At 68.3% G+C, this 41882-nt stretch carries 29 protein-coding genes, 1 tRNA gene, 1 other RNA gene and 5 pseudogenes; 17 read left to right on the forward strand and 19 right to left on the reverse strand.

All coding sequences use genetic code 11. From position 1 onward, the window contains the following. A pseudogene (locus tag BFF77_RS38110) lies at window positions 1–184 on the reverse strand (hypothetical protein); the annotation flags it as partial. 170 nt (window positions 185–354) lie between these two features. Here BFF77_RS38110 and BFF77_RS08430 point away from each other — a divergent pair. Further along, on the forward strand, window positions 355–771 hold the full coding sequence (locus BFF77_RS08430) for a Fur family transcriptional regulator (RefSeq protein WP_066945754.1): 417 nt from the start codon (window positions 355–357) through the stop codon (window positions 769–771). A 66-nt stretch (window positions 772–837) separates the two neighbouring features. Here BFF77_RS08430 and BFF77_RS35510 read toward each other — a convergent pair whose 3' ends face one another. Then, window positions 838–981: a hypothetical protein gene (locus tag BFF77_RS35510; protein ID WP_169922635.1), complete on the reverse strand. Its 144-nt coding sequence runs from the start codon at window positions 979–981 to the stop codon at window positions 838–840. Between the two features lie 467 nt (window positions 982–1448). On the opposite strand from BFF77_RS35510, the gene BFF77_RS08435 reads away from it, so the two are divergent. The 4 genes from BFF77_RS08435 to BFF77_RS08450 all read left to right on the forward strand — a co-directional run bounded on the left by BFF77_RS08435 (window position 1449) and on the right by BFF77_RS08450 (window position 6027). Beyond that, the gene (locus tag BFF77_RS08435) at window positions 1449–1850 is read left to right on the forward strand and encodes a thiol-disulfide oxidoreductase DCC family protein (protein WP_066945757.1); all 402 of its coding nucleotides are present in this window, start codon (window positions 1449–1451) and stop codon (window positions 1848–1850) included. Between the two features lie 718 nt (window positions 1851–2568). Then, the gene (locus BFF77_RS08440; RefSeq protein ID WP_066945759.1) at window positions 2569–3948 is read left to right on the forward strand and encodes an ice-binding family protein; all 1380 of its coding nucleotides are present in this window, start codon (window positions 2569–2571) and stop codon (window positions 3946–3948) included. Between the two features lie 302 nt (window positions 3949–4250). Beyond that, complete coding sequence (locus BFF77_RS08445) at window positions 4251–4796, forward strand: DUF5819 family protein (RefSeq protein ID WP_342671212.1); 546 nt, start codon at window positions 4251–4253, stop codon at window positions 4794–4796. Between the two features lie 70 nt (window positions 4797–4866). Further along, a complete protein-coding gene (locus BFF77_RS08450) occupies window positions 4867–6027 on the forward strand; it encodes a deoxyribonuclease HsdR (protein WP_066945804.1) in 1161 nt (386 codons plus the stop codon). Window positions 6028–6126: 99 nt separating this feature from the next. On the opposite strand, the gene BFF77_RS38115 is transcribed toward BFF77_RS08450, so the two are convergent. The 5 genes and pseudogenes from BFF77_RS38115 to BFF77_RS08470 all read right to left on the reverse strand — a co-directional run bounded on the left by BFF77_RS38115 (window position 6127) and on the right by BFF77_RS08470 (window position 13596). Next, window positions 6127–6609 (reverse strand): sensor histidine kinase, encoded by a 483-nt coding sequence (locus tag BFF77_RS38115; protein ID WP_425424357.1) that lies wholly within the window; start codon window positions 6607–6609, stop codon window positions 6127–6129. Window positions 6610–6760: 151 nt separating this feature from the next. After that, window positions 6761–7288 (reverse strand): annotated as a pseudogene (locus BFF77_RS38120) (histidine kinase); the annotation flags it as partial. A 243-nt stretch (window positions 7289–7531) separates the two neighbouring features. Beyond that, complete coding sequence (locus BFF77_RS08460; protein WP_141698390.1) at window positions 7532–7738, reverse strand: hypothetical protein; 207 nt, start codon at window positions 7736–7738, stop codon at window positions 7532–7534. A gap of 736 nt (window positions 7739–8474) precedes the next feature. After that, a complete protein-coding gene (locus BFF77_RS08465; RefSeq protein WP_141698391.1) occupies window positions 8475–9704 on the reverse strand; it encodes a hypothetical protein in 1230 nt (409 codons plus the stop codon). A 343-nt stretch (window positions 9705–10047) separates the two neighbouring features. Next, a complete protein-coding gene (locus BFF77_RS08470) occupies window positions 10048–13596 on the reverse strand; it encodes a DNRLRE domain-containing protein (RefSeq protein WP_141698392.1) in 3549 nt (1182 codons plus the stop codon). 525 nt (window positions 13597–14121) lie between these two features. Between BFF77_RS08470 and BFF77_RS08475 the strand changes: the two genes are divergently transcribed. Continuing rightward, the gene (locus tag BFF77_RS08475) at window positions 14122–21771 is read left to right on the forward strand and encodes a ricin-type beta-trefoil lectin domain protein (protein ID WP_066945774.1); all 7650 of its coding nucleotides are present in this window, start codon (window positions 14122–14124) and stop codon (window positions 21769–21771) included. Between the two features lie 751 nt (window positions 21772–22522). Here BFF77_RS08475 and BFF77_RS08480 read toward each other — a convergent pair. From BFF77_RS08480 to BFF77_RS35515, 5 genes and pseudogenes are all read right to left on the reverse strand, one after another. Continuing rightward, window positions 22523–23805, reverse strand: a pseudogene (locus BFF77_RS08480) (tyrosine-type recombinase/integrase). Further along, window positions 23805–24029 carry a helix-turn-helix domain-containing protein gene (locus BFF77_RS08485; protein WP_211280184.1) on the reverse strand — a complete coding sequence of 75 codons (225 nt, stop codon included), beginning with the start codon at window positions 24027–24029 and terminating at the stop codon, window positions 23805–23807. Before BFF77_RS08485 ends, BFF77_RS08480 begins: the two are co-directional and overlap by 1 nt. Then, window positions 24026–25468: a replication initiator gene (locus BFF77_RS08490; protein WP_066945777.1), complete on the reverse strand. Its 1443-nt coding sequence runs from the start codon at window positions 25466–25468 to the stop codon at window positions 24026–24028. The genes BFF77_RS08485 and BFF77_RS08490 overlap by 4 nt, the downstream gene beginning before the upstream one ends. Before the next feature lie 150 nt (window positions 25469–25618). Beyond that, on the reverse strand, window positions 25619–26362 hold the full coding sequence (locus BFF77_RS08495; protein ID WP_066945779.1) for a DUF2637 domain-containing protein: 744 nt from the start codon (window positions 26360–26362) through the stop codon (window positions 25619–25621). A 36-nt stretch (window positions 26363–26398) separates the two neighbouring features. Then, the gene (locus tag BFF77_RS35515) at window positions 26399–26713 is read right to left on the reverse strand and encodes a hypothetical protein (RefSeq protein ID WP_342671213.1); all 315 of its coding nucleotides are present in this window, start codon (window positions 26711–26713) and stop codon (window positions 26399–26401) included. 45 nt (window positions 26714–26758) lie between these two features. On the opposite strand from BFF77_RS35515, the gene BFF77_RS32980 reads away from it, so the two are divergent. The 6 genes from BFF77_RS32980 (at window position 26759) to BFF77_RS35110 (ending at window position 31129) form a co-directional block, all read left to right on the forward strand. Continuing rightward, window positions 26759–27556 carry a GntR family transcriptional regulator gene (locus BFF77_RS32980; RefSeq protein WP_169922636.1) on the forward strand — a complete coding sequence of 266 codons (798 nt, stop codon included), beginning with the start codon at window positions 26759–26761 and terminating at the stop codon, window positions 27554–27556. A 526-nt stretch (window positions 27557–28082) separates the two neighbouring features. Then, window positions 28083–29330, forward strand: coding sequence for a helix-turn-helix domain-containing protein (locus tag BFF77_RS08510; protein WP_066945784.1), 1248 nt, complete (start codon window positions 28083–28085; stop codon window positions 29328–29330). A 157-nt stretch (window positions 29331–29487) separates the two neighbouring features. Beyond that, window positions 29488–29694, forward strand: coding sequence for a hypothetical protein (locus BFF77_RS38125; RefSeq protein ID WP_425424355.1), 207 nt, complete (start codon window positions 29488–29490; stop codon window positions 29692–29694). Further along, a complete protein-coding gene (locus BFF77_RS38130) occupies window positions 29691–29843 on the forward strand; it encodes a hypothetical protein (protein ID WP_425424356.1) in 153 nt (50 codons plus the stop codon). The genes BFF77_RS38125 and BFF77_RS38130 overlap by 4 nt, the downstream gene beginning before the upstream one ends. Further along, on the forward strand, window positions 29836–30123 hold the full coding sequence (locus tag BFF77_RS08520) for a DUF7848 domain-containing protein (protein WP_066945787.1): 288 nt from the start codon (window positions 29836–29838) through the stop codon (window positions 30121–30123). Before BFF77_RS38130 ends, BFF77_RS08520 begins: the two co-directional genes overlap by 8 nt. 616 nt (window positions 30124–30739) lie before the next feature. Beyond that, a complete protein-coding gene (locus BFF77_RS35110; RefSeq protein ID WP_141698394.1) occupies window positions 30740–31129 on the forward strand; it encodes a hypothetical protein in 390 nt (129 codons plus the stop codon). Between the two features lie 223 nt (window positions 31130–31352). Here the strand turns inward: BFF77_RS35110 and BFF77_RS38355 are convergent. Further along, a pseudogene (locus BFF77_RS38355) lies at window positions 31353–32075 on the reverse strand (tyrosine-type recombinase/integrase); the annotation flags it as partial. Between BFF77_RS38355 and BFF77_RS08525 the strand changes: the two are divergent. Beyond that, the gene (locus BFF77_RS08525; RefSeq protein ID WP_141698395.1) at window positions 32040–32354 is read left to right on the forward strand and encodes a site-specific integrase; all 315 of its coding nucleotides are present in this window, start codon (window positions 32040–32042) and stop codon (window positions 32352–32354) included. The pseudogene BFF77_RS38355 and the gene BFF77_RS08525 sit on opposite strands and share 36 nt — an antisense overlap. A 666-nt stretch (window positions 32355–33020) precedes the next feature. Here BFF77_RS08525 and BFF77_RS36685 read toward each other — a convergent pair. The 5 genes from BFF77_RS36685 to BFF77_RS08540 all read right to left on the reverse strand — a co-directional run bounded on the left by BFF77_RS36685 (window position 33021) and on the right by BFF77_RS08540 (window position 36917). Next, complete coding sequence (locus tag BFF77_RS36685; RefSeq protein ID WP_245703319.1) at window positions 33021–33170, reverse strand: hypothetical protein; 150 nt, start codon at window positions 33168–33170, stop codon at window positions 33021–33023. Between the two features lie 919 nt (window positions 33171–34089). Then, complete coding sequence (locus BFF77_RS08530; protein ID WP_066945792.1) at window positions 34090–34758, reverse strand: hypothetical protein; 669 nt, start codon at window positions 34756–34758, stop codon at window positions 34090–34092. Beyond that, window positions 34755–34898 carry a toxin glutamine deamidase domain-containing protein gene (locus BFF77_RS38135; protein ID WP_107422112.1) on the reverse strand — a complete coding sequence of 48 codons (144 nt, stop codon included), beginning with the start codon at window positions 34896–34898 and terminating at the stop codon, window positions 34755–34757. The genes BFF77_RS08530 and BFF77_RS38135 overlap by 4 nt, the downstream gene beginning before the upstream one ends. Continuing rightward, window positions 34850–35728 carry a hypothetical protein gene (locus tag BFF77_RS08535; protein ID WP_066945795.1) on the reverse strand — a complete coding sequence of 293 codons (879 nt, stop codon included), beginning with the start codon at window positions 35726–35728 and terminating at the stop codon, window positions 34850–34852. The genes BFF77_RS38135 and BFF77_RS08535 overlap by 49 nt, the downstream gene beginning before the upstream one ends. Before the next feature lie 112 nt (window positions 35729–35840). After that, entirely contained in the window at window positions 35841–36917 is a 1077-nt protein-coding gene (locus tag BFF77_RS08540; RefSeq protein ID WP_066945798.1) for an amidohydrolase family protein, read from the reverse strand. A gap of 94 nt (window positions 36918–37011) precedes the next feature. On the opposite strand from BFF77_RS08540, the gene BFF77_RS08545 reads away from it, so the two are divergent. Beyond that, on the forward strand, window positions 37012–37758 hold the full coding sequence (locus tag BFF77_RS08545) for a TetR/AcrR family transcriptional regulator (protein WP_066945801.1): 747 nt from the start codon (window positions 37012–37014) through the stop codon (window positions 37756–37758). Window positions 37759–37769: 11 nt separating this feature from the next. Beyond that, a pseudogene (locus tag BFF77_RS08550) lies at window positions 37770–38905 on the forward strand (tyrosine-type recombinase/integrase); the annotation flags it as partial. Window positions 38906–38998: 93 nt separating this feature from the next. Here BFF77_RS08550 and BFF77_RS08555 read toward each other — a convergent pair. Further along, window positions 38999–39086: transfer RNA gene (locus BFF77_RS08555), tRNA-Ser, on the reverse strand. Between the two features lie 72 nt (window positions 39087–39158). On the opposite strand from BFF77_RS08555, the gene ffs reads away from it, so the two are divergent. Together ffs and BFF77_RS08565 are read left to right on the forward strand one after the other, a co-directional pair. After that, window positions 39159–39257: signal recognition particle sRNA small type (gene ffs / locus BFF77_RS08560), an RNA gene on the forward strand. A gap of 49 nt (window positions 39258–39306) precedes the next feature. Next, on the forward strand, window positions 39307–41658 hold the full coding sequence (locus BFF77_RS08565) for a DNA polymerase III subunit gamma and tau (RefSeq protein WP_066945816.1): 2352 nt from the start codon (window positions 39307–39309) through the stop codon (window positions 41656–41658). Window positions 41659–41882: the final 224 nt, after the last annotated feature.

Raw genomic sequence — 41882 nt, forward strand, 5'->3', positions numbered from 1 at the left:
CGCCGACCGCGCGGTCGGCGTCGGCGACGACACCGCAGACGACACCGCGGGACCGGCGTACGGACGTGGGGGTGGCTGTCCGCCCGGAGTGTCCCTCGAACAGGGCCGGGCCGCCGATCGGTTCGATGCGGCGTACGAGTCCTGCGGCGGTGAGCGCGTGGAACGCGTCACCCGCGACGTGCACGTCTGTGTCTCCTGCCGTACTGGAGTCTTCCCGTCCCTTGGCTATCGCCGGAACCGATCTTACGATGGACGGAGTCCAAGTCAAGAAGTGCGCCAAATGTATATCTAATCATAATCCAGACGTCCGCTGATAAACTTCGGATATCCCACAAAAGTGATAGGTGAGCTGATATGAGTGACCTGCTGGAGCGACTGCGGGGGCGTGGCTGGCGGATGACCGCCCAGCGGCGTGTCGTCGCGCAGGTCCTCAACGGCGACCATGTACACCTCACCGCCGACGAGGTGCACGCCCTCGCCGCCCAGCGGCTGCCCGAGATCTCCCGGGCGACCGTCTACAACACCCTGGGCGAACTGGTCTCCCTCGGTGAGGTCCTGGAGGTCTCCACCGAGGGCCGCGCCAAGCGCTACGACCCGAACGCGCACCACCCGCACCAGCACTTGGTGTGCTCCAGCTGCGGCACCATCCGCGACGTCCACCCGACCGGAAACCCCCTGGCCGACCTCCCCCCGGAGGAACGATTCGGCTTCACGGTCTCCGAGGCCGAGGTCACCTACCGCGGCCTGTGCCCGTCCTGCGGCCAACTCTGACCCCCGGAGCGCGCCGGTCGACCACGCCGGACCCGGCCGCGACAGCGGACGGCAAGACCGTCCGCGTCACCGCTTCTTGGTCTTCTTCCTTTGCGGCGGGGTCCACTCGCCTCGGTGCAACTGGCAGCGGGAATAGCCGATCATCGCCGGGTTCCGGCACCGCTCGCCGGTCCTGGTGTTGGTCGACCCGCACTTGACCTGCTTCCCCATGGGCGGGAACGTACCTCGCTCCGCCGCGTCGGTTGAGGAGGAGCACTCACCTCCCAGGGGCAAGCAGCCGAACCGATGGGAGGGGGCGTTGGGATGAGCTATGAACTGCGGGCAGTCATCGCCAAAGACGAGGTGATCAGCAGCGCCTCAGGGGATTTGCCTGTGAAGAAGCAGGGGGGAACAGACGGAGCGCGGGTTCCGGCCTCCTTCAGAGCGGTGCCTCTGAGGCAGAACGGGGAGGCCGGAACCGGCGGCCGGGCGCAGGGGCTCAAGCGCCTCGCTTGTGCAACGACTTGGGGCGCGTGAGGACACGGGACGGGATTTCCGGGGGCGTTTCGGGGACTTGCCTGGTGATGGTCCAACGGCTTGGCCGGTCTGGTCGCCGGGCTGGGGCAGCCATGAGGTGACGGGCGCCCGCGGCGGTCAGCCTGCTGGGCCGCCGGGGGCGGCCGAGGCATGATGAAGTCATGCGGACCCGACCTGTCCTTGTCTACGACGGCGACTGCGCCTTCTGTACGACCTCGGTGACATTCTTTGAGCGGCACCTGCGAATTCGCTGCGCCGTTACTCCATGGCAGTTCACGGATTTGGCCTCTCTCGGCACCACCCGGCAACGGGCGGAGTACGAGTTGCTGTGGATCACACCGGCCGGGACGGTGCACGGCGGTGCGCAGGCCGTCGCCAAGCTACTGCTGAACGCGGGCAAGGGGTGGGCATGGCTGGGCGGAATGCTCACCCTGCCTCCCTTTCGCTGGATCGCCCACGGTGTCTACCGTCTCGTCGCCAACAACCGCGGGCGGATGCCGGGCGGTACTCCGGCCTGCGCGTTGCCGACAGAACGCCGGGCCGGGCCACGGCCTACGGAATAGGTCCTGTCGCGACGGTCATGCTTCACGCGTGGAGCCGGTTACGCAGAGCCGGTCATACCGCCGCTACGGAACGAGATCGTGCTTCCTTTCCATAGGCTTCTTGTCTGCGGGATCGGGCTCCGCCCGGAGAGGCCCCGCGCCGGTCCGGAGGGGCTCCGCGCCGGTCCGGTCCGGGCCGACGTAGGCGATCACCAGGCCCTGTCGGTCGTCGTTGCCATTGCCGTCATTCGGCAAGCAGCAGGCAAACCGGCTCCGCCGAGCGCGGAGCGGTGTGTAATCCGGGGCGCCGATCCGAATGCCCACCGCACAGGCTTTGCTCGACTTTTCAGGCATGAGGTAAATGCGTGTCCGTGACAGTACCGGATGGCGTATTAATCCGATCGAACGACGAAAATGTGGATTCATCCAGGCGATCCTTCAGCGAGGAAAGGAAGCTTCCTTCGGTCGGTGAGTGAAAAAAGAGGAAAGGTTTCTTCTGTATTCGTGTCACCGGAAGCTTTCGCCGGACCGCAACATGTGAGCCGGACCGGCAAGCGCACAACACGCCCATGAACATCCGCTTCAAACAGCCATTGTTTAGCGAGTTTATGGGAATCACCCGTATGCGTCGCATAGACGCGTACTCGGCGGTGTTGTATGCCAGCGACAGAAAAGGACGGCCCGCGCAAACCGGGAAGTGCCCGATACGCCACCGTCTCACTCAGGAGTTGGTCCCTCGATGACGCTCAATTTCCCTGGCACGGCTCTATGGCGCACGACGTCGACCTGGGTTGGGGCGGTACTCACCGTACTGCTCGCCGCCACCGTGGTCGCCGCCACATCAACACGGGCGAATGCCATCGCGACACCTGTCCCCCTGGGTACGGCGACCAGTTACGCGGTTCTGGCAGGTCAGTCGGTCACCAACACCGGCCCCTCGGTGATCACCGGAGACCTCGGCGTGAGTCCGGGTACGGCGATCAGCGGGTTCCCGCCCGGGCTGGTGAACGGGGTTCAGCACTCCGCCGACGCGGCGGCCCTTCAGGCCAAGTCCGACCTGGTCGTGGCGTACAACAACGCTGCCGGACAGGCCACGGACGCCGCTCTTCCGCCGGACGCCGGTGGTCTGACGCTCGTTCCGGGCGTCTACACCGCTTCGTCGACGCTCGGGCTCACCGGCACCCTCACCCTCGACGCGCAGGGCGACCCCAATGCCGTATGGGTGTTCCAGGTGGGTTCGGGGCTGACGACGGCCTCCGACAGCCGGGTGCTTCTGATCAACGGCGCATCGCCGTGCAATGTGTTCTGGCAGATCGGCAGCTCGGCCACGCTCGGCACCGGTACGACGTTCGTGGGCACCATCATGGCCCTGACCTCGATCTCGGTGACCACGAACGCGAGCATCGACGGCCGGGCGCTGGCCCGTAACGGCTCGGTGACGCTGGACACCAACAGGATCACCCGCCCGCAGTGCGCCGCCACGACCACCGGCACAACCACGGGCACCACGACCGGTACCACGACGGGCACAACGACCGGAACCACCACCGGTACCACGACGGGCACCACCACCGGCACCACGGCCGGTACGACGGGCAGCGCCACGAGCGGCTTGCTCGCCGGCGTGCTCGGTGGCCTGACGACGGGCGGTGTCACCAACGGCGGCGTCCTGGGCGGTGTTCTGAGCGGCGGCGTCGTCGCGGGCAACACGGCCGGCAACATCAGCGGCGGGAATGTCACCGGTGGGAACGCCGGGAAGCCCGTCAAGCCCATCAAGCCCATCAAGCCCGGTCACGGTCACCACGGTCACCACGGCCACCACGGCCACCACGAGAAGCCGGGCAAGCCGCACCACGGACACGGCCCGTGGCACGGCAAGCCGGAGCATGGCCACGGTCCGGAGCACGGTGGTCCCGAGCACGGCGGTCCGGAACACGGTGGCCCTGAGCACGGTGGCCCTGAGCACGGCGGTCCCGAGCACGGCGGTCCCGAGGGCCCTGAGCACGACGGCCCGGGGTACGGCGGTCCCGAGCGGAGCGTCCCGAGCAGCTGGGGCGGCCACCAGGGCTACGGCGACAAGCCTGACCTGACCGGTGAGCGCAAGGCCTTCACCGGCTGAGAGCACGAACACGACCGGTGGCGCGGGACGGAATCGGGAGCGATCCGTCCCGCGCCACCGGCGGAGGTACGAGGAACACGCAGGTGAGCACTGAATTGGAAAGGCCGGGTGGGGCTGTGCCGGGTGGCATTGAATCAGCGGATGTGAAGGACCGGCAGCGGACGGGCACCAGGCCGACGGCACCGCAGTCATCCGGAGAACCGCCTCCCGCCCGCGCGCCGTCCCGGTTGGCCGTTCCGCTGAGGGCGGGGATCGGGGCCGCCGTGCTGCTGTGTCTGGCGGCATCTCTGATCCACGGGGTCATGGTGTTCCTGCATGTGGCTCCGCCGAACCCCGTCTCCCGGCAGTTCAGCCGGCAGGTCACCGCCTGGGTCTATCCGCTCTTCGAGCAGAACTGGCGGCTGTTCGCCCCGGAACCGGAGTCCGTCAACCGGCAGATCTCCGCGAGAACCGCGCGCATCGCTCCTGATGGAACCGTCCAGGTGAGCGCCTGGTTCGATCTCAGCGCGGTGGACACCTCCGCGGTGGAGCACAACGTCTTCCCGAGCCACACGACGCAGAACATGCTGCGCCGGGCCTGGACCACGTACTCCGAACTGCAGGGCAGCGACGACGAGCCGCGTTCGGAACGCGCTGTGATGATCCAGAAGTATCTGCGCAACATCGCGGCGAACCGTGTCGCCACCCTTCAGCATGGCGCGTTCGAGTCCATCCAGCTTCGTGTGATCGCCCGGCCCATCGCCGCGCCCGCCACGTCGGATGCCGGCCGGCCGGCGGCCACGACCGCGCGAGCGCCCGTCGACACCCGTCTTCTCCCCTGGTGGAAGGTGACCCCCGATGGGAACTGAACAGAAGCCGAACCCGGTTCCCGCGTCCCGGGCGTCCCAGCCGCGCGTCCGCCTGCGAGCGTGCGCGGACATCGCGGGGCGGCTCCTCCGCCGGGCCGGTGCGGTCACGGCGACGCTAACCGATCGGCCGGTGTCCCTGTACGCCGCCGCGGTGCTGCGCATCGGGTACGGACTGCTCTACCTCGTCTTCCTGTTGCGCGAGTTTCCCCACCGCGACGAGATCTGGGGACCGGGTTCGGCGTGGACGCCGGAGCTGGCGAAGGAGCTGTTCGACCAGACCGGATGGGTCAGCATCCTCACCCTGTCCGACAGCAGGGCGTACTTCGAGGTCTGTTACGCGGCAGCCGTCGTGACATCCGTGCTGTTCACGTTGGGCTGGCGGACCAGAGCCGTATCCGTACTGTTCGCGGCGGTGGTGGCCTCGTTCCACGCCAGGTCGATCTTCATGACGGACGGAGGGGACAACCTCATCCTCCTCATGGCGGTCTATCTCGTTCTCACCGCGTGCGGCCGACGCTGGTCCCTCGACGCGCGCAGAACCCGGCTCCAGGCATCCGAAGGCGAAGCGCGGCAGCGGTCGACAAGCACTGCGGGGCGGACGGGGCCTACGGGGCCTACGGGTCCTGCGGGGTCTGTGGGGTCTGTGGGTTCGACGGGGCCTGCGGGGTCGGCGGAAGGCGGGCTTCTGCCTCAACTCCGCCGTACACGCACCACACTGGTCACCGTGCTGCACAACTGCGGCATGTTCGTCATCGCCGCCCAGGTCTGCATCCTCTACGGCTCCGCCGGCCTGTACAAAGTGCAGGGCAGTTCGTGGAGCAGCGGGGCCGCTCTCCACTACGTACTGAACCTCGACCTGTTCCGGCCGTGGCCCGCGCTGTCCCTCATGGCGGACGGCCACACCACGCTGATCACCGTCGTCGGCTATCTGACCGTCCTGTTGCAGGTCGCCTTCCCGTTCGTCCTGTTCGGCAGGCTCAAGTACCCCGTCCTGACGATGCTGTTGGGCATGCACTTGGGTATCGCGGTATTCATGGGGCTGCCGCTCTTCTCCGGCGCGATGATCATCGCGGATGCCGCGTTCCTCCCGGACCGCTTCTACCGGTTCCTGGGGCAACTGTGGCGGCGTACACCTCAACCGGCCGAAGCCGTCGTGGCGCCCTCACCCCGGGAAGGCACCGTGACCGTTCCGTCACAGGCCGGCCCGGTGGCAGTACAGAGCACCCGCTGATCCGGGGACGGCGCGACGGCACGGTACGAGAGTCGAGCTCGTGACGGGTTGCCCCCTCACCGTCGCCCTGGCTGGGGTGAGGGGGTGGCGATCCGCGCGTCAGAACACCGCGACCGCGTCAGAACACCGCGACGGGGTTGGTCGCGCTGGAGGTGACGCCCGCCATCCGCCACGGCGGCATCGCGAAGGAGAACGTCCAGCGGCCGGTCTCCGCGCAACGGCGGGCCGGCTCGATCGGCTCCATGTTGTCGACGAGCCACAGACCGAGGGCGACCAGGCCGACGGCGTGGATGGGCCGCAGCAGGTCGATGGTCTCGAATCCGTACGGATCTCCACGGAGCCGCCGTGTCCGGCGGCCCGTTCGCGGATGGACGTCAGACCGAAGCCTGCCGCGCCTGCTGTGCCGGGGAGACCGAAGCCCGCCGGGCCGGTCATGCCGGGGGCGAAGCTCTCGCCGTCGTCGGCGACCTCGATCAGCGGTGTGCCCGGCGCGGCGCCGTCCTCGACGACGCGCAGGGCGGCGGTCCTGGCGTGGGCGTGCTTCTCGATGTTGCGCAAGGCCTCTTGGACGACACGGACCAACCACCGTGTCGCGGCACTCGGCGCTCAGATGGTCCCATTCGTCACCGGCATCGATCCTGATCTCGACACCGGAGCGCGATGCGATCTCCCGGGCCAGGCCGGCCAGTTGCTGGGAGAGCCGCAGCGCCTCCCCCACCTGACGGCCCTCGCCGATGAGTGCGTGCAGCCCGGCGCCGGTCCTGTCGGCGAGTTCACGGAACTCTCGGGCGTGGTCGGCGAACTCGGGGACACCCAGCCGGAGGGAATCGACCTCTGCCCGCGCGGCCGGCATCCGCAAGGCGAACACGTCCTGGCCGACGGAGTCGTGGAGGTCCTCGTTCAGCCGCCGGCGCTTCCGGTCCAGGCCCGAGGCACCGGCCAGCAGAATCGCCTCCATGTACGGGAGGGCGAGGGCGGTCTGTCGCGCGAGATCGCACCAGAGGCTCACCTTCACCGCGGTGAGTGACTCGGGCCCGGCGATCATCCCGGTCATCACCCCGATCCGCCGGCTCGGCAGCGCCAGGGGAACGGCGACGAGTGCCCCGTCGGGGGGAGAAGGGTCCTGGAAATACGGGCGGAGCGGTGCCGGCCGGGGATCCCGCATGACTCGTTCCGCCCAGCGCCGGGCGATCACGATCCGGTTCTCCGTGGATGCCTGCCAGATCACCATCGGCGCGCTGCGGCGCCGGCACTCCTCCATGGCGGCGAGCCCCTGCCGGCCGACCTGTTTTCCGCCGGCGGAAGGTAGGGGCTCCGGTCCTCTCGTCGATCAGGACGAGGACGGTGACGAACTCGCACGCCGCGACGAGTTCGTCGATCAGCGCCTGGACCGTCGCGTCACGCTTCGAGCCGGCGACCGCGTCCAGCGCTCGTTCCGCGAGGTGCTGGGCACGTGTCCGGCCCGCCATGCCCGATACCGGCCGTCAGGGTCAGCTTCCACCGGTCACCGGACACCGGTCTCGGCCCGGCCCAGGCGGCAGACCAGCGGGGTACGTGTCACCTCCGGACGCTGTTCCAGCCACCAGACCTCATCGGGGCCGTCGGGAACGCGCGCGAAGCCGACCGATCCGACCGCCGCCGCGGCACTGACGCCCAGCAGCGAACATGCCGCTCGGTCGAGCCGCAGGTAGACCCCGTACCGGTCCAGCACGGCGCTGCTGACACGAGCCCGGCCATCGGCGGTAACGCGGCGGGCGTCCAACACAGCGTCCGCGGCGCCGTACAGTCCGGTTGTCGGGCGCTGTCCTGCCCGGACGCGCGAGACATCACGTACATCGCGCGAGACATGACGTACATCTTGAATCGCCTCACAACAGGCACGGGGTCCGGCGGTGTCGCTTGGACGGCGAGACCGGAAGCGCCGGCCACACGGAGGCACTGGAAGGCGTGTGCGGGATCCTGGAACCCGGATTCCAGGCGGAGGAGGCGGCCCTGAAGGCTCTGAGGGCGCCGAAGGGCCAAAAGGGCCAGAAGGACCAGAAGGCCCCGAAGGTCTAGTCAGAAGGTCTAGAAGGGTCAGAAATTCGCTAAATGGGAATCCTGCTGCCCGGCAGGATCAGGACGAGGGCCCCGGTGTCACGCCCAAGCTGTCCGCGGCTGCGCCGGGTGTCGGATCCCGGGTGAGCCCGCGTGCCCCCATTCCTCCAGGCCCAGCCGGTCCTCCAGGCCCAGCCGGAAGGTTGCCGTGTGTGACGCGGCGGGCCGCCCTGGCCTGTGACGTCGCGTCGCGTCGGGCGGCTGTCCAGGTGATTACCTTCCGTAACCCTCAACGCCGAAGGCCCCCGCGGCAAGCAGCGGGGGCCTTCGGCGTGTGCCCGGCCGGCCACGGCTACGGCCACCGACTCGCGCGCCGGTGATGCGGCCCGGCCAGGCCGTCACAACGGGGGTCAGTGTGCGTGGTGACCCCTCACCTCTTCGTGCCGGTGCCGGGCACGACCGACCGTGACCGGCGCGGACTCGACCGTGCTCGACGTCCCGTTGGCCCAGGTCCCGGTCACCCGGACGCTCACCTTGTCGCCGAGGTACTTGCCCGTGAGGTGGAACCGTGACCTGGTCGCGCCCGCCACCGGCTTGCCGTTCACGAGCCACTGGTAGCCGAACTTCGCGTCCGGGACCCACTTGCCCGGGTCGGCGGTCACGTACCCGCCGACCTTCGGCGAGCCCTTGACCACCGGCGTGCCCGTCACCTTCAACCGGTAGTGATAGAAGGTGACGTTGCTGGGACCGTTCGGGTCCGGCTGCTCCCGGTTGAGGATGTTGAGGGTCAGACCGTTCCGTGTCTCCAGGAACGACAGACCTTCGACCTCCTGGGGGTAGGGAACCTTGAGGTTGAAGAGGACCTGGACCTCGCCGGTCGTCAGGTTGGCGCGGGAGATGTTCTTCCCCGCGTCGTTCGAGGCGAAATACATCCAGCCGTCATGGATCTTGCCGCCCTGGGCCTGGTCGATCGTCTGCGACAGCGGGATGTATTTCCTGAACGACCAGTCGCGCAGGTTGTAGACGGCGATCTCCGTCGCGTTGTCATAGGCCATGCCGTAGGCGAGGCCCTTGTGCGCGTCGACGGCCACCCAGCTCGCGATGTCCTGCACGCCGTGCGGCGGGTTCAGGGCGACGGCGTGGCCGGTGAAGCTCAGACGGGCGGCGTTGTAGACGGCGAACACCGGCGTGTCGTACCGGCTGCCGGTGACCGAATCGCGCGTGCTGGTGTCGAGTGAGATGTAGAGCTTGCCGTTGGCGTAGTCGATGTCGCCGATGTGGTTCAGGCCCTTGTAGGCGAGCGGCGAGGGGTTGGCCAGTTCGGCCGGAATGGCCGGCGAGCTCTTGAAGATCGTGTTGTACCGCATGTCCGTGATCTCCAGCCCGTTGCTGCTGGAGAAGTACCAGTGGGTGCCGTCGGTGGTGACGCCCTGGCCGCGCGAGCTCTCGGCCTCGCCGGTGAACACGTCCTTGCCGATGAGCTCCCACGTCTCGACCCCGCGCGCGGGTGTCGCCGCCGCCCCGGGTGCCGTCGTCCCGGGTGCCGCCACCGCCGGTCCCGCCCCCACCGTTCCTGTCGCCACGGCCGCGCCTACCAGGGCGAGTCCGCCGATGAAATTCCTTCTGGTGAAACTTCCCACGATGACTCCATCTGATCCGCTGACGGACGAGCTGTCCGCTGTGTCGGACTAAGTCGTACGAGGGCGAGTTTGCGCCGCCACGGCGGCAGCGTGACCGGGCGCTTAACCTCGATTCATCAACGGCCCAGGGCGCACGAGCGCGTCACTGGTTCACCCTGTTTGTCCCAGGTGATGGCGGGTCCGGGCCTTCGCGTACCACCGCGGCTGTCCCGGGACCCCACGGCGGGGCGCTCACCTGACGGTCACCGCAGGGTGATCGACGGGGGCCCCGGCGGATTCCTTCCGCCGGGGCCCGCTGTTTCCTCGGTGTCCGGTGAACGGGAGCATCGTCCCGTTCACGTCGTCAGCCGAAGGTGAACTTGTTGGTGCCCCACTCCCCGGACGAGGCGACGACGGTGGTCGCCGCACCGATGGCGAGCTTGCCTCCCGCGTGCAGTTTGATACTGCCGTCCGCGTCGAGGGCCCAGATGTCGGGGATGTGGTCCCCGTTGACGTCCGGGGTGCCGCGGATGTGGGTGATGGGTGTGGTCGTCTCGCTCCAGTCCTCGGCGTAGACGGTGTCGTTGCCGTAGAGGGAGTCCGCGGCAGTGGCGAACGAGGCGATGGTGGAGCCGCCGTTCACCGTGTCCTTCACACCGTGGCGCAGGACGAGACGGTCGGAGGTCCGGGAACGGAACAGCAGGTCGGGAGCGCCGTCGGCGTTGTGGTCACCGACGGAGACGAGGTCGCGGTCGCCCCAGGTCGTGGCGGCGACCCTGGTGGCGGTGGTGAAACTGGTACCGGTGTAGCCGGTGAGGATCCAGAAGCCGCCGCCCTCGGTGCGGACGAACAGGTCGGACTGTCCGTCCAGGTTGATGTCGCCGGCGATCATCTGCGTGAACGTCGCCGGGGCGGGACCGTTCTCGGGCAGCAGCACGCTCATCCGCTGAGCGATGTCGACGCCGCCGTAGCCGTCGCCCTTGTAGACGTAGAGCTTGTTGTCGGGCATCCGGGCGAAGAGGTCGGTGACGCCGTCTCCGGGCTGGACGTCCTGATCGTGGGTGAGCAGCGCGGGCTCCTCGTCCGCGTTCACCCAGTACTCGGCGTACTCCTCGGGGTCGAGCGGGGTGCCGTTCCGGTGGGCGGCGGACAGGCCGACGCCCACGTTGCCGACCGAGTTGCCGGGGTAGGTCCAGAGCTGTCCGTCCTCGTGGACACCGATCAGGTCGGGGTAGGTGTCGCCGGTGAAGTCGCCGGGTCCGTCCGCCTTGTCGCGCGGGGTGACGTAGAAGATGTACTTGGTGCCGGGCGAGACGTTGCCCGCGCCGTCCACGGCGCGCACGTAGAAGACATTGGGACCGGCGAAGTGCGGTTTGAGGTCCACGGTCACCGACGCGCCAGCCGCCACGTCCTTGCCTCCGAGATAGCTCGTCGTGTTGAAGGACCACTCGAACCTGACGACGTCCTTGTCGGTGTCGGGCGCGATGGTGAAGCCGCCCGCCGTCCCGAACTTCACCTTGGACCAGACGCTGCCGTCCTCGTTTGTCTCGGGGAAGTCGGTGGAGGTGACGATCGGTTCCTCGGGAACGTCGTTGTCGAAGAGGAAGTGGCAGAACGTCGGGTCCGTGGTCGGTGACCAGGCGGAGCCCGCGCCGCTCGCGTCAATGGCGCGTACGTGCCACCGATAGATCTTGTTGTTGGCGAACTTCGACTTGGGCACGGTGACGGAGGCCTTGCCGGCGCTGTCCACGGTGGCCTTCTCGTCGACGATCTTGACGTCGACGTTGCTGCTCAGCCACACCTGGAAGTGCAGGTACTTCAGGTTCTGCTGGGTGGAGGTGTCGTCCGGGTCGGAGGACTTCGCCGACAGCACCAGGTCACGCTTGCCGATGTGCTGGGCCGGCGAGGTGCGGTCGCAGCTCACGCCGCCGGGTGTCTGGTCCAGCGACTTGGGGGCCGCGGGCTTGCGGTTGTAGACGAGGTTCAGCCGCGGTGCGCCGTCGCCCTCGGCCTTGAACTTCTTCCACGGGTACGCCGACTTCTCGTCCGACGCCTGCAGCCCGAGAGTGAGCGAGTACCAGCCGTTGTCCGCGGCGTCCTGGGCGATCGAAGCGGCGTCGTAGGAGACGTACGCGTCCGGGCAGGAGGAGTTGTAGCCGTGGGCGAAGGACTTGGTGCCGATCAGGGACAGCCAGGAGGGCTGGTTGTTCCAGGTGGTCTTGGAGGAGATGCTGCTGGTGTGCCACACCTCCATCGAACGCTCGGAGCAGGACCAGGCGTAGGTCTCGCGCAGACTGATCGAGGCGGAGGTGACCGTGGCGCCCTTGATGTTCCGGTCCCAGCCGAGGCGGAAGAAGGACCGGGAGGTGCCCCACGTGGTGGCCTCGTAGCCGACCCGGGCTTCTGTGGTGCCCGTGTTGTAGTGGGCGCCGTCGTAGAAGCTTGAGGTGGGGTAGCGGTCGTAGGCCGTGGTCCAGTTCCTGGTCTTGCCGTAGATCGTCGGGTCGATGAAGACCGGGTACTCCGTGTCCTCGGCGGTGAGCAGGCCCTTGTCCGGGACGATGCCCAGGGTGCTTGAGGTGGTGCCGGGGTCGCTCAGCTCGGCTTCCGCGATGGCGACATGGGTATCCATGTCGGGTCCGGCGAGTCCAGGAAGGGCCCACACCTCGGCATCGGTCGGGGCGGCGGCCCGCCGCAGACCGACCTGGGTGATACCGCCACCGGTCCCGGAACCCTCGTACGCGGCGGCCGACGGATCGCCGGTGCCCGTGGGCTCGGGAGTACGGGACGGGCCGGTCTCCTCGGGCTCCGTGGTCGGCGTCGGTCCCGCGGTGTCCAGGGGCGGCGGCTCCGGTCCGTCGCTGATGTCCTCGCCCGGCTCCTCCGAGTAGGAGGGTGAGGGGTCCTCGGAGGGCTCGGCGGGTTCGGGGTCGTCCCCGTCGGTGACGGCCCGGGTGCCGGCGGAGTCCCACATGTAGGGGGTGGGGCTCACCGCGATCTCCTCGCCCTCGGCGTCCTCGCCGGTGACGACCTGAGTGACCGGGTCGAGCCGGAAATACAGGTCCGGCGACGACAGCCCGTAACTCAGTTTCTCCAGCGCCGGGTTGGCGGCGGCCCTGGCGTTGTGCACGATCAGCACATGGGTGAAGCCGCTGTCCTGGGCGGTCAGCAGCAGGTCGACATCCGTGAACACGTTCCGGTACAGAGCGGCGGCACCGTTGATGACGGGCTCGGGCAGCGCGCCCGGCCAGCTCAGGGTGACCTGGTGGCCGGCCGTGGTGAGGGTGGCCAGATCGGTGTACGCGGCGCTGTCGTCGGCGGCTTGGAGGGCGCCGCCGCTGTCGGCGACCCGGTACACGGCGGGGCGAGCGGACGTACGAGTGCTCGTGGCTCCGGCCTTGCCGCTCGAGCTTCGGGCCGCGCCGTCTCCACCGCGGGAGAAGACCACCGGGTCGGCGGCGGCCTTGGGCGCCCAGCCGTCCTCGACGGCGGTGAGCGTGGTGTCGATCGGCTTCCAGACGCCGTCCACCTCGGCCCGTACGGGAGCCCCGTACGCGATCAGCTCGAAGCTGCCGTCCGGCCTGGCGTAGGTCGTGGAGGTCTCGTTGCGCAGCGCCTCCACCTCGACGCGCTTGCCCGACGCGACGGCCTTCTCCTGTGCCGCTTCCTCGTCCAACGGGCCCGACGACTCCGCCGTCCCCGGGGTCCCTGGAGGAGCCGCCGCGGGCCCCGGGCCTTCCCAGCCGGGGGCGAGCAGCCCGATGCCGAGTGCTGCCGCGACGAGCGCGGCGACACCTGCCGCCGTACGTCGGCGCCTGGGCGAGGACTGTCTCCATGACAGTCCGAAGCCATGACGAACCATGGTGCTGAGCCCCTCCCCTGGACGGCAGCACGGCACGACGGATGAATCCATCGGCCCCCCTTCGGAAATTCAGCGAGGCTCCTGCGCGGCGCCTGGAGTTTCCCTTCGGAACGGAAATGGCGACGCAGAAATCTTGCGGGCCAGAGCATGGCTCAAGGAGGGCTAGGGCGCCAGAGCCCAAGAGCTCTGTGATGCACCTGTGAAGCTTCGGTAAAGGGCCCATCAATGGGTGCGGGCTGGGGACTCGTGTCCGGTAGAGACCGTTTGACGGTGACTTGTGGATGCGATCTTCACAACATCATCCTGAACTCTATGCATTTCCGATATTCAATGTCGAATGCGTCAGATATGGCGTGTGATCTAATTCACCACCTTCCGGTTGACGTTGACGTGGCCTTTACTCGTACTCATACATTTGGCCCGGCAATTTGGGGTGGGACAGCCGTGCGCTTCGTGAGGAGTGACGGCTGGAATTCAGGTTGATCCGGGGTTAATCCAGGGTGAGGGTGGGGGGCTGCCGTCATGTGGCGACCGCTGTCGTGGTGTGGCCGGGGAAGGCTTCTCCGGCACGGTGCCGTGCGCCGCAGACGGGCGGCGGCACGTCGTTCGGTGATCGCCGCGGTCTTCCTGGCGCTGCTGGTGGGTGCGCTTCCGTCGGCCTACGCGGTGCCGCCGCCGAACGACGACCGCACCGAGGTCGAGCTGGTGGACCTGCCGGACGCCGAGGCGCAGCCCGAGGAGGACGATCCCGACAAGGCCGGTGAGCTGGAGCAGCTCACCACCGCCCTGGTCAAGGACCCCGTCGAGTACGAGCCGGCGGCCACGGCCGCCCCTGTGGGCGGCACCGCCACGGAGACGCTCTCCGGCCTCACCCCTGGTGACCTCGTACCGGTCGTCGGGGAGGACGGGCAGGAACTGCCCGTCGAACTCGGGGCACCCGAGGGTGTGACCACCGGTGAGGCCGCGGCCCTGGAGGGCGAGTGGCAGGTCACCCTCGCCGACCAGGACGACATCGCCACGTCCTCCGGTGCCGAGGTCGAGGGCATGGCCCTGATGGTGACCCCGCCCGCGGACGCCACCGGTGAAGCCGTCGTCGCCCTGAACTACACGGACTTCGCGGAGCTGTACGGCGCCAACTGGGCGGACCGCCTGGACTTCGTGCAGTTCCCCGCCTGCTTCCTGACCACCCCCGACACCGAGGGCTGCTCGGAACCCACCACGGTGGACACCGAGAACGTCGTCGAGACGGCCGCCGAGGGCGGCGAACGGCGCATCCTCGCCACCCTGGACGTCGCCGACCTGGCGTCCGGTGAGACCGCCACGGCCGAGACCGCAGCCGCCGAGGGCAAGGGCAAGGGCACGATCGACGACATCCTGTACCGCGAGAGCCCGGCGGCCGGCCCGGCCACCGCGGTACAGACGGCGCTCACCGCCGCCGCCGGCTCGGGCGCCTCGGTCCTGCTCGCCACCGACTCCGGCAGCGGGTCCAAGGGCGACTTCTCCGCCACCCCGCTGGCCAGCGCCGGCTCGTGGTCGGCCGGCGGCAACTCCGGTGCCTTCACCTACACCTACAACCTCCAGGTCCCCGGCGTGCCCGGCGGCCCGTCGCCGGCGATCGGCTTCGGCTACAACTCGCAGGGCGTCGACGGCCGTACGTCGGCCACGAACACCCAGCCCTCGTGGATCGGCGACGGCTGGGACTACAACCCCGGATCGATCACCCGTTCCTACCGTGCCTGCCGGGACGACACCACGGACGGGAACAACACCAACCGCAAGACCAGCGACCTGTGCTGGGGCTCGTACAACGCGGTCCTCACTCTCGGCGGCACGACGACCGAACTGGTGCTGCCCGACAAGGCCGATGCCGTGGGCGACAACTGGGTCACCTCCAGCGGCGACGGCTCGCGCGTGGAACTGCTGAAGAACACCGACCTGGCCAACGGGGACGCGGACGGCGAGTACTGGCGGGTCACCACGCGGGACGGCACCCAGTACTACTTCGGTCGGAACAAACTCCCCGGCTGGGAGAGCGGCGACGCGACCACCGCCTCGGTCCTGTCGGCTCCGGTGGCCGGCAACCAGTCCGAAGAGCCGTGCCACGCGACGAAGTTCGAGGACTCCTTCTGCGGCCAGGCCTGGCGCTGGAACCTCGACTATGTCGTGGACCCGCAGGGCCACGCCATGTCGCTGTGGTGGGGGAGGGAGAACAACTACTACGCCAAGAACATGAAGTTCGCGGATCCGGTGCTCTACCACCGGGGCGGCTACCTCCGAGCCATCAAGTACGGCCAGGAAGAGGGTTCACTGTTCGACGCCGAGCCCCTTGCACGGGTGGACTTCGCCGTCGACGAACGTTGCTTCGGCGAAGGAGTCTGCACCGAGGCCAACTTCACGTCCGGCGACTTCGACAAGAACCGCGTCTGGTACGACACCCCGGCCGATCTGTACTGCTCAGGTGCCGCCGGCAAGGACTGCTTCGTCCCCGTACCGACCTTCTGGTCGCGCAAGCGCCTCACCCAGGTCACCACGCAGGCCCAGCGCACCCGGGGTTCGACGGCGCAGACACCGGTAGACAGCTGGACACTCCAGCAGTCGCTGCCCGCCGACCTGACGGACGAGGGCGCCGCGCTGTGGCTGGAGTCCATCACCCGCACCGGCTACGAACCCGACGGAGAGACCACCAAGACCCTCAACCCGGTCCGGTTCGTCGCGAACAGCCTGTCGATGCCCAACCGGGTGCAGGAGGGCGCCGACGACTCGAACCCGGTCTTCGACCGGTTGCGTATCGCACGGGTCGTCAGCGAGTACGGCGGCGAGACTCTCGTCAAATACAAGGCACCGACGGGCTCCTGCAAGACGGGCAGCGGCTTCCCGAAGCCTGAGGACAACACCGGGCTGTGCTTCCCGGTCTACTGGCACCCGGACCCGGACAAGAGCGAGGAGGCCATCGACTGGTTCAACAAGTACGTCGTCGAGTCGGTCCAGGAGAAGCCGGCCGTCACCGGCGTCCCGGACGTCGACACGTCCTACGACTACGACGACGAGGGCGGCGGCGCCTGGGCGCTGAACCAGGCGGAGTTCTCCAAGAAGAAGACCCGTACCTACGACCAGTGGCGAGGCTTCTCCCTGGTCAAGACGGTCACCGGGGAGAATTCCGCCACCCCGTACACGAGCACGCGGCAGTCCCTGTCGGCGACCCGCTACTTCCGCGGGATGAACGGTGACCTGCTGCCGGACGGCTCCACCCGCTCGGTGACCGTCGAGGACTCCGCGGGCCAGGCCGTAGCCAAGGACGAGGAGGCCTTCCAGGGCCGGGTCGCCGAGACCCTCACCTACACGGAGAACGGCGGCGAACTCCTCACCCGCTCCGTCGACAGACCCACGGCCACACTGCTCGCCTCGCGCACCCGCGGCGACGGAATCCCGCCGCTCGAGGCATTCCGCGTCCAGGACGCCGAAAGCGTCTCCGTCACCCGTGCCTCGAACTCCCCGAGCGGGAACCCGACCTGGCGGACCACGAAGACCGTCACCGAGTACGAGGACGACTACGGTCTGCCGGTCCAGGTCGAGTCGCAGGGCGACACCGCGGACCCGGACGACCAGTCGTGCACCGTGATGTCCTACGTCCACAACACGGCCAAGCACCTGATCGGCCTGGACAAGCAGACGCTGACCACGGCGGGCACGTGCGCCCAGGCGGCGTCGGCGACGGCCGAGGACTGGATCGAGGGTTCCCGTGTCGCCTACGACGACGGGGAGTTCGCCGACACACCCGAAGTCGGGCAGGCCACCAAGACGTGGGACGTCAGCGGCACCGGCGGCGGCTGGTCGGTCAGCGGCACGATGACCTACGACGACTACGGGCGGGTCAAGACCGCCGACGACGCCGTGGGAACGACCGACACCACCACGTACCTGCCCGACTCCGGACAGGTGTACTCGATTGTGACGACCAACGAGCTCGGGCACACCGCCACGACCGAAGTGGAGCCGGGACGCGGCACCTCGCTGAAGGAGACCGACGCCAACGGCCGTACCACCGAGTACGCCTACGACGCGCTGGGTCGTACGACGGCCACCTGGGGCGCCGCCACCGGGACCACCGCCACCGCGCCGGCGGTGAAGGTCGCCTACAACACCACGATCGGCCAACCGGTGTCGGTGGTGACGTCGGCGCTGACCAACGAGGACACCTACGCGGACAGCGTGGTGATCTACGACGGTCTGGGCCGGGAACGGCAGAAACAGGAGCCGGCGGTCGGCGACGGCCGGCTCATCACGGACGTGCTCTACACCAGGAACGGCACGATCGCGCAGACCAACAATGCCTACTACGCCACCGGCGAGCCGTCCACCATACCCTTCGAGCTGGACTCGGACTCCCAGGTGCCGAACGCGACGCTGTACGCGTACGACGGACTGGGCCGGGTGCTGACGGAGACGCCGTACGAGGCCGGCGTGGCGAAGCCCCAGAAGGCGTCGAGGAACGAGTACGGCTACGACAACTCGACGGTGATCGAACCCGAGGGCGCGGCGGCGCAGCGCAGTTACTCCGACGCACTGGGCCGCACGGTCCGGGTGGACACCTTCACGGACGCGGCCCGCAAGACCTTCCGCAGCACGGAGTACACGTACGACACACGCGGGGACATGGTCCTGGCGGAGGACTCCGAGGGCAACCAGTGGACCTGGACGTACGACGCGCGTGGCCGCCAGACCGTGGCCACCGACCCCGACACCGGGACGACGAAGACGACGTACGACGTGGCGGACCGCCCCGTGACCGTGGAGAACGGGCGCGGTGTGACGGTGTGGAACAAGTACGACGAACTGTCCCGCGTGGTCGAGCAGCACAAGGACGACGCCGCCGGTGAGCTCCTGACGACCACCCGGTACGACAAGCTGCCGGGCGGTCTCGGACTGCCGACCGAGTCGACCCGGTACACGGACAATCAGGGCTACACGACGTCCGTGACCGGTTACACGGCCGACTACCAGCCGACCGGCAAGACGGTCACGCTGCCGACGCCGCTGGCCACCGAGTACGGGCTGGAGAAGTCGTACACCTACAGCTACGCCTACTCGAGGGCGGGCCTGCTGACATCCGTCACGCTGCCGAAGGTGGGCACGCTGGACTCCGAGAAGCTGGTGGTCCGTTACAACGAGGACGGCCTGCCGGTCTCGACGTCCGGGGACGACTGGTACGCGGCGGAGACGACCTACTCGCCCTACGGCGAGGTGCTGCGCACGACCAGCGGCGAGCAGCCGAACCGGGTGTGGACGACGAACCTGTTCGACGAGTCGAGCGGTGAGCTGCAGCAGAGCATCGTCGACCGGGAGTCGATCAGCGACACGACGACGGTGCCCGATCACCGGGTCAACGCCCGTTCCTACGCCTACGACCCGGCCGGCAACGTCACCTCGATCGCGGACCGCGTGAACGGGGTGACGGATCGTCAGTGCTTCACCTACGACGCGCTGGGACAACTGAGCGAGGCGTGGACGGCACCGTCGGCGTGCACCGCGCCGGGCAAGACGGTCGCGGCGCCGAAGTACCCGGACGGCACGGCCAACGTCACGGCCGCGGCGGACGGTTACTGGCAGTCGTACGAGTACGACGCGCTGGGCAACAGGGAGAAGCTCGTCGAGCACGACCCCGGGCTCGTCGACGGGAAGGACGCCACGACGACCTACGCGTACGGGGCCGAGGACGGCACCCAGCCGCACACCCTCACCGGGATGTCGACCACGTACACGGCCGACAGCGGTGCGCGGGTCACGAAGGCGGCGGAGCTGACCTACAACGCCGCGGGCGACACCGAGACCCGTACCTGGGACGGCGACGAACAGGCGCTGGAGTGGACATGGGACGGGCAGGTCGCACAGGTCACCGGCTTCGGTGAGAACGGGGCGGGGGCCTGGATCGGCCTGGCGGGCAAGTGTCTGGACCTGTCGTCCTCGTCCACGGCCGCCGGCACCGCGCTGCAGTTGTGGGAGTGCAACGGGACGAAGGCGCAGCAACTGCGCATCGACCGCTCGTCGTCCGGTTCCTCGGGCGATCCGGCCACGGGTGCGCTGAAGGTCCTGGGCAAGTGCGCGATGCCGAAGGGCGGGGGCACCGCTGTCGGGACGGCGGTGGTGATCGCCGACTGCACCGGGGCGGCTAATCAGCAGTGGACGGCCACGTCCGGCGGTGTGCTGAAGCACAAGTCGTCCGACAAGTGCCTGGACGTGCCCGGCTCCAACTCGGCGAACGGCACCGATCTCCAGCTCTACACCTGCAACTCCGCCGGTTCGCAGACGTGGAATCCGGACGAGCGGACAAAGTACGTGTACGACGCCTCCGGCCAGCGGCTGATGGCGATCGGCGCGAACGAGCGCACCCTGTACCTGGGTGACGCGACGCTCACGATGAACGCGGACAAGTCTCAGGCCTCGGTCGAGCGTTACTACGCGCAGCCGGGCGCGCCCACGGTGATGCGGCACGCGACCGGCAACGGTGCGGCGGCGCAGTCGGTCCAGATCGCGGACCAGAACGGCACGGCGTACATCAATGTGGCGCTCGCAGAGGGCAACAGGGTCCAGTTCTCCAAGACCGACCCGTTCGGCAACGAGCGTGCCGAGAGCGGCGGTTGGCGCTCGGACCGCTCCTACGTGGGCGGCGACGACGACAGCGGCGGCGGCCTGGTGCATCTGGGGGCGCGGGAGTACGACCCGGTCACGGGCCGGTTCCTGTCCGTGGATCCGGTGCTGGACCTGGCCGATCCCGTGCAGATGAACGGGTACGTGTACTGCGAGAACAATCCGGTGACGTTCGCGGACCCGTCGGGCCTGGCCTCGGAGAGTGCCGGCGGCGGGGGTGGCGGCGGCCCGTCGGCGGGCGACGAGGCCTGGGCGAAGCGGCAGTTGAACACGTCTCTGTCCGACATCATCCTGTCCGTCGGCTGGGCCGCGCTGAAGGAGTTCGTCGGCTGGAACGACGTGGTGGGCTGCTTCTCCCGGGGCGATCTGTGGGCGTGCGGCAGCCTGTTCGTCCAGGCCATCCCGTGGACCAAGGTTTTCAAGATCCCCTCGATCCTCAAGGCGGCTGCCCGGATCGCCGGGGCCGTCAACGCCTGGATGAAGGCCAAGGAGAAGGCCCGCAAGATCATCGAGTTGGCGCGGAAGGCCCGGGAGCTGGCCCAGAAGGCCAAGGAGGCGAAGAAGCGGGCAGCGGCTCTGGCGGCACAGATAAAGAAGAAGGCGCAGCAGGCCGCCACGAGACAGGCGAAGAAGGCCGCGCAGAAGACCGGCAACGCGGTCCAGAAGACGAAGAAGGCGGCGGCCGCGAAGCCTGCCGCCAAGCCGCAGGCAGGCAAACAGTCGCCCGGCGGCGGCGCGGGCTGCTCGGAGGAAAAGAACAGCTTCACGCCCGGCACGATGGTCCTGATGGCCGACGGCACCACCAAGCCGATCGAGGACGTCGAGAACGGCGACAAGGTCCTGGCCACCGACCCCGAGACCGGCGAGACCGCGGTGGAGACGGTCACGGCGGAGATCAGCGGGGAGGGTGTCAAGCACCTCGTCAAGGTGAGCGTCGACACCGACGGCGCCCAGGGTGACCGGACAGCGACGGTCACCGCGACCGAGGGCCACCCCTTCTGGGTCCCCGAACTGCACGAGTGGATCGATGCCACCGCCCTGAAGCCGGGCCAATGGCTCCGCACCAGCGCCGGCACGTACGTTCAGATCACCGCGCTCGAGCGCTGGACGACCCAGAAAGCCACCGTCCACAACCTCACGGTCAGCGACCTGCACACGTATTATGTGGTGGCAGGGGCCACTTCTGTACTCGTTCACAATTGCGGAACGGGTCCCCGAGATGGTGCAGGTCTGGGTCCAGATGAACTCATGTCGAAGGCGGAAGGGCTTCGAGATGAGTACGCCGGAGAAATGGCCCAGCTCTCCAATAGGAAGAGGCCAGCCACTGTCACGGCTGGATACAATTCGGAGACCGGACAGTACGCCGCAGGTGCATCGTCTAAGGGTGTCTGCGCAGAGACTTGCGTTGTCAATCAGCTCGGAGGCGACCCGTCGAAGATTGTATTCACTACTGCCGTAAGGCCTCGGACTGGGGCGCCGATCAATATCTGCGTCTCATGCGAAGGCCAGTTCGGACGTAGTGGGTTCAAGGGGGCGGGTACAGTGTTCGATTCAGACGTATTGAGACTCTTCGATGAATAACGCTTAAGGGTGGTTGGGGCCGATATGGACCTTGAACTGAGACGGCATTCCTGGGGATCACTCCAAGGAGTCTCTGGTGATGCTCGTATACTCAGGGATGCTCTCTGGGACCTTTCCCGCGCTGGCAGCCGGGAGGTTGCGGTGGGCGCTGCGCGCCGGGTAGAGCAGGTCGCATTTGCGCAAGGACTTCTATGTGAAGCCTCAACCGCCTTGGCGTCTAGTCTCGTTCATTGCCTATGGCGCTGCTCGGACTATTCTGAAGATCTAATTCTAGGGCTTCTCTCGGATATTTCGGCCGCCGTGGTGAGCGAGGAGGATCCGGGCGTATACGGCCCGGCGTCCGAAGCGGAGTGCATGAAAGAGATCAGCCTAGGATATCCGGCCTACGTTGAGATTCTTGAAACGAGCGCAACGCTTGATTCTCGTACGGCTTGTATCGACCTAATTCTCATGTGTGGGCTATTTAGTAGCGAGCTTAGGTCTCGGTCCGTATATTTCCTGGAGAGTGCTCAAGGGCTAGCCGGGCTAGAGGGGAATCTAGGCCTAATTTCTGCCTCGATTGAAGAATTGCGAGACGCTGGCTAATTTTCTCGGAATGTTCGAGACATCTCCGATGGTAGGGGTGGTGTCGATGTTCAGGGATGAGCAGACTGACCTCCGTCGGATTTGATGTCGCCGAGGATCTGCCGAAGGCCCGCCGGAATGCTTCCGGCGGGCCTTCGGGGCTTTGACGGCAACGGTGACGGCAACGTCAGTGGACGACGGCTGCGATGGATGGGTCTTCAGGGTCGTCGTCGGCCTGGCCGAGTGCTTCGTTGAGGGTGTCAATGGCTTGGCGCTGGAGGCGGAGTCGTACGTGGGCGTAGACGCCGGCGGTGACGCCGATGTGGGCGTGGCCGAGGAGTTCCTTGATGACGACGAGGTCGATGCCCTGTTCCAGGAGCAGGGTCGCGGTCGAGTGGCGGAAATCGTGGAAGCGGATCGTCCGGAGTCCTGCGCTGTGGAGGAGACAGCGGAAGCGGCGGGTGAGGTTGGTGGGGTCGAGCGGTCTGCCCTTCGAGGTGGTGAAGACGAGCCCGCTGTCCGTCCAGCCCGTTCCGGCTGCCCCACGTTCTTCCTGCTGTCGTTCCTGGTGGGTCTTGAGGGAGTTGATGCATTCGGTGGGGAGGGCGATGCGGCGTTCGGAGGCGCGGGTCTTGGTGTGAAGGATGGTCAGGCCGCCGGTGGGGGTGTGCTGGAGGGAGCGGTGGATGCTGGCGGTGCCACTGTCGAGATCGAGGTCGTCCCAGTGCAGCCCGAGGAGTTCGCCCTTGCGGAGTCCGGTGCGCAGGGCGAGTTCGTACAGGGCGTGGAGCCGGTCGCTGCTGGCTGCGTGGAGGAACTGCCGGGCCTCGCTCGCGGTGAAGGGCTTGAAGCGCCGAGGGCGGGGTGCGGGGCTCTTGACGTTACGGGCGACGTTGCGGGGAAGGTCGTCTTCGCGGACGGCGTGCTCCAGGGCGGACTTGAGGACCGAGTGGACGTAGGTCACGGTCAGCGGGGAGAGCCGCTTGTTGCAGCACTGGCCGATGGCGCAGCAGGAGCGCCGGTCGGTGTCCCGCCCCTGGGTGCAGCACTGGCAGGTGGCGCGGCGGCGGTCGAGGAAGGTGCGGACGTCGCGGGCGGTGAGGCGGGCGAGCTTCTTGGCCCGAGGCCGGGGTTGAGATGGAGGCGGACGCAGGCGGCGTATCGGGTGTGGGTGTTCTCCCGTACCTGGTGGATGGCGACGCCGTTCAGCCAGTACTTCAGGTACGCGCTGAGGGTGATGTCGGCCGCCGCGACGGGCAGGCCGCGGTTGCTGGCGGCGATCTTCTCGGTGAGCTTGGCCAGGGCGTCTTTGCGGGTGGTGCCGTAGACGCGGATGCGCTTGCGGGTGTTGCCGGGGGCGAGGACGTATCCGGCGGCTTCCCAACGGCTGTCCTTGCGCTGGTAGACGGTTCCGTCGCCGTTGGCGCGGGAGCGAGTGCGGCGGGATGAGGCGGGGCGGGGCGTGGTCATCAGGCGGCTTCCTGTTCGAGGCGGGTGCGGATGAAGTCGGTGAGGGCGTGGGCGGGGATTCGGCGGGCGCGGCCGAGGGTGATCGAGGCGAGCTGTCGGGTGCGGAGCAGGTCGTAGACGGCGGAGCGGCCGAGTTGGAGGCGGGCCATGACCTGGGGCACGGTCAGCAGTTCTTCCGGCGTACTCAGTCCCCGCCGGGTCGGGGCGGGTTCCTGCGCGTTCATCCGCAGCCCCCTTCGGCGATGAACCGGCGTTTCAGTTCCCGGCGGTGCCAGACGTGGGCCGCGAGGAGCGCGCCGCCGGGGCTGTAGCCCGAGCCCTGGTAGGCCCAGTGGCCGACGACGAGAGTGGTTGTCGGGTCAAGTTCGGGGAGGCCGGCGTGGGCCTGTTCGGTGCGCCATGTGCGGCGGCCGGCGCGCAGCGTGCCGAGGGTGGTGGAGTAGCGGCGGGACTTGGTGGAGAAGTGGCCTCGGAAGCCGAGCATGTGGGCCCACTTCCAGAGCTTGAGTTCGGCGAACTCGGGCAGCTTGCCCAGCTCCCAGCAGGTGCGGATCATCTGCCGGACGTGGCGTGCGACGGCGAGCCGGGGCAGAGGCCGGGCCTGTCCGGTGCCGTCGCAGGCGGTGCAGGGGAGCGGGGTTCCGTGGGGCAGGAGGGTGGCGCCGCGCCCCTGGCAGGGGCGGCAGTACAGGGCGTGGTCGAGGGTGCCGGAGGCGTCGGCGGACTTGGTGGCGTACTTTGCCACGTAGGCGGCCACGGCCTGGTCGGTGAGTTCGGCGTCAGCACCGAAGGCGGCGATCTCGCGTACGTCGAGCTGCTGGCCCCAGCCGAGTTGGCGTTCCCCGATCGCGTCCGAGGCGACGGAGATGCGGGCGCGCGGTGCGGCGGCGCGTACGGCGGCGGTGAGCACGGCCACGGTGGCGTACGGCGGCGGGGGCTGGGTGCTGCCGTCGGGGCCGTCGAGCCGGATGACGGCGTGGAAGTGGACCAGGCCGCGCTTTTGGTACTCGGCGACCTTGGCGAAGGAGATCCGCAGCATGGCGCGGGCGGCCTTCTGGGTGAGGCCGAGCCGGGCGGCGAGTTCGCGGCGCAGGTAGGTGGTGAAGCGGGCCCACAGGGCTCCGGCGTGGGCGTTGAACAGGACCGCACCCGCGTAGTCGTACGTCGCAGGGTTCAGCGGCGTGCCCAGCAGGGCGTCCGTGGGTTCGTGGAGCTGGTGGCAGCGGCACGGCCTGGTGTCGCCGCCGGGGGTGGTGGGGCGGTTGTGGACGTGGCCGAAGGAGGGTGCGGTGAGGGTGGCGAAGACGCGGGGGTGGGTGCGGACGGTGTCGGGGACGTTCTTGCCGCCGGAGAGGTCGGCGCGGATGAGGTGATAGGTGTCGGCGGCGTAGAGGCGGGAGCAGGCCGGGCAACGGGAAGAGCGGCGGTTGCCGCACGTGGTGAGCAGGCTGCCCGTCGGCTCGTCGGAGGAGGTATAGGCACGAAGGACTGCGCCGGTTGTGGTGTCGACGGTGATGGTCTGTCCGGTCAGGCGGATGGGTTCGGCGCAGCCGCCGAGACGTTCGATCTGCTGCTGCGCGCGGTTGAAGTCGGGGTGATTGACCAGGTGGAGCAGGTCCCGTACGGCGGGGCTTGCCACGTGGCGCAGGTCCCGAGTGACCATTCGGGCCGTGTCCCTTCTGTTCGGGTGGGCGGCCCCGAGCAGCAACCAGCGAAGCCAGAGGGCGTGTTGGTGCTGTTCGGGGCATGGCGAACCAGGCCCAGGGGCGGGCGTGGGTTCAGCAAGGGGGATGTGGCCGGTGGGGGCCGGGGCTCAGAGCTGAGCGAGTGCGGTGGTGGCCACCGGCAGGGCGATGCCCATGCGTGTGCCCAGGTGGGCGGCGGTGATCGGTGTTCCGTGCTCGGCGCGGTGGGTGTCCGCGATACGCCGGGCCGCGCCCAGCAGGGCGGCCGGAAGGGCAGGGCCGGAAGTAGGTCGGCCCGTCGTGGTGACGGCGACCGGCGGAGCGGCAGCCGGATCGGGCTGCAGCTCCTCGATCATGGAGGCGGCGATCTGCGGGGCGGGAGTCGAGGGTGCCGATTCGGGCGATGGAGCGACGTCGGGCACCGGATCGGTGGCAAGGGCGGCGGCGGCCTCCAGGCGCGGGTTGGGGCGGGTGAGGGCGTGGAACTGGGCGAGGAAGGCGGGGCCGACGTGGCCCCAGCCGAGGAGCAGGAGTGGGGCGACGGTGTCCAGGCAGGCACGTCCGTAGCGTCCGGCCAACAGCGGTTCGGCGGTGTTCAGCGCGAGGGTGAGCAGGCCGCACAGGTGCAGCAGCCGGGTGCCGGCCCGCAACTCCGCCTTCGGTACACCGCGCAGGGCCAGGAAGCGCAGGGCTACCAGGAGCCCGACGACGGACAGGTCCACCATGGGCGCGATCAGTGGCGCGATCGGGTGGGGGACGCCAAGGCGTAGGGCGAGGGCCCAGACGTTGCCGAAGGAGAAGACGAAGGCCAGGGCCGCGATGACCGCCATGACCATGGTCACGGTGCGCCGGGTGAACCGTTCCTCCGCCATGTCCTCAACCTCCTTTCCGACGTTGGATGTTCGGTCTCACTTGGCGAGCGTGGGCGAGGGTGGTGCCGTCCGGCCGGTCGAGCGGAGGAGGGCGTCCAGGCACAGGTCCGGGTCGGCGGTCAGGTGCGAGGTGGCTTCGGCGACGCGGGCCGCGTCGGCGTCGGAGACGTAGGGGGTGCGGATGCGGGTGTAGCCGGGGCGGCCCTGCATCGCCATCACCGCCACGCCGACGTAGGCGGGGTCCTGCAAGGTGACCGGGCTGGCGTCGGGCCAGTTGCGGGTGTCGTCGCCCAGGGCGGCCACCGCGGCTTCCACGGTCTTCTGCGCGAAGGACAGCCCGATGGGGCACACGTCGCGGATGAAGGTCGGGATGGCGTCGCCGGTGGCGCTGCCGAAGTGCTGCGGGCCGCCATCCTCAGCGGCGAACTCCAGCCCGGCGAGCGCCTGCCGTCGGCACGTGACCTGCAAGAGCGGTTCGGCGTCGCCAGCTCCACCGTTCAAAACGCCCTGCGCGTCCTGCGGCAGGAGGGGCTGGTCTACTCCGTGCTCGGCCGGGGCAGTTACGTCAGCCTGCCTCTCGACGAGAAGGACATCGAGGGGCGGGAGGTCGACGGGCAGGCGGATGAGGATGGCCCCTTCCCGCCCGGGTGGCGCTCGGCCCGAGCCGAGGACAACCGTCCTCCCTTCGTCCGAACAGCGGACACCCTGCGCGAAGAGATTGAAGAAGGGGTCTTCCCTCCGGGCAGTCAACTTCCCTCGGCGCGTGAGCTGCAAGAGCGGTTCGGTATCGCCAACTCCACCGCGCAGAACGCCCTCCGCCTCCTGAAGAGCGAGGGACTGATCTACGCGGTCAAGGGACGTGGCGTCTTCGTCCGCACCGCCCCCATGCCGGGCAAGCACTACAGCTCCAAAGTCGTTCAGCACCTCCAGCGCGAGGAGCTCGAACGCCAGGCCCGGAGTGCGGCCGGCGAGTTCTCACACCTTTCCGACGCCGAGCTCAAGGCGCTCGCCAGCCAACTCCACGACGAGCTCAACCGAACCCGCGACGCGTACAAGGCGGCAGTCGAGAAGGGGCGGAAGATCACCCGCGAACTAGCCCGCCGAGGCCAACTTGCGCCACCGCTCCACGATGACCCCGCAGCAGCCCGCAATGAACTCGATGACAAGCTCTCCCAGGCGAAGAAGCGCCGCTGACAAGCGGTCCACATCCCGTCAGGCGGCCAAGTCCAGCCGTCGCAGTGAGTGAGTTGTTCAGAGTTTTTTCTTGATCAAGGCGGCCCGCTGGCGCGGCCCGCGCGCGCTCCGGCCCTGCGGGGCCGCCGCCCGCTCCTGTCTCCGCCCCGCTTGCCGTCGGCCCCGCCGGTCCGGGCGCGCAACAACCAGCACAGCGAAGACCTTTCCGGGGCTCTGCCCCAGACCCCGGCCCTCCCTCCGAGGGGCAGGGGGCCGTGTGCGAGCGCGGCTTCGTCGTGGTGTGGGGTCGTAGGTCGCGGGAGGGGTCCCTCGCCGTCCGGTCACCAGAGGCGTACCAGGAACCCTCGGGGGCCGCCAAGGCCGAGCGCACGCGTCACGAGGTGAGCCTTGGCGGCCCCCGGGGAACCCTGGCACGGCGAAGCTGCCCGACCGACGAGGGACCCCTCCCACTCAGGCTCGGTTCCTGCCGGAGCCCGGCCCGCCGGTTGTTCTCCCGGCGTACCGTGGGGTGGGAGGTGGTGAGTTGATGACTACGGACCTGGCCGACAACGTCCGCAAGTACCGGCGCCGCGCGGGGATGAGCCAGGAGGAACTGGCCCACACCGCCGGCGTATCGCCGGGCACCGTACGCAAGGTCGAACAGGGCGGCACCGTCCGCATGGAGACCCTGCACACCCTCGCCCGTGCACTGAACGTGACCACCGCGACCCTGCTGGCGCCGGACGCCCCACAGCCCGTGGGACGGGGAGAGGACCCGAACCGGGTCAACCTGATCCAGCTCCGCGCGGCCCTCACCCCACCCGTGGGACTGGCCGACACGGATGGCGAGCGGGCTGAGGAAGAACCGAACCTGCGGCGCTTCCGCCGAACCGTCCACGACGGCGCGGTCCTCTACCACTCCGACAGCTACAAGAGCGTCGCCTCCCAACTGCCCGCCCTCCTGCGCGACGCCAACACCGCAGTTGCCCACTTCGACCACGGCGAAGAACACCACCAGGCCCTCCTGGCCCGCGCAGAGGCGATGCAACTGGCCGGCCGCTACCTGACCCAGGTACGCCAGTACGACCTCGCCTACACCGCCCTGTCCCACGCGATCACCGACGCCCGTCGCACCAGCGACACGCTCACCGCGGCCTCCGGCGTCATCGGCATGTGCTGGCTCCTGCTGCGCCAGGGCCGCCTGGACGAAGCCGAACAACTCGCCGCTCAGACTGCCGATGTGATCGAACCGAGGCTCTCCCGCGCGACACCGGACGAATGCGCGGCGTGGGGATGGCTCGCCCTGCGCGCCGCCGCAGCCGCAGGCCGCAACAACCGCCCCCAGGAAGCCCGCCAGTACCACCGGGTGGCCACCACCGCCGCAGCCGCCGTGGGACGGGAACACACCGGATCGTTCTTCCGGCACTGGACCACCTTCGGACCGCTCACCGTCGGCATGAAAGGCGTCGAGGACGCCATGGTCCTGGGCGACGCCCGCACCGTCGTCCGCAAGTCCAGCGAGGACGCCATGTCCCCCAAGGCGTGGAAGCACACCGGCAGGCCCAGTGACGACAACTGGAACCGTCACCGCCTCGATGTGGCCCGCGCCCATGCCCGCACCGGCGACCTGACGACGGCCATGGACGAGTTAGCAGGCGTTCGCCATGCCTCCCCGGAATGGCTTCGGCATCAGCGGATGGCCGCCGAGACGATGCAGGAGATCCTCAAGAAGCGCAAGCGCACCCTCACCGCCGACATGCGTGAGATGGCCGACCACCTGGGTGTCGTCGGCTAACTGCCACGCAACGCAACACTTTCCGCACCGCGTGTCACCAACTGTCGTGACGCGTACTTGGGGTGACGGTCGGTAAGTACCTACGGACTTTGTGTCTCTATCAGCGACCCAGGTCCGGGGGTACACGGTGAATCAGCCCAGGAGCGACGCGGACCGCATGCGCCGCAGGGATCTCCACGACGCGGCAGCAGGACTGACAGGCCCGCGTCTGCTGCCGTGGACCACTCCCGAGGGGAAGCTGTGCTACCTCAGTACCGACGGTCGCGGCTACCTTGCCAACCTCGCCGACAACATCGAGTCGGTGCAGATCGGTATGGGCAAGGAGCTGCTGGAGTACGCCCGCGACGCGCGGCCCCCGGCGTGAAGATCCTGTCGGCCACCGAATACCGCTGGCTGGCTTGCCGGTTGACCGAGGCCCTGGCCGACGTGCTCCGGGTCGCCGACTCGCGGGGGCAGCGCATCCCGGACCCGGAGGACGAAGCAGAGGAGGAAGGAGGGGGCGGCGATGACTGACGCAAAGAACGCAGACGTACCGGCGCGCGGCATCGCCCGCGGCCGCTACCGATTCCGCGAGTACCACGTGACCACCGTCCCTGATTCCCTGCTTCTGCCGGCCTTCACGGCGCTCTGCGTCACCGGCGAGGAACGCAGCTGCGGCGCCACATCCGGCACCCTGCACACCCTGGATGAGGTGACCCGCTGGATCGCCGGACACTGCGCCCAGACCGGCCACCAGCACTACGAGCAAACCGTCCGAGCCATACTTCGTGCCGAGCTCGGAGCGTGGCAGTAAAGTCCCTGTGCGCCGACACCGCGCCAGCGGCAGCACCATCGTGCACCCCGCGCTCCTGACGGCAGTAGCGACGGCAACACCCACGGTTTCCCCCGCACAACCACGGACACCAGCGGAACCCGAAACCGCCGCTGATCTGCGAATACGCAGATAGAGAGGGGTCGCGTAGCACACGTATTATGTGCTGGCAGGTGGCACGCCGGTTCTGGTACACAATTGCAACGGCGGCACCACTGTTTATCGAGGAGTCTCAGAGATCAGCGGCGAGACTGGCGAGCTGAATCCTGCGTTTGACGATGCAGTTGAGGGGATTGCGCGGCCACGCGGTGGAGATTCCACTCCTGAGATGCACCATCTTGGTCTAACTGATAGTGACTATACGAGTTGGACCACCTCGGAAGCGGCTGCACTTAGGGCTGCTGCAAAAGGTGGTGGAAACGGAGTCGTTCTCAAGTCAACTATTCCTGCTGGCAGATTCCATGTTCACCCAAACGATGAACCTTGGGGGGATCCGGATCTTAGAGGTGAGTTCGAGGTCATCGTCCAGGGTGAGATGCGTGGGACTCCGCGGGCGGTATGGCCTGGTGCTGGCACCGGTTAGATAGAGAGGATCTTCATGCTGCTCAAAGTCGCAAGAGAGAGAATTACAGAAGCCGTTCTCACATCTAGCTGTGAGGCGATAAGGATGGTTCCTCGTGAGGCCCTTGAGGTGATCATTGACGGCCTTGAAGAGAGTGTTGCCATCGGGATGGGGTCTGCTGCCACGCTCGGGCCTACGTATCGCTATCGATACGAGTCGATCAAAGAATTTCGTGAGGGGAGCTTCGGCTGGAGCGGGTTCTTTGATGCGCTGAGTGAAGCCAAAGAATCGGTTGGAGTACTCGCCGTGCGAGGTGGTGGGTGGAGGGTAATTCTTCTGGTAAATGAATCTGCCGATTCTGTGATTGGCTCTCTAGTCAGGCCGCCGAGTCACGCCGACTGGCCGGAAGGCGGCAGCGCAACGTAGCTAATGGAGTTACGATGCTGTCGAAATTTTCCTGAGGGTTGAAGGTGATCAAATTCGAACTTTCAGAGATCGCACCATTCGAATGTTGACTGGCGGGTGAGGTGTAGCCTCACGCCCCGACCCTGCAACTCTCGCACTGGATAGCACTAACAAAGTTGAAACCGCGTCAGGCGCGTCCTGGCGGGGTTTCTGCGGTGGGTGACGGCAGTAGTTGACGGCAATGTCAGTGGACGGTGGCTGTGCACGGCGGTGGGCCATCGCCATCGTCGTGGGTTGACCCGTCGTTGGCGGGGCCGTCAAGGGCGTTGCCGAGGAGGTCGATGGCGTCTCGCTGGAGGCGGAGTCGGACTGGGCGTAGACGGTGGCGGTGACGCCGATGTGGGCGTGGCCGAGGAGTTCCTTGATCACGACGAGTTCGACGCCCTGTTCCAGGAGCGGGGTGTTGAAGTGCCCGGTGAGGGTGGCTCCCTCGATTGGCGAACCGTCATGCCGGGTGAAGACGTACCCGCTCGCCTTCCAGCCTGTCCCCGCCGCGGCGTGTTCCTGACGCTGCCGGGCTCGGTGCTGTTCGAGGGAGCGCAGGCACGGCGGCAGGGCGATGCGCCGCTCCGCGCCTTGCGTCTCGATCGGCAGAGCGTTCAGGCCGCCGGAGTTGGGGCGTTGGAGGGATGCGTCGGATGTCGGCAGTTCGGTCGGCCAGGTTGAGGTCTTGCCGGCGCAGGCCGAGTAGTTCGCCCTTGCGGAGCCCGGTGCGCAGAGCGAGTTCGAACAGCGCGCTCAGCCGGTGACCGCTGGCGGCGGCCAGGAATTGCCAGGCACCTTTGGCGATGAGGGTTCGAGGCGGCCGTGTATCTGTCCGACTTGGACGCGGCGGACGGCGTGGGGATGTACTGCAGGGTGCGTGGGAGAGGTGCTCGCCGCAGCACTAGCCGATCGCGCAGCACCGGGCCGCTGGTTGATGAAGCTTCTCTCGAAGCACCGGGAGGAAGAGGACCGTGAACGCTGCCTCGCTCGCGACCTGAGGGTGGAGAAGGGCTATGTCCTCACTTCGCCGACCGGTGAACAAGTGGAAGGAACTCCTGGGGCTGCCGGCCTGCGGGACGGCCGCCACACCGCCGGCACCATCCTGCTGATCCTCGGGGCTCCCGACACCGTCGTGGACGCGATCATGGGCTGGGAGCCGGGTCAGTCCGCTCGCACGCGCCGCCGGTACCAGCACCGCTGACCGACCGCGTCTCCTCTGGCCCTGCCCGGACCAGTGGCCTCCCGCCGCCTGATCCCGGGAGCTGCACCGCGAACGTCGATGGGCCCCGCAGCACGCTGGGGGGCCCATCGACGTATTGCCCGGTGAGAGCAATGGCGGAGGATACGAGATTCGAACTCGTGAGGGGTTGCCCCCAACACGCTTTCCAACTGTTCGTGTGGCTGTCCGGCGGGGTCCGTCAGCGTTCTGACCTGCGCGGAGGAGGTTCTCTGCCGCGCCCTCGGACCCCGCCGAACGCGGGCGAACGCAACTACCAGAGCCTCTGCCGTGCGGTGCGTGACCTGTGCCCGGCCACGGGTATGACGGCTACCAACTTGCGCACGGCGTAACCCAGCGCCTGGGATGGGCCGGCGACAGCCCGACCATCTGCTGCGCCTGCGGTGACCACTCATGTCGGCAACCGGACGCACCAGTGACTGGGCGTCCGGCAGAGAACCGAGCCGAGTGGCTGGCCCGCCGCCGAGATCCCGGCAGCCCTGGCCGGCCTCCGTGGGCCCGCCGGACGTTGCCGGGCCATCTGTAAGGCGATCCGTACCGGATGTGCGAAGGGCGCGTCCGAAGCAGAGATCTCGCAGGCCGCAGCGGCGACGGCCCACCGCACACCCTGACTATCGGGCCCCGTCGAGATCAGTCCGCGGTCATCAGCTTGATCAGCTTGATCAGCTCCGCGTCCGTAGCGTCCGACCGGAGCCGGATGTCGAAGTTGTATCCCTCGTCGCAGAACACCAGGCCAAGCTCCGCCGGAGTGAGCCTGCGGAACACAACCGCCAAGCGCACCGCGTCAGACTCCGACGAGTCGAGATACAGGCAGGTGCCGTCCTCATGCAGATACGCCTCACCCGGACCGTCCTCCGACTCGAAGGGCCACCAGAAGCTCCGTGCCTCGCTGCGAGGCGTCGAATCCGTCTCGATCCCGGCCTATCCGTCCCGAATCGCAGCCGTCAGAGCCTCGCGGTCGACGCCCCAGCCACCCGCTCCACCGTCGACAAGCACCATGAACGTCGCCATAGGCCCATGCCTATCACTCGGACCGACACGCTGAGTCCCGAGCCGTCAGCTCACGACGAACAGATCGCATCAACGCTCTGACCAGGCATGTTATGTACTCGCGCAGTACAACTCGTTCGACAACTTCGGGCTCTGCGTTCCACCTCGACCAGTCCGCTAGTTTCACCTCTTCCCATTGAACCGAGCCCGGGAATCGTCGGTGCCTGAACTTCAGCCGGCGACAGCCAGCCACCGCGTCGGGTACCTCGACCGATCAGGCGCGCGTGTGCCTCGCTGCACCCCCGCCAGCCTCTGCCGCGTTGTCCCGGTGTACGTCTGCCAGCGCGAGCCCCAACGGCTGGTCCGTTACGACGGCCCGAAGACTCTCAGCTTGGGAATCACCCGGCGCGTGATGGCCACGCGCGACGCTGATCAGCGGAAACACAGCGAGGACGTGCTCCTGGTCGGCGGCCGGATGAGGCCCGGAGTGACCGCTGTTTACCCCTCTGAATGGCACGTAGTGGCACACGGCGCCCGGAGAGGCCCAACGTGGGGCGGTCTCTTACGAGACGAAAGGCCCATAGCGTCGGCTCTTTGGCGGCGATTCGCTCTGTTCTTGTCGTGAAGATGAAGGCATGCCCGTTTTATGCGATGGTCCGTGCTTCCCACTGATCGCGCAGGGAGAAGCACGGCACCACCATCAGCTGTTTCAGTGGTCCTGAGCTGGGCGCTCCTCGTCGGCTGCCAGCTTTGCCTGGCGAGCGGCCTCGATGTAGCGGGGCGCGAACTTCATCTCGTGTGCATCGGGCACATCGTAGGGAGACCGCCAGTAGTCCGGTACGAAGCTGTCACCGTCCTCGTGGCAGAGGTGGCACGAGGAGCACCATTCGGTCCGCCAGCCGTGGGCGACAGCGTGCACCCCATCGATCGTCTCGTCCAACGGACCGTCCACCCGGTACCAGCGGTGGAGATCTGCCACACCGCACTGCGGGCAGGGCGGCGAGAGGTCGGCGGCGGACGGTTCCGAGTCGAAGGCTGCCCGCCAGGCATCCATCAGCTCGGGTGGGACGAGCCGCCAGCCGCCCGGACCGGGCAGGGCGAACTCGTCGGTCTCGAACAGTTTCAGCTCCATGGCCTCGACGGCGCCGAGCATTCTGCAATCGCCCGTTAGCAGGTCGACGCGGACAGGACCGATTCCGATCACCATCAGCGACGGGTCGCCGGTCTCGAGGTAGCGGCGGTCCTGATAGCCGAAGTAGGCGGCCTCGCCGACCACGGCCACGGCGTCATCGACCGGGACCAACTCGACTTGGGCGTTGAGTGGATCCTCGTCCACGTATTTCTGGGCCAGTTCGGTTGCTCGTTCGAGGCTGATCACTGGTCGGTCCTGAGCAAACCGTAGTTCCGGTAGGGACGAGGGTTGGCATGCCCGGTCTGTCCGTCGAGGAATATCACGTCACCCTTCACGTTCACCACGTTGAAGACGTGCGATTCTCCTGGGCGGGCCCGTACCCCCACACGATACCGCGAGCACCGTCTCCACCGGCTTTGATGTCACGCACGATGCCACTCAGGGTCGTGCTCAGGAACGGCCTGCCCCCGTAAAGGCTGCTGACCGCCGCCAGGATCGGCTGGGGTGCGTTGGGGTCCCACTGGGTGCGGCTGGTGACCGTGCCGGCCTGGGCCGTGGTGACCTGGTTGCCGCCGGCGTCGTGGTCGTAGGTGGAGGCGGTGCCCGCGACGGTGGCGGCGGAGATCTGTCCGGCCAGGTCGTAGGTGTTGGTGTCGGCTCCCGCTTTGGTCTGGTTGCCCTCGGCGTCGTAGCCGTAGGTGGTGATGGTCGAGCCGGATGTGGTGGACGTGAGCTGGTCGGCTGCGTCGTAGGCGCAGCTGGTCGAGGTGGTGCCCAGGGTGGAGGTCAGGCGGTTGCCGACCTTGTCGTACGTGTAGGAGGTGGTACGGCTCGCCGCGCAGCCGGTGACCCAGGGTTGTGGGTAGCAGCCGGAGGTGAGGCGGCCGGCCGTGTCGTAGGTCTGGTCGTAGCCACCGGTACCGACGCCGGCCCGGGTGACGTCGACGCGGGTGGGCAGGCCTGCGGCGGAGAGGGCGAGAGCGGTCTTGGTGACCGTCGCGCCCGCTTTGGTGGAGGTGACTGCTGTGAGGCGGCCCGCCCTGTCGTAGGTGCGGTCCTCGGTCTCGGTGTTGGGCAGGGCCGACTTGGTGAGGTTGCCGACCGCGTCCCAGGTGTACGTGGTGGTCTTGCTGTCGGCCGCCATCGTCGAGGTGCGGCCGTCGTTGTCGTAGGTGTAGGTCAGGGTGTTGCCGTCGGAGTACTTGCGGGTGAGCATCTGGCCGGCGGCGTCGTAGGTGTAGGAGAAGCCGCCCGCGCCGCCGCGCGCCTCGGCGACGCGGGGACGGCGCTCGCCGCCAACGATTCCGGCGGGCCGTCACGTCGGCCGGTTAGCTTCTGTCTGTCTGGTCATCTGCGGTTCGGCTGTTGACGTCCGCGGTGGCTGCGACATGACCGGTCAGCCGCTCCCAGTTGCCGGACCCGATAGCGGCTTTCTCCTCTTGGGTGAACGGCGCCTGTTCGAGGAACGACCGGGCGACCCCTGCACTGGTGTCCAGGAAGGGGAAGCCGCCGGGCCGCGTTCCGAACGTGTACGGGTAGTCGGTCGAGTACAGCATGCGGTCGGTGCCGACGACCTCCGCCGTCCACCGCAGGTAGCGCTCGCTGACCGTGCCGCTTCCCGACACCCAGAAGTTCTGGCGGAAGTAGTCGGCCAGGGGGCGCTCCAGCTTTGCCATGTCCCGCAGGATCCCGATGTGGTCCAGGTAGAACAGGACGACTTCGCCCCAGTGTCCCGCGATCACCTGGAGGTCGGGGTGGCGGTCGAACACGCCGGAGAAGATCATCCGCAGGTACTGCACGCCCAGGTCGTAGTACCAGCCCAGCCCGGCGGTCGCGAGCGCACGGCCCACTCCGTTCGGCAGCCCCGCGTAGTAGGCGTCCTGGACCGCCTGCACCGGGGTCTGCGGGTGGAAGTGCAGTGGAATCCGGAGTCGCTCGGCGGCGGCGTAAAGGTCGTCGAACTCGGGCGCGTCAGCCGGCCTGTCGCCGGTGCGCCCGTACAGCATCGCGCCGCGGAAGCCGAGCTGCGTGACCGCGCGATCCAGTTCCGCCGCGGCGGCTTCGGGGGACGGCGTGGGGATGGCCGCGAACGCTTGGAATCGCTGCGGGTGGGCGCGGACGACCCCGGCGAGCGCGTCGTTCGCCTCACGCGCGACGCTCACGGCGTCCGCCGCCGTGAGGTTCTGCACCCCTGGTGTGGCCAGGGACAGCACCGCGACGTCCACTCCCTGATCGTCCATGTCGGCCAGGCGCCGATCGCCGACGTCTCGCAATCGCCGCGCGAACGGCTCGTCGCCGTAGCCGAGCTGCGGTATCCGCGGCACCCCCGCCCTTGTCCACGCATCGAGCAGGACTGGCAGGACCACGTGTTCCTCGATGCCTACGATGTGCAGCTTCTCGGGCATGGTGCACTCCTCTTGATGTGGCGTTTCCCATGATATGCATTCGATGATAACAGTGATAGCATCGACGGAACCATGTTGGTGGTATCGTTGATTCATGCCTGATGGTTCGAAGGTCGACGCCATACCCGTCCTGGAGTCGGAGGTCGCAGCCGACGCCCGTGAGGTCACCCGGCAGCGGGTTCTTGAGGCTGCGGCGGACCTGCTCGCACGCGAGGGGCGCGACGCGGTGACCACCCGCGCGGTCGCGGCGGCCGCTGGGGCTCAGCCTCCGGCGATCTACCGTTTGTTCGGCGACAAGGACGGGCTCCTTGAAGCGGTGGCCGAGCACGGGTACGCCACGTTCCTCGCGGCCAAGCGCGTGGACACCCATCCTCAGGACCCGGTGGAGGACCTGCGTGCGGGCTGGGACCTCGCCGTCGAGTTCGGGCTCGCCAATCCTGAGCTGTACGCGCTGATGTACGGCGAGCCCAAACGCGGCACGACGTCGGCCGCCTTCCAGGCGGGCATGCGGATACTGCTGGGACGCATCCGGCGCCTCGCCGCCGGCGGCTGGCTCCGCGTCGACGAGAAGCTCGCGGCCGCTCTCATTCACGCGACTGCGCGCGGCGCCGTGCTCACCTGGCTGTCGCTGCCCGAGGATCAGCGCGACATGGCCCTGCTCACCGCCATGCGCGAATCCATGGTTACCGCCGTCACACACGAGAAACCCGTCGTGCAAGACGCAGGCCCCGCCGGCGCCGCCCGAACCTTGCGCGCCCTCCTGCCCGAACAGACAGCGCTCAGCAGCGCGGAGCAATACCTACTCGGCGAATGGCTCGACCGCCTCGCTGCGAACGGCTGAGGGCTGTCCCGCCCGACCGGCGGCACGTCATGCGCAAGACCCGTGCCGACGCCACCAAGGCTGTCCGCGAGCTGGAGCGGAAGCGTGACTCCGGCAGCGTGCCGAAGGCAGGCCGGACCTGGACAGTCGAGTCCTGGCTGACCCACTGGGTCGAGAACATCGCCGCGCTGCACGTCTCCGAGAACACCATCGACGGCTACCGCGTCGCCGTCTACCACCACCTCATACCCGGCATCGGTGCGCACCGCCTGGCGAAGCTGGAGCCCGAGCACCTGGAGCGCTTCTACAAGAAGATGCAGGACAACGGCAGTTCGGCCGGCACCGCGCACCAGGTCCACCGCACCGTTCGCGCCGCCCTCAACGAAGCCAAGCGCCGCCGTCACCTCACCGACAACCCGGCCACGATCGCCAAAGCCCCTCGCCTGGAGGAGGGAGAGGTCGTGCCGTACACGGTCGAGGAGGTTCAGATCCTCCTCGAAGTGGCCAACCGGCAACCGAACTCAGCACGCTGGGTCATCGCCCTGGCCCTCGGGCTGCGTCAGGGTGAGGTGCTCGGGCTCAAGTGGACGGATGTCGACTTCGACCTCGGGGTCCTGGTTGTCCACCGGGGGCGGTTGCGACCCCGGTACCAGCACGGCTGCGGGGACCGGTGCGGGCGCAAGCCCGGGTACTGCCCGCAGAAGGTCAACATCCGTCGCGAGACCAAGGACACCAAGTCCCGCGCGGGGCGGCGGCCCATCGGCGTCCCCGGCGAGCTGATGAAGCTCCTAACGCAGCACCGGGACGAACAGGAGCGGGAACGTCGCCTCGCCCGTGACCTGTGGGTGGAGAAGGGATACGTCTTCACCTCGCCGACCGGTGAACCGCTCAACCCGAACACGGACCACCACAAGTGGAAAGAACTCCTGGGGGCCGCCGGTCTGCGGGACGGCCGCCTGCACGACGCCCGCCACACCGCCGGCACCATCCTCTGATCCTCGGGGTTCCGGATACCGTCACAGACGCGATCATGGGCTGGGAGCCCGGCCAGTCGGCCCGGATGCGCCGCCGGTACCAGCACCTGACCGACCGCGTCCTCAAGGACACAGCCGACAAGGTCGGCGGACTGCTCTGGACCAGGGCGGACCAGCAGCCGCCCGCCGACTGATCTCGGCAACTGCAACTAAAACTGCAACTACGAACGTCGTAGGGCCCCACCGCGTGCGGTGGGGCCCTACGACGTATTGCCCGGTGAGAGCAATGGCGGAGGATACGAGATTCGAACTCGTGAGGGGTTGCCCCCAACACGCTTTCCAAGCGTGCGCCCTAGGCCACTAGGCGAATCCTCCGGGGCAAACAATACAAGACGCTGGGCCGTGCTCGCGAACTCGTTGTGGGGGGTGGGGATCGGGTACTGTGGGCGCAGCCCCTCACGTGGCGCTATCTGACTGAACTCCCCCAGGGCCGGAAGGCAGCAAGGGTAGGTCGGCTCTGGCGGGTGCGTGGGGGGCGCTTGTGTTGGATGGTGGTACGGGCGCGATGTCGGAGGGGGCCGATATCGTCGTAGGTGTGTCGTCCCTTGCGCTGTACCGCCGCTATCGTCCCGAGTCCTTCGCCGAGGTCATCGGGCAGGAGCATGTCACCGACCCGTTGCAGCAGGCGCTGCGGAACAACCGGGTCAACCATGCGTACCTGTTCAGCGGGCCTCGTGGCTGCGGGAAGACGACCAGCGCGCGCATCCTCGCGCGCTGTCTGAACTGTGAGCAGGGGCCCACGCCGACGCCGTGCGGTGAGTGCCAGTCCTGCCAGGACCTCGCCAGGAACGGGCCCGGGTCCATCGATGTCATCGAGATCGACGCCGCGTCGCACGGTGGTGTGGACGACGCCCGTGATCTTCGCGAGAAAGCGTTCTTCGGTCCTGCGAGCAGTCGTTACAAGATCTATATCATCGACGAGGCGCACATGGTCACCTCGGCGGGCTTCAACGCCCTGCTGAAGGTGGTCGAGGAGCCGCCGGAGCATCTCAAGTTCATCTTCGCGACCACCGAGCCCGAGAAGGTCATCGGGACGATCCGGTCACGTACGCACCACTATCCGTTCCGGCTGGTACCGCCGGGGACGCTGCGTGAGTACCTCGGCGAGGTGTGCGGCAAGGAGGGCATTCCCGTCGCGGACGGAGTGCTGCCGCTGGTCGTACGGGCCGGTGGCGGATCCGTGCGTGACTCGATGTCCGTCATGGACCAGCTGCTCGCGGGCGCGGCCGAGGACGGTGTGACGTACGCCATGGCGACGGCACTGCTCGGTTATACGGACGGGTCCCTGCTCGACGCGGTGGTGGACGCGTTCGCGGCGGGTGACGGAGCCGTGGCGTTCGAGATCGTCGATCAGGTCATCGAGGGTGGCAACGACCCGCGGCGGTTTGTCGCCGATCTGCTGGAGCGGCTGCGTGACCTGCTGATTCTCGCCGCCGTGCCGGACGCCGGAGAGAAGGGCCTGATCGACGCGCCCGCCGATGTCGTGGAGCGGATGACGGCCCAGGCGTCGGTCTTCGGCGCGTCCGAGCTGAGCCGGGCGGCCGATCTGGTCAACACCGGGCTGACGGAGATGCGCGGAGCGACCTCGCCGCGTCTCCAGTTGGAGCTGATCTGCGCCCGCGTGCTGCTGCCCGCCGCCTTTGACGACGAGCGCTCGGTGCAGGCGCGGCTCGACCGTCTTGAGCGCGGAGCGGCAGCCGCCGCCACGGTTCAGGCGGCCGCTTTCTCCGGCCCGGGGCTCGGGGCGGCGGCCGGTTACGTTCCCGGACCCGAGGCGCACGCACCCGTAGCGCCTCCGATGCCGGCCGGGCCCGGGCCTGCGGCTGCCCCCGCGCCGCCACCCGTATCGCCCTCCGCACCACCAGTAGCGCCCGTACCGGAAAGTGCGGCGGAGCCGCAGCGTCCCGGAGCCTGGCCCGGCGCCACCGCTCCCGAGACCGGCCGCCGTCCCGGTGGCTGGCCCACCGCCTCGACACCGGGACAGGGCGCCGCGCCCGGTCGGCAGGCACCCGCGCCCGCCGCCCCGCCGCAGCCCGCCGCTGCCGCCACCGGTGGGATGCCGGGTCCGGGACCGGGCCCAGGCCCCGGTATGGCGCAGGGCGCGGGCCAGGTGCGGAACATGTGGCCGGACATCCTGGAGGCCGTCAAGAACCGGCGGCGCTTCACCTGGATCCTGCTCAGTCAGAACGCGCAGGTGGCCGGGTTCGACGGTACGACGCTCCAGCTCGGTTTCATCAACGCGGGCGCGCGCGACAACTTCACCAGCAGCGGCAGCGAGGACGTGCTCAGGCAGGCGCTCGCCGAGCACTTCAATGTGCAGTGGAAGATCGAGGCGATCATCGATCCCTCGGGCGGCACCCAGCCACCGTCCGGCGGCGGCGTGGGCGGGGGAGGCGGTTACGGCGGTGGCGCCGGGGCCGGAGCCGGTTTCGGCGGCGGTCCAGGTGGAGGCGCCGGCAACAGCGGTGGTTACGGAGGCGGCGCCTCCGGCAGCGGTCCCGCCGGGAACGGGACCGGCGGCGGTCCCGGCAACGCCGGAGGTCCCGGGAGCGGCGGTGGTTACGGAGGCCGTCCCCCGGCATCGGGCCCCGCCCCGGCCGCTCCCTCGGCGCAGCGGCCCGTCCCGTCCGCCGCTTCCCCCTCGCCATCCGCACCCGCACCCCATGCGTCCACGGCGCAGTCCCCGGGTTCCGGGCCGGCCGGGAACCCGGGGCCGCCGCGCTCCGACAACCGGCCCGCCTCGCCTCCGCCACCGCCTCCGGTGGCCCCGGAGGACGACACTCCGGAGGAGGACGATCCGGATCTCGTCGATTCCGCGCTCTCCGGCCATGACCTGATCGTGCGCGAGCTGGGCGCGACGGTGGTGGAGGAGTACACGAACGAGTAGTAGAGGCAGAGGCGCAGACCAGGCACCCCCAGGCGCCGCTGCTCGCGGTGCAGCCCAGGCGCCGTTAGCCTCAGGCGCCCTCAGGCGCCGCTAGGTCCTGTACGGCGGATCTTCGTGGATCAGGCCGCGGCGTCCGGTGCGGTGCATCGCAGGGCGGAGGATCGTTCTCGTACTGGACGTACTCGGGCGACTCCGACAACGCGGCGAGGTGCCGTGCCGGGCGT

It is taken from the genome of Streptomyces lushanensis, assembly GCF_001700515.1.
Classification (GTDB): domain Bacteria; phylum Actinomycetota; class Actinomycetes; order Streptomycetales; family Streptomycetaceae; genus Streptomyces; species Streptomyces lushanensis.

What these genes read in the sequence shown, in the direction of transcription:
- BFF77_RS08430 (WP_066945754.1), top strand. Translation starts at nt 355, where the DNA reads ATGAGTGACCTGCTGGAGCGACTGCGGGGGCGTGGCTGGCGGATGACC.
- BFF77_RS35510 (WP_169922635.1), bottom strand. Translation starts at nt 981, where the DNA reads ATGGGGAAGCAGGTCAAGTGCGGGTCGACCAACACCAGGACCGGCGAG.
- BFF77_RS08435 (WP_066945757.1), top strand. Translation starts at nt 1,449, where the DNA reads ATGCGGACCCGACCTGTCCTTGTCTACGACGGCGACTGCGCCTTCTGT.
- BFF77_RS08440 (WP_066945759.1), top strand. Translation starts at nt 2,569, where the DNA reads ATGACGCTCAATTTCCCTGGCACGGCTCTATGGCGCACGACGTCGACC.
- BFF77_RS08445 (WP_342671212.1), top strand. Translation starts at nt 4,251, where the DNA reads ATGGTGTTCCTGCATGTGGCTCCGCCGAACCCCGTCTCCCGGCAGTTC.
- BFF77_RS08470 (WP_141698392.1), bottom strand. Translation starts at nt 13,596, where the DNA reads ATGGATTCATCCGTCGTGCCGTGCTGCCGTCCAGGGGAGGGGCTCAGC.
- BFF77_RS08485 (WP_211280184.1), bottom strand. Translation starts at nt 24,029, where the DNA reads ATGAACGCGCAGGAACCCGCCCCGACCCGGCGGGGACTGAGTACGCCG.
- BFF77_RS08490 (WP_066945777.1), bottom strand. Translation starts at nt 25,468, where the DNA reads ATGGTCACTCGGGACCTGCGCCACGTGGCAAGCCCCGCCGTACGGGAC.
- BFF77_RS08495 (WP_066945779.1), bottom strand. Translation starts at nt 26,362, where the DNA reads ATGGCGGAGGAACGGTTCACCCGGCGCACCGTGACCATGGTCATGGCG.
- BFF77_RS08510 (WP_066945784.1), top strand. Translation starts at nt 28,083, where the DNA reads ATGACTACGGACCTGGCCGACAACGTCCGCAAGTACCGGCGCCGCGCG.
- BFF77_RS38125 (WP_425424355.1), top strand. Translation starts at nt 29,488, where the DNA reads ATGCGCCGCAGGGATCTCCACGACGCGGCAGCAGGACTGACAGGCCCG.
- BFF77_RS08520 (WP_066945787.1), top strand. Translation starts at nt 29,836, where the DNA reads ATGACTGACGCAAAGAACGCAGACGTACCGGCGCGCGGCATCGCCCGC.
- BFF77_RS35110 (WP_141698394.1), top strand. Translation starts at nt 30,740, where the DNA reads ATGCTGCTCAAAGTCGCAAGAGAGAGAATTACAGAAGCCGTTCTCACA.
- BFF77_RS08535 (WP_066945795.1), bottom strand. Translation starts at nt 35,728, where the DNA reads ATGCTCACCCGCAAGTACTCCGACGGCAACACCCTGACCTACACCTAC.
- BFF77_RS08540 (WP_066945798.1), bottom strand. Translation starts at nt 36,917, where the DNA reads ATGCCCGAGAAGCTGCACATCGTAGGCATCGAGGAACACGTGGTCCTG.
- BFF77_RS08545 (WP_066945801.1), top strand. Translation starts at nt 37,012, where the DNA reads ATGCCTGATGGTTCGAAGGTCGACGCCATACCCGTCCTGGAGTCGGAG.